We start from the raw sequence: 56788 nt of genomic DNA on the forward strand, positions 1-56788 counted from the left end.
GACAGCGGCACCGGCGTCCTGACCGAGACGTTCGATCGCCGCTCCACGGCGCTCGCCGATCTCGTCGAGGCGCGCGGCCAAGCCCTCGCCCGCCGGCTGGCGGAGAGCGCCGAGACCATCACCCGCGCCATCGAGACGGGCGGTGGCGCCCTGGTCGAGACGCTGGACGGGCGCGGCAACGCGGTCGTCGCCGGCCTGACGGACCAGTCGGAGCGCCTGCGAGAAATCGTGGACGGTCCGGCGGCCCAGCTCGTCGAGGCCCTGACGCTGCGGGGCGACGCCATCGAGCGGGCACTGCAGGAGAGCGGCGCGCCGCTGGTCGCCGCCATCCGCGAGCGCACCGAGGCCCTCGCCGCCCAGTCGCGCGCTTCCGCCGAGGCGCTGCTGTCGGCCATCGACGGCGGCGCGGCGCGGGCCATCGCGTCGCTCAACGATGCGAACGACCAGATGCGCGGCGACCTCGCCACCGTTCTCCAGCGGATCGATGGGGCCAACAACGCCCTGCGCGAGCTGCTGGCCGGAACGGGCGAGAATCTCGGCAACATCGAGACGAGCCTGTCGCATCGAATCGCCGACATCCGCGACGGTCTGGCGGCGGTGGCCGGCGAGACCGAGCGCGCCAGCGCCGGCGTGTCCGAGCAGGTTCACCTCCTCCGGAGCGTGGCGGAAGGCGCCCTGCGGGACGCCAGCGAGCTAGCGATCTCGCTCGACGAGCGTGGCCGCGCCCTCGACGAACTCGGCCGCACCCATGCCGGAACCCTCCGCCAGGCCGTCGGTCACCTCGAAGGCGCCGCCGGTCAGCTGCAAGGGGCCGCCAGCCAGATCCAGGGCGCCGAGAGCCGCCTCGTGGATCGCTTAGGGGAGCGCGAGGCCGCCATCGCCAACGTGCTGTCGCGGATCGAGGAGCGCTCCGGCAACCTCGACACGCAGACCGCGCGCTTCGACGCGATGATCGGTGAGACCCTGCGCGCCGCCGAGGAGCGGGCCCGGGCCCTGGGCAACAGCCTGTCCGAGACCGCCACCGGGGCAGGGACCACCGTCGCCAAGGCTTTCGAGGGTCTGCGCGCCAGCGCCGACAGCGAGAGCGGACGTACCGCCGAGGCCGTGCGGAGCGCGATCGAGGCGGCCTCGCAGCAGATGATGGGCGTGCTCGAGACGGCATCCGGCCGCTTCGGGGAGTCCGTCTCCGGCCTGCGCGAGATGGCGGCCGAGATCCGGCGCGAGCTGGACGCCACCCGTGCCGACCTTCAGCGCGGTGTGCTGGAGATCCCGCGCGAGACGCAGGATGCCACCGGCGAGATGCGCAGGGTCGTCTCCGAGCAACTCAAGGCCCTGAACGAGCTTTCGAGCCTCGTCCAGAGCTCGGGACGGACGGTGGATGCGGCGGCCCCGAAGATCTCGGAGCCTCAGCGTCCGGCAACGCCCGCTCCGGCTCCGGCTCCGGCTCTGGCCGCTGCCGCGCCCGCTCCGGCGGTGCCGGCGAAGGCCGCGGCGGCCAAGCCTGCAGCGGCGCCGGCGGCGGCGAAGCCCGCTACTCCGGCCACGCGCCCCGGCACGTCGATGAATCTGGTCTCGGCCCCGGCGGCACGGACCGGTTCGGCCTCGCGCTCCGACGCGCGCGGCCCCGAAGGCCGCGGCTGGCTCTCCGACCTGCTGACCCGGGCTTCCATCGACGACGATGCTGAGCCGACACCGAGCGCCGCGGCACCGGCGACGAAGCAGCAGACGGAGGCGCAGAAGAACGCCGCCGAGCGCGGACGCACCGCACTCGAGACCATCTCCAACGACATCGCCAAGATGATCGATCACCAGACCGCGGTGGAGCTGTGGGAGCGTTACCGCCGGGGCGAGCCGAACCTGTTCGACCGCCGCATCTACACGGCGCAGGGCCGGCAGACCTTCGAGGAGGTTCGCCGCCGTTACGCGGCCGATGCCGACTTCCGGCGGACGGTGGATCGCTACGTCGGCGAATTCGAGCGCCTGCTCGGCGATGTCTCGAAGAACGACCGCGATTCTTCGCGGGCGGATGCCTACCTCACCTCGGAGACCGGCAAGGTCTACACCATGCTGGCCCATGCCAGCGGGCGCTTCGACGGAGCCTGAGCTCCGGGGGAGACCGACGAAACGAACGGATCCCCGCCTTCCTCTCGGACGGCGGGGATTTCTCGTCCGTGAGCGATTCGTTCAGATCAAGCCGAGGCCGGCGAGTTCGCGGCGCAGGGCCTCGGGCATCTCCGCGAGCCCGCCGGCGGTGCGGGCGTCGAGGTCGGCCGGCGCATCCTCCGGCTTCAGGTAGCGCCAGCCCTGGAACGGGCGGCACGGGCGCGGCGAGACGGCGATCACGTCGGGCCTCAGGATGAGCCGGCAGCGCCCGATCCCGTCCGTGTCGGTGAAGGGCGTGATGGCATCGATGGACTGGCGGCACAGCAGCGTGCCCTTGATCACCCAGTAGATCGAACCACGCCCGACGATGTCGGCGGCGCGGGTCGGCACCATGCGGGTGGTGTGGATCGGCGCGGGATCGCGGCCCTCGCGCAAGGCGGCATCGCGGTGACGGGCGATCCGCTCCTCCAACTCACCGATGCTGGCGGGGCCGACGCAGAGCTTGAGGAGATGCAGGGTTTGGGCGGCGGGCATGGCAGCGTTGTAGCAGCCGCGTCGTGAGCACGCGCGCCCGCGAACGGCGGCGCGACCCTGCGCCGCTCACGATTCGGAGGATCAGGAGAACAGGGCGCGCTTCTCGGCGTCGGAGAGGGCATCGATCTCGGCGAAGGCCGTCGCGATGTCGGTCTGTGCCTGCTCCGAGACCTGCAGGGTGGTTGCCGTCATCATGACCGGACGATCATCGACCGGATCGGTCTCCTCGGGCGCGTCCGCGTCGAGTCTTGTCTCGGGCTCGGGAACGCTCTGCGTCTCGGAGTCGGCGATCGTCGCAACATCGGCGAGATCCGCGTCTTCCGCCGGCATGCGTTCCGCGGCGACGGGCGCAGCGGACGGCACGTCGACGTCCAGCGCCGCGACTTCCGGCTCGACTTCTTCCGGCTCGGCTTCTTCCGGAAACTCAGCGCTCGCCTCGACAGCGACGATCCCGACGGCGTCGGTGGCTTCGAGAAAGACGATGTCGTCCTCGGCGGACGGATCGTTCGGCAAGGGGCGAAGGGTCCGGGAGAGCGGCGGCACTGGTTCCGCGGACGAGGCATCCATGTCGATGTAACGGTCGACGTCGCTCTGGCAGAGGTCGGCCGGAACCTCGGGCGTACCCGGGCCGCTACGTCCCGTCGGGACCGGGTCGAGGGCATCGCCCCAGATTGCCATCATGGCGCCGAGGCGCTCCTCAAGGTAGCGCAGGGTATGGATGATGCGCGCCGTGCGCTGGGCGGTGAGGTCCTGGAAGGAGCAGGCGGTGTAGATGGCGGTGGCGCGGCGATCGAGCTCGTCGCAGATCGCGGCATCGGAGCCGGACTCGCGCAGCGTCCAGGCGGCTTCCTGCACGCTCTCGGCAGAGCTGAGGATCTCGGAGGTGGCGCGCTCCGTCGAACGCACGATGGCGTCCAGGGCGGCGGAGGCACCGCCGAGCCGGCTCTGGTCCTGGTCGGGTGCGTTGATGGCCGCGATCTCGGCCTTGGTCCGGGCGATGGCGTGCGCCATGTCCATCACGTCGCCGCGAACCCGCCCGATCTGGCTGCTCTCACGGTCATTGGTGACCACGCCCTCCAGCCGCGCGATCGCATCGAGGAGGATCCCGGTGTCGCTCGTGCGGTTGCGGCGCAGATAGGCATCGAGGAACCAGCGGCCACGCTCGCTCTCGGTCATCGCCGCTTCGATGCGGTCGTATTCCGAGATGTCGACCGACGTCAGCGAATGGGAACTCGACATCAAGCACGTGTCCTTGGCCGTACTGGAGCCGGCATGCGGTAGCCGGGTCCGAGCTCTCGCAGGTTGACAGGATCGTTTTAACGCCGGCTTTACGCAGCTTCCGCCTGACGCGACGTTCTCACAGGCTTTCCCTCGTCCCAGTCCGGTCCTCGTGTCTGACCCACTTCCCGCCGTTCCGGAGCCGAACGCGTTTCGGCTCTCGGTTCTCTATGCCGTGGTCTTCGTCGAGATCGGCATCGCGATGCCGTTCATGCCGGTCTGGCTGAACGCCCTCGGCCTCGACGCGACCGTCATCGGTGCCCTGCTCGCCCTGCCGATCGCGATCCGCATCGTGGCCACCGCCCCCCTGGTCGGGCTCATCGATCGGGGCATCGCCGCCCGGCGCATTCTGCTCGTCGGAAGCCTCGTCCTGGCCGTGACCTACGTGCTGATGCCGACGAGCGCCGCCCTCGGTTGGCCCCTGCTCGCCCTCCTCATCGCGCTGAACGCCGTCGCGGCGGCGCCCCTCGTCCCGAGCATCGACTACCTGACGCTGAGCGCCGTGCGGCGAAGCCGGCGCCTCGACTATGCGCGCATCCGGATGGCCGGCTCCATCGGCTTCCTCCTCGCGAACTTCGCCGGCGGCGCCACCCTCGGCGCCCTGGGTGAACGGCTTGCCGTTCCCCTCCTGCTCACCGTGCTGGCGCTGATCGCCGCCGCCGTGGTTTCGATGGCCGGCGTCGACGCGCCGCCGGCCCCGCCGCGGCATCCCGAGGAGGGTCGGCCGCGCCTGCCCGCCGTCCTGTGGCTCTCGATCGCGGCGGCCGCCCTGATCCAATCGAGCCACGCGGCGATCTACGCCTTCGGCAGCATCCATTGGAGCACCCACGGGATCGCGACGTCGTGGATCGGCACGCTCTGGGCCATCGGCGTCGCCTCCGAAATCCTTCTCTTCGCACTCATCGGCCGCCTGCCCGCTCGCTGGCGAAACCCGTTCGTGCTGCTCGGCCTCGGCGGAGGCGCCGCGCTCCTGCGTGCCGTCGGAATGGCCTCTTTGGGAGACCGCCTCGCGCCGGTGATCGCCTTGCAGGTGCTGCACGGCCTCACCTTCGGGGCGACGCAGCTCGGCGCGATGGCGGCGGTGTCGCGCTTCGCGCCCGACGGCGCGCGCGGCCGGGCTCAGGGTACCGTCAGCTCGGCGGGCGCCCTCGCCTCGGCCAGCGCAACGCTGATGACGGGCGCCGCCTATTCGGCCGGCGGCGGACCCCTCGCCTTCGTGCTGATGGCCCCGCTGGCCGCTCTCGGCCTGTGCCTCGTGGCACGCGCCGCGCAGGCCGCCCGCGCTTTCAGCCTTCACAGCACCACGATTGTGGGTCAGGGGGCGGGACAACCCGATTAACCTTGACCGTCCGGTAACGGAGATCGGTGTTATGTGATCGCGGCATGGAGTGCGGCGTCATTGGCTAGAGCCGAGATCAGGACCAACCGGGAAGCTGCCGACGCCGCGATCCTCGAAGGCGGCCGCGTCGGCCTGTCCGGACGCTGGACCGCCGACCAGGGCGCGTCGGTGGAGATCGCCGCCGCGCGCATCGCCGACAGCGCGGCGGGCACGCCCCTCCTCGTCGATCTGAGCCGGATCGCCCGCCTGGACACCCTCGGCGCCTGGGTGCTGGAGCGGACCCGCGCCGAGATCGAGGCCGCGGGCGGCCGACTGGCCTATGCGGGCGCGACGCCCGAGCACCGCATCCTCCTGAGCGAGGTGAAGCTGCGCGCTGCCGAACCGCCACCGCCGCGGCGCGGACGCCTCTTCGGCTTCCTCGACGATCTCGGCCGGAGGGTCGTGGGCGCCAAGTCAGACCTCGTCACGGGCCTCGCCTTCTTCGGAGAGGTGGTGACCGCCTGCATCCGCGTCGCGGCCCGGCCCGGGACCTTCAGGGGCACGGCCCTCGTCAATCAGATCGAACAGGTCGCCTTCCGGGGCGTCCCGATCATCGTTCTGATCTCGTTCCTCGTGGGCGGAATCGTCGCCCAGCAGGGAATCTTCCAGCTCCAGCGCTTCGGCGCCCAGAGCTTCGTCGTGAATCTCATCGGGCTTCTCATCCTGCGCGAGCTCGGCGTGCTGCTCACCTCGATCATGGTGGCGGGTCGCTCGGGCTCTGCCTTCACCGCCGAGATCGGCTCGATGCGGATGCGCGAGGAGGTCGACGCCCTGCGGGTCATGGGCCTCGATCCGATCGAGATCCTGATCGTTCCGCGCATCCTCGCCCTGGTGATCGGCCTGCCGATCCTGACCTTCCTCGCCTCGCTGGCGGCCCTGGCCGGCGGCGCACTCACCGCCTCGCTCTACGGTGGCATGACGGTCGACGCGTTCCTGGCCCGCCTTCAGGCCGCAGTCTCGCTGCACCACGTGGCGGTCGGTTTGATCAAGGCGCCGTTCATGGCGCTGATCATCGGCATCATCGCGACGATCGAGGGCTTCGCCGTGGAGGGCTCGGCCGAGTCCCTGGGCCGCCACGTCACGGCCTCAGTCGTCAAGTCTATCTTCATGGTGATCGTCCTCGACGGATTGTTCGCCGTCTTCTTCGCCGCGATCGACTTCTGAGGATCGCCAGACCGTGTCCGTCCCGAACCTTCAGACGCGATTCGAACAATCGGCGCCCTCCGCCGCCCCGGAGGCGATCATCCGCGTGCGCGACCTGGTGGTCGGCTTCGGAAGCAAGGTCGTGATGAAGGGGCTGAACCTCGACATCCGGCGCGGCGAGATCCTCGGCTTCGTCGGCCCCTCCGGCCAGGGCAAATCGGTGCTGACCCGGACGATCCTCGGTCTCGTTCCGAAGCGGGCCGGCACCATCGAAGTGTTCGGCGAGGACGTGGACGGCCTCACCGTGACCCGGCGGCGCCAGATCGAACAGCGCTGGGGCGTTCTCTTCCAGCAGGGCGCGCTGTTCTCGGCTCTCACCGTGAAGCAGAACATTCAGATGCCGATGCGCGAGCATCTCGATCTCTCCGAGCGCCTGCTCGACGAGTTCGCCCGCCTGAAGATCGAGATGGTCGGCCTGAAGCCGGATGCGGCCGACAAGCTGCCCTCCGAACTGTCGGGCGGCATGATCAAGCGCGCTGCGCTGGCCCGCTCCCTCGCCCTCGATCCCGAGATCCTGTTCCTCGACGAGCCGACCTCGGGCCTCGACCCGATCGGCGCCGGTGAGTTCGACGAACTCGTCGCCACCCTGAAGCAGACGCTCGGGCTCACCGTCTTCATGGTCACGCACGACCTCGACAGCCTCTACACCGCCTGCGACCGCATCGCGGCGCTGGGCGACGGGCAGATCATCGCGCAAGGGACGATCGAGGAGATGCTGGAGAGCGACCATCCCTGGCTACGCTCCTACTTCCACGGCAAGCGGGGACGCGCCGTGGTCCCGCAGGGGACCCGTCATGCGCCGGCCTGACGTCTTCCGCCCATTGCGTGCGGCCCCGCACCGCGCGCGCCCCATTCCGTCAAGGTACTGCTGATCCGATGGAGACTCGCGCGAACTACGCCCTGATCGGCGCCTTCACCCTCGCAGTCGTGGTGGCGGCCTTCGGCTTCGTGTTCTGGCTCCAAGGCGGTTCCCGCAGCCAGGTCCGGCAGGCCGTGCGCATCGTGTTTTCGGGCACCGTCGGCGGCCTCGCAAAGGGGTCGACCGTGGCCTTCAACGGCATCAAGGTCGGCGAGGTCATGGACGTTCGCCTGTTGCCGCAGGACCCGCGCCGCGTCGTCGCTATCGTGGAGGTCGAGCGGACCACGCCTTTGCGCGCCGATACCCGCGCCCGCCTCGATTCGGCGATGCTGACCGGCGTCTCGACGATCTCGCTGTCGGGCGGCAACGCCGATGCCCCCGCCCTGACGCCGGGCTCGGGCGACCAGATGCCGACGATCTTCGCCGACAGCTCCGACATCCAGGACATGATGGCGGCGGCCAAGCAGATCGCGCAGCGGGCCGATGACGTGCTCCAGCGCCTCGACAAGGTGGTGGCCGGCAACGAGGGCGCGATCACCCGCACCCTGGCCAATGTGGAATCCTTCTCGAAGACGCTCGCGGAGGCCGGGCCGGCGGTGAGCGGGCTCGTGAGAGCGATCGACGGCGAGAAGCTGAACCGCGTCATCGACAACGCCGAGAAGTTCTCGGGCGCCCTCGCGACCGGGAGCCCTGACATCGAGGGCGCCCTCAAGGACGCACGATCCCTCGCTGCCAAGCTCAACGCGTCGGCGGACCGCGTCGACGCGGTGCTGAAGGGCGCCGAGGGCTTCCTCGGCTCGGCCTCGGGCTCGGCCGGCACCAGCACCTTCGCCGAAGTCCGGGAGGCGGCGATCTCGGTGCGCGACGCCGGACGGGCCTTCCGGACCCTCTCGGAGAATCTCGACAAGCGCACCTCGAACATCGCCACCAGCTTCAACCGCCTGAGCGGCACCGGACGGCGGGAAGTCGAAGCGCTGTCGACCGATGGCCAGCGGACGCTGAACACCCTGAACCGCACGGTGAAGAGCCTGGAGCGCGACCCTTCGCAGGTGATCTTCGGCGGCAAACCATCGTTGCCGGAATACAACGGTGCTCGCTGAAGCGACCGCTGTTCGGGCCAGGGTGCCGCGGCGCACGGCAACGATCCGGACTTGCGTTAGTTTACCGCCACGCTGCGCGTCAGTGCGGCGACGGTTTTCCGGAATGCGTATGACTCTTCACCAGACGGCCCCCGCGCTCGTCGCGATGCTCCTCGCCACCAGCCTCGGCGGCTGTGGCGGCGGCGCGGTGCCCCTCACCTTCGATCTCGCGGCTCTGCCGCCCACAGGGCGGGCCGTCGGCGCGGCGCGCTCATTCACCGTGGCCGAACCGGTGGGCATCCAGCCCTTCGAGGCCGACCGCATCATCGTGCGCGAGCCGGGAGGCGCCCTGTCGTTTCTCGGCGGTGGCCAGTGGGCCGACCGCCTGCCGCGCCTGATCCAGACGCGGCTGATCCAGAGTCTCGAGAATTCGGGCCGCCTGAAGTCGGTGAGCCGACCCGGGGACAAGATCGCTTCGGACTACCAGCTGATCAGCGAGATCCGGGCCTTCGACATCGCGGCCGGATCCGGCGAGGCGGTGGTCGACATCTCCGTCAAGATCATCACCGAGGGCACCGGAAAGATCGTCGCCGCGCGGATCTTCACCGCGCGCGTGCCGGTGCCGAAGGTCGATGCCGGCAGCGCCGCCGTGGGGCTCGACGCCGCACTGGCGCGGGTGCTCGGCGAAATGGTCGCCTGGGTGAATTCCGGCCGCTGAGGCACCCGGACCTCGAGCCCGTCGCCCGCTTCATTCCATCACGGCGGCCTTCATGATCACCACCATGATGGCCTTGGCCGGCTCGGGCCCGATGCAGCGGACCGTGTGCGGCCGGTCGCAGCGGTAGCGCAGGGTCTCGCCGGCGCGCGCCCTCTGGACGGTGCCCGCCACCTCCACCTCGAGCAGACCGGATGTGACGGTGAGCGACTCCACGGAGCCGCGCTGATGCGGATCGGAGTCGAGCAGGCCGCCGGCATCGGCGGTCAGGTCGTACCATTGCAGCCACTCGACCGTCTTGATCCAGCCGATGATGGCGAGGCGAACCTTCCCGTCGTCCGAGACCAGGATCGGCGTATCCGCGCGCGACGTCTTCTCGATGAAGGGCTCTTCGTCGCTGGTGGCGAGCACCCGCTCGATCGAGACGTCGAGGGCCTGGCTCAGGCGCCAGATCGTCGCCAAGGTCGGGTTCGTCTCGTTGCGCTCGATCTGGCTGATGATCGACTTGGCCACCCCCGACTGCTCGGCGAGTTCCGACAGCGAGAGGTTGTAGGCCTTGCGCAGGCGCTGGATCGTCTTGCCGAGCTGCCCGGAAAGCACCTGCGCCCCGGTGAGTATGTCCCGCTGCCGCCCGCGATCGGGCGTCGTCAACTGGTCGTCCATCTGATCCGACATCCACGCGTCCGTTCCATTAACCGGACGCTTGTGCGTTACTTCAAACGCAAACGACGGATGGGCGCAAGGCGCGGTCAGACCCAGAGCGCATGAAAATGGTGCACCGGGCCATGCCCGTGCCCGACCGCGAGGCCGTCGGCGCCCGCGATCGCGGCGGAGACGTAGCGCTTGGCCCGCGCCACCGCCTCGACCATCGGCAGACCGCTGGCGAGGCCTGCCGCCACCGCCGACGAGAGGGTGCAGCCGGTGCCGTGGGTGTTGCGCGTGCGGGTGCGCGGGGCGGCGAAGCGCCGGAGTGTGCCGTCGCTGCCCATCAGGTGGTCGACGCTCTCCTCGCCCTCGCCGTGTCCGCCCTTCACCAGAACGGCCCTTGCGCCGATGGCCAGGAGGCGTCGCCCCTGCGCCACGGCGGCATTCTCCGTCTCGGCGGTGGGTTCGCGGATGAGCGTCGCGGTCTCGGGCAGGTTGGGCGTGACGAGGTCGGCGAGCGGCAGGAGGCGGCGACGCAAGGCGTCCACGGCCGCCTCCGAGATCAGCCGATCGCCCGACGTCGCGACCATCACCGGATCGAGCACGATGGGAATCCTGCCCGCGTGGCGCGCCAGACCCGCCGCCACCGCCTCGATGGTGGCGACCTGCGACAGCATCCCGATCTTCACCGCCCCGACGGCGAGATCGGAGAACACGCTGTCGATCTGCGCCGCCACGAAGTCGGCGGGTACGTCGTGGATGGCCTGGACGCCGCGGGTGTTCTGCGCGGTCAGGGCGGTGATGACGCTCGCCCCGTAGACCCGCAGCGCCGCGAACGTCTTCAGGTCGGCCTGGATGCCGGCCCCGCCGCTCGAATCGGATCCCGCGATGGTGACGGCGATGGGAGTCATGGCGTGGCGGTCCTGTCGCTTCCTCGGGCTTGGGGGAAGCTTAGGCCGCGACACCCCGCGCGGCGAGGGCGGAATCGACGCGGAAGCGCAGGTCGCGGGCGCGGCCCTCCACCGACTCGCCGGCGAACAGCGACGAGATCACCGCGATTCCATCCGCCCCGCCCGCGATCACGGCCGCCGCGTTGCTGGCGTCGATGCCCGCGATCGCCCCGAGGGGGAAGGCGGCGCCGCGGGCGAGGCGTCCGCGGAAGATGATGCGCGCGAGGCCGTCGAGGCCGACCGGCGGGTCGGGATTGTCCTTGCTGGTCGTCGAGAACACGCCGCCGATACAGGCGTAATCGACCGGCAGGCGGTAGAGCTCGTCGGCCTGGGTGCCGGTCTTGAGGGTAAGGCCGATGATCGCTTCGCGGCCGAGAAGACGGCGCGCGTCGGCGGGGTGGAGGTCGCTCTGGCCGAGATGCACGCCCTCGACGCCGGCTGCGAGGGCCAGATCGACCCGATCGTTGATCAGGAGCGGCACGCCCGTGCCGGCGAGCGCGGCCTGGATCGCCCGGATCCGGGCCAGGGCCGCGCGGGCATCCGCGATGGACTTTTCCCGGTATTGCAAGAGCGTGCACCCGCCCCGCACCGCCTCCGCCGCCATCGCGGCGAGGCGTCCGCCATCGAAGCCGGACACGCCGGTGTCGAGAAGGCCGTAGAGGCGCAGGTCGACGGACCGCCCCCGGCCGATGGCTTCGTCCCGTCCGATCACCCTGCGTTTCCCCCGGTTCGTTGACTTCAGCCCCAGTGTAGGACCGCGCTCCCGTCATCGAAAGGCCCGACGCAGCGGGTGGAGCCTTCGAAGGTACCCTCGCGTTCATCCCCGGATCCGAATCCTCACAGGCAGGAGCCCCACGTCGCATGGACCTGACGCAGAACATGGACCTGACGCAGAAGCAGAAGATGCTCGCCGGCGCGATCTACGATCCCGACGATCCGGAGCTTCACGCCGACAGCCATGCCTGCAAGGCCTGGATGCAGCGCTACAACGCGGCTCTGGCCGAGACGCCGGCGGTCCGGCGTGAATTTCTGCGCGAGCGCCTGGCCGCCGTCGGTGAGGGCGCGGTGATCCGACCGCCGTTCCATTGTGACTACGGTCTGCACATCAGCCTCGGCGCCCACGTCTTCCTCAACTTCGGCTGCATCATCCTCGACTGCGCTCCGGTGAGCATCGGGGACCGCACGCAGATCGGGCCTGGCGTCCAGATCCTCACCCCAGACCATCCGCGCGAGGCGGGCCCGCGCGAGGCCGGGCTGGAATTCGCCCGGGAAATCCGGATCGGCCGCAACGTCTGGATCGGCGGCGGGGCGATCCTTCTGCCCGGCGTCACCGTGGGCGATCACGCCATCATCGGGGCCGGCAGCGTCGTCACCCGCGATGTCGCGGACGGCACCACGGTCGTGGGCAATCCGGCGCGCGCCCTGCCCCGAACCCAGGTTTGACGCCTCGGCCGACGCCGGATGTGGGACGAATCCGCCGCGGCGGTTTTTCCGCGTTCATCACACCGTCGCGATGTGCCATGAGCAGGTGGCGATCGAACCGGATGAAACGGGTAGCGGGCGGGGGTCGGGGCGCGTGACCACGGCGGAGGAGATCCAGCGGGGAGCGGAGGATGCGCTCTCCAATCCGTCCGCCGTCGGACTCGTGGCCGTGATCATCGCGGCCACCGACGGCGAGCCGCGGGCACTGACCGTCCAGGTCGGGGGCCAGGCCAGGGGCCGCACGGACGGCCTCCCGGCGGGTCCCCTGGTGCCCGAGCATCCGACCCTGGAGCGCGGGCTGCGGGCCTGGGTGGAACGCCAGACCCACCAGCGCCTGGGCTATGTCGAGCAACTCTACACCTTCGGCGACCGCGATCGGCAGGGCGACGATGCCGGCGGCCTGCATTCCCTTTCGGTGGCCTATCTCGCCCTGGTGCGCGAGGTGCGCCCGGGCGGGCTCGCGGAAGCCTCCTGGCGCAACTGGTACCGCTACCTTCCCTGGGAGGATTGGCGGGAGGGCCGGCCCGAGTCGCTCGGCGAGATCGAGCCGAAGCTCCTGGCCTGGGCCGAGCAGGCAACCGATCCGAAGCTGCGCCGCCGGCGCGAGGACCGCCTCGGCCTCACCTTCGGGCTGTGCGGCGGCCCCTGGAACGAGGAGCGGGTGCTCGAGCGGTACGAACTGCTGTTCGAGGCCGGGCTGATACCGGAGGCGCAGGGCCAGCCCGGCGAGGCCCGCGAGTCGGATCTCGCGATCACGGGCCAACCCATGGCCCTCGACCACCGCCGGGTTCTGGCCACCGCCATCGGTCGCCTGCGTGGCAAGATCAAGTACCGCCCCGTCGTCTTCGAACTGATGCCCCCGACCTTCACGCTGTTCCAGCTCCAGCGCACGGTGGAGGCCCTGGCCGGCACCAACCTGCACAAGCAGAATTTCCGCCGCCTCGTGGCGCAGCAGGGGTTGGTGGAGGAAACCGACGACGTCACCAGCGGGGCGACCGGCCGCCCCGCACGCCTCGTTCGTTTCCGGCGCGAGGTGCTGCTGGAGCGTCCGGCCCCCGGCTTCCGCCTGCGTCCCGCCCGCCGACCGGCCTGAAGCGAGCGTGCGACTGACGTTTGCGCCGCAGCGTCATTTTCGCAGCGCAAAAACGTTATGCTCAAACCCTGCATATCTGGACAAGGTGATCCGGGCCGCCTACGTTAGTCGGCACAATGCTCAGATTGAGCATAAGTGAGGACGCGTCAATGGCGGCGACCAGTCTCCCGATCGGCCCGGCTTCCCGGGGGCTTCCCGCGGGCTTTCCCCTGCCCGAGATCTACGAGCGCGTGAGCCGTCACGTGCCGGCGATCGAGTGGCCGGCCCTGGCGGAGGATGTCGCCGCCATCCTCGCGCTGAAGAAGACGCGCAATGCCGTGATCCTGGCTCACAACTATCAGGCGCCGGAGATCTTCCACACGGTGGCCGACATCGTCGGCGACAGCCTGGCGCTGGCGCGCGAAGCCGTGACGGTCGATGCCGACGTGATCGTGCTCGCCGGCGTCCACTTCATGGCAGAGACCGCCAAGCTCCTGAACCCCGGCAAGACCGTGCTGATCCCGGACAGCCGGGCCGGCTGCTCGCTCGCCGATTCGATCACCGCGGCGGACGTGCGCGGCCTGCGGGAGAAGTATCCCGGCGTTCCGATCGTGACCTACGTCAACACCTCCGCGGCGGTGAAGGCGGAATCGGACCTGTGCTGCACCTCCGGCAATGCGGTCGAGGTCGTGCGCTCGCTGAATGCGCCGCGCGTGCTGATGATCCCGGACGAGTTCCTGGCTCAGAACGTCCAGGCGATGGTGCCGGAGATCGAGATCCTGACCTGGGCCGGCCACTGCGAGGTCCACGAGCAGTTCACGCCCGCCGACATTCGCGAAGTCCGGGAGAGCTACCCGGGCGTCACCGTCATCACCCACCCGGAATGCCCGCCTGAGGTCGTCGCCGAGGCCGATTTCTCGGGTTCGACCGCGATGATGATGAACTTCGTCCTGGAGAAGCGGCCCAAGCAGGTGGTGCTCGTGACCGAGTGCTCCATGGGCGACAACATCGCGGCGGCCAACCCCGACATCGAGTTCATCAAGCCCTGCAACCTGTGCCCGCACATGAAGCGCATGAGCCTGAAGAACATCCGTCACGCCCTGGAGACCATGACCGAGGAAGTCACGGTGGAGCCGGAACTCGCCGAGCGCGCCCGGATGGCGGTGGAACGCATGCTCGCGGTGCGCGCCCGATGAACGCGCACGCCCCGTTCTCCTTCGCGCTTCCGGGCTCGGACCGGATCATCGTGATCGGTGCCGGCATCGCCGGCCTCGCCACGGCCCTGCGCCTCGCGCCGCGTCCCGTCACCCTGGTCACGGCCTCCCCCCTCGGGGTCGGCACGGCGACCGGCTGGGCGCAAGGGGGCATCGCCGCCGCCATGGCACACGACGACGCCCCGGCCCTGCACGCCGCCGACACGGTGGCGGCCGGCGCGGGCCTGACCGAGGCCGACGTCGCCCTGCGCGTCGCCGAGGCCGGACCTGGCCTGATCGACTGGCTCGTCGGACTCGCGGCCCCCTTCGACCGGGATGCCACCGGTACGCTCGCCCTCGGCCTCGAGGCGGCCCACTCGCGCCGCCGCATCGTCCGGGCCGGGGGGGATTCCACCGGGCGCATGGTGCTCGACACCCTGGTGCGGGTCGTGGAGCGGACACCCTCCGTCACGATCCTCGTCGCGTCGGCCCGCGATCTCATGCGGGACTCCCGCGGCGCCGTGGCCGGCGTGGTCTGCGAGGTCGACGGTGCCCGCTTCGCCCTGCCGGGCCGGGCGGTGGTGCTCGCCACCGGCGGGGTCGGCGCGCTCTATGCCTCGACCACCAATCCGCGCGGGGCGACCGGGCGCGGGCTCGCCCTGGCGGCCCGGGCCGGCGCGGTGCTGCGCGACATGGAATTCGTGCAGTTCCACCCCACCGCCATCGCCACCGGCGCCGACCCGATGCCCCTGGCCACAGAGGCCTTGCGCGGCGAGGGAGCGCGGCTGATCGACGAGACCGGTGCCCCGGTGATGGCCGGGATCGCCGGTGGCGACCTCGCCCCTCGGGACGTGGTGGCACGCGGCATCTTCCAGGCGCAGGCGCGCGGCGCTCGGGTGTTCCTCGATTGCCGGGGCGAACTCGGAGCCCGCATGGCCACGCGGTTTCCGACCGTGGCCGGTCTCTGCGCCGGCGGTGGTATCGACCCGAGAACCCAGGCGATCCCGGTCCGGCCGGCGGCGCATTATCACATGGGGGGCGTCAAGGTGGACGGGACCGGCGCCAGCACGGTGCCGGGTCTGTTCGCCTGCGGCGAGGTCGCCTCGACCGGGTTGCACGGCGCCAATCGACTCGCCAGCAACTCGCTTCTGGAGGCCATGGCCTTCGCGCCGTGGATCGCCGAGGCCATCTCCGCGGTGCCGGCTCCGGGTCATGTCCGTGTCGAGGCCGCTTCGTGCCGCATCGACGCCGACCGTGAGGCTCTGCGTGCCGTGATGGAACGGCAGGTCGGCGTGGTCCGCGAGGCTGACGGCCTCGCGGAGGCGGTGCGCCAGCTCGCTCCGGCGGCGCGGGCCGGCTGCGACGCGGCCCTCACCGGCCTCGCCATCGCGGCCTCGGCGCTGTCGCGGCGGGAGAGCCGCGGCGCGCACTGGCGCAGCGACCATCCCGCCCAGGTGGCGCCCGCACACACCGAAATGGCTTTGTCCGACCTCTGGGCGATGACCGAGGCGGTCGAACCCGACCGGGCCGTCGCCGCCGCCTGAGCCCCGCATATCCGGTCCCGCCCGAGGGCGGCACCGGCTCCTCGTCCTTCGTACCGGAAGCTGGACCATGCCCGATCCCTCAGAGCTGCCTCCCCTGCCCCGTCTGATGGTGGAACCGATCGTCCGCGCGGCGCTGCTCGAGGATCTCGGCCGGGCCGGCGACATCACCACCGACGCCATCGTGCCGGCCAGCGCCCGCCTGGAGGGCGTCATCGCCGCCCGTCAGGACGGGGTGATCTCCGGCGTCGACACGGCGGTGATCGCCTTCGGGCTGATCGACCCGAACATCGCCGTGACGGTGGAGCGCGGCGACGGCACGCGCGTGAAGCCGGGCGATGTGGTGATCCGCCTCGCCGGGCCGGCGCGGGCCATCCTCACCGCCGAACGCGTCGCCCTCAATCTCCTGTGCCGCATGTCCGGCGTCGCCACCGCGACCGCTTCCCTGGTCGAGGCGGCCCGTCCCCACGGCAAGGCCCGCATCGTCTGCACGCGCAAGACGACCCCGGGCCTGCGCGCCCTGGAGAAGCACGCGGTGCGCGCCGGAGGCGGCTCGAACCACCGCTACGGCCTCGACGACGCCGTGCTGATCAAGGACAACCACGTCGCCGTGGCCGGCGGCATCGTGCCGGCGATCGAACGGGCACGGGCCTATGCCGGCCACCTCGTGAAGATCGAGGTGGAGGTCGACACCCTGGCGCAGCTCGAGCAGGCGCTCTCGGTGAACGCCGACGCCGTGCTCCTCGACAACATGTCCCCCCAGCAGCTCGCCGAGGCGGTGGCGATGATCGACGGACGGGCCATCGCGGAGGCTTCGGGCCGGATCAACCGCGAAACCGTGGGCGCCGTGGCGGCCTCCGGCGTCGACCTGATCTCGTGCGGCTGGATCACCCACAGCGCACCCATCATCGACCTCGGCCTCGACGCGGTCTGAGAGGCGCCCGAACGGTCAAGGTGCCACGGTGTTGCCATGAAATCACGACGCTGCGGCAAGCGTCGTTGCGGTGCGAATTCAGCTTGGCTTTGAAGCGTGAGCGTTTACGTCTTGGGCACACTTCGCACCGTAACGTGCGTCAAGTTTTCCAAGCCGTTTCCACAGAATACGTTCGCCTTTGAGAGGCTCCGATGCGCCGTTTCGCCCCCGCCCTGACCGGGCTCGTCTGCGCGCTTGGCACGTGGGCTTCGCCCGCCGCTGCCTACGAGATCGACCCGCTGACCCGTCAGCCGCTCGATAACGCCCTGGTCATCCGGGTGCGGCCGCAGAACGAGCCGGTCGCACTCCCCACCGCCAACGCTTCCCTGCCCGCCGCCGACCCGATGGCCCCGTCCTCGGCCGTGCCGCAGATGTCGGCGATCCAACGCGAGGAAGTCGCCTACACGGGCAGCTACGCTCCGGGCACCATCGTGGTCTCCACCGGCGAACGGCGCCTCTACTACGTGCTCGGCGACGGCAAGGCCCTGCGCTACGGCGTCGGCGTCGGCCGGCCGGGCTTCACCTGGGGTGGCGTGCAGACCATCACCATGAAGCGCGAGTGGCCCGATTGGCGTCCGCCGGCCGAGATGCTGCGCCGCCGTCCCGACCTGCCGCGCTTCATGAAGGGCGGCATCGAGAACCCGCTCGGCGCCCGCGCCATGTACCTCGGCAACTCGATCTACCGCATCCACGGCTCGAACGAGCCGGAGACGATCGGCACCGCCGTGTCCTCGGGCTGCATCCGCATGACCAACGACGACGTGGCGGACCTCTACACCCGCGCCAAGGTCGGTGCGAAGGTCATCGTCCAGCGCTGATCGTCGATCATCCCTTCCAGACGTTTCGGGGGCCGGTGGAAACACCGGCCCCTTTTCGTTGATGGCGTCGAAACCCCGTTACTTCGACACCGCGAAGAAGCGCGACAGGAGCCAGAGCGGCACCACCACGACAGCGCCGGCCAGGATCCAGCGGCCGAAATCGTGGAAGGTGGCGAGGCCGAGGTCGATCAGGGTCCGCACCGCGTCGTAGGCGTGCCAGAACAGCAGTCCGGGCGTGACGCCGAGGGTCGCCATCACGGCACCGACGAGCACCGACAGGAACAGCAGTTTCACGAACACGGTGGCGGGCGAACCGCCGAGGAAGCGACGCAGGGCCGAGCGCCGCCCCTGGTCGGGGAACGGTGCGCCGGCATAGGGCTGGCCCCCATAGGGCGGCGGGCGGCGCGGGTCGTGGTCGAGCGTCATGGGGGTGTCCCGGGGCGTATCGTGAGGTCGTGCGATACTCGCCTCTCAACCCCGTGAACCCGGCGGAACCGTGACGCAAGCGACACAGTTTGCACGAAAGCCGACACATGCGGGAGCGTTAGGCGTTTTCGCCCAGCGGACGGATGGCCCCGTTGCTTGGACCGGCCCATCTTAGGGAGGTGATCCCCTCCCCGGATCGACTCCCGCCCCGCAGACTGACCTGTTGATGAAACGAACCGTTCCATGATCGACCACGCCCTGTTCGATCCGGCGATGATCGATCCCGACACCAAGCGCCTGAACGCCGAGATCGTGGCCGCGCACGCTGCGCAGGTCGACCCGTGGTCGATCCCGATGACCGAGGTTCGCGCGCGTCGGCGCCAGGGCACGCAGGCCTCGCCGGCCATGCCACGCAGCGCCCGCGCCGAAACCATCACGATCGACGGCCCCGCCGGTGCCCTGCAGTTGCGCGTCATCCGGCCCGACGCACGGAAATGGGCCAAGCTACGCGGCGCCTACCTGCATATCCATCGCGGTGGCTGGGTCTGGGGATCGGCCGACGAGCAGGACCCGTGGCTCGAGCGGATCGCCGATGCCTGCGGCTTCGTCTGCCTGTCGGTCGAGTACCGCCTGGCCCCCGAGCATCCCTACCCGGCCGCCCTCGAGGATTGCGAGGCCGCCGCCCTCTGGCTCGCCGGTCCCGGCCGGGCGGAGTTCGGTATCTCGGCCCTGACCATCGGCGGCGAATCGGCCGGTGCGCAGCTCGCCGTGATGGTGCTTCTCCGACTGCGCGACAGGCATGGCCTGCCCCGCGCCTTCCGGGGCGCCAATCTGAACGCGGGGTTCTTCGACCTCGGCCTGACTCCGAGCGTGCGCAACTGGGGCACCGACCGCCTCGTGGTGAACACCCAGGATCTGACCAACTTCGCCAACGTCTATGTCCGCGACGGCATCGACCGCCGCCGGCCCGACGTCTCGCCGGTCTATGCCGACCTCAAGGGGCTGCCCCCGGCCCTGTTCACGGTCGGCACCCACGATCCGCTCCTCGACGACACGCTCTACATGTCGGCCCGCTGGGCGGCGGCCGGAAACGGCGGACACACGGCGATCTATCCGGGCGGCTGCCACATCTTCGTGCGCTACCCCGGGGCGATGTCCGAGCGGGCGCTGGAGCTCATCGACCGCTTCCTGATGGCCCTGGCCTGAGCAAGCGCCCCACGGCATCGCCGCTGCCCGAGCGCTTCGCCGCGTGGTTCTCCGCGCGCGGCTGGGTACCCCGACCCCACCAGCTCGACCTTCTCGAGATCGTCGGACAGGGCCGCTCGGCCCTCCTCGTGGCGCCCACGGGCGCCGGCAAGACGCTGGCGGGCTTCCTGCCGAGCCTGACCGCCCTGGCGGCACGACCGGCCTCGGCGAAGCCGCGCGGGTTGCACACGCTCTACGTCTCGCCCCTGAAGGCGCTCGCCGTCGACATCGCCCGCAACCTCGACGCGCCCATCGCCGAGATGGGCCTCAGCGTGCGCGTCGAGACCCGCACCGGCGACACGCCCTCGCACAAGCGCACCCGGCAGATCGCGCGCCCGCCCGACATCCTGCTGATCACACCGGAACAGCTCGCCCTGCTCATCGCCCATCGCGAGGCGGCAGACCTCTTCGCCGACCTGTCCTGCGTCGTCCTCGACGAGTTGCATGCCCTGGTGACGTCGAAGCGCGGTGACCTCCTTTCCCTGGCACTGGCACGCCTGCACCGCCTCAGCCCCGGCCTCACCGCGATTGGCCTCTCCGCCACCGTACGCGAACCGGACGAGCTGCGCCGGTATCTGGTGCCGCAGAACCCTCCCCCCTCTGCGGGTGAGGATGTCTGCGCAGCAGGCGAGAGAGGGGGCGACCTCTCCACAGATGGCGCTCCCGTCTTGCGGGACTTCGTCCCGGCCCGACCCGCGCCAACGCGCGGGCCGCCCTCCCCCGCAGACGGGAGAAAGTTTCATCCGGCGCTCGCCGAACTCGTCGTCGTGAAGGGCGGCGCGGCGCCCGACCTCCACATGCTGGATACCGGGCTCACCCTGCCGCTCGCCGGCCACACCGCCTGGCAGGCGATGCCGGCGATCTACGACCTCATCGGGCAGCACCGCACGGTGCTGGTCTTCGTCAACACACGCCTCCAGGCGGAGTACACCTTCCAGGAACTCTGGCGGATCAACGACGCCAACTATCCCATCGCCCTGCATCACGGCTCCCTCGACGCCACGCAGCGCCGGCGCGTGGAGGCCGCGATGGCGGCGGGCCAGCTGCGGGCGATCGTCTGCACCGCCACCCTGGACCTCGGCATCGACTGGGGCGACGTCGACCTCGTCGTCAATATCGGGGCACCGAAGGGGGCGAGCCGGATCATGCAGCGCATCGGCCGCGCCAACCACCGCATGGACGAGCCGTCGAAGGCCTACCTGGTGCCGGCCAACCGGTTCGAGATGCTCGAGTGCCAAGCGGCTCTCGACGCCGTCGAGGCCGCCGCTCAGGACACGCCCGATGCCCGCCTCGGCGCCCCCGACGTGCTCGCCCAGCACGTCCTTGGCATGGCCTGCGCCGACGCCTTCGATCCGGTTCGGCTCTACGAGGAGATCGTTTCGGCAGCGCCCTATGCAGGGCTGTCCTGGGAGGATTTCGAGGCGGTGGTCGATTACGTCGCCACCGGTGGCTATGCGCTGCGCGCCTACGAACGCTTCGCCAAGATTCTTCGCGGACCGGACGGCCTGTGGCGGGTGCGCGACGCCCGCATCGCCCAGCAATACCGGATGAATGTCGGCACCATCGTGGAATCCGCGAAGGTGAAGGTCCGCCTCGCCCGCGGCGTGCGCGGCAAGCCCGGTGCGATCCTGCCGAAGGGCGGTCGGGTGCTGGGGGAGATCGAGGAGGATTTCGCCGATACCCTGACGCCGGGCGACACCTTCCTGTTCGCCGGCGAGGTCCTGCGTTTCGAAGGCCTGTCCGAGGACGAGGCCCTGGCGACCCGGGCCGGCTCCGGCACGGACCCGGCGATCCCCTCCTACGCAGGCGCGAAGTTCCCGCTCTCGACCTTCCTCGCCGCGCGGGTCCGTGCGCTGATCGCCGATCCGTTCGAATGGGACCGGTTGCCGAAGCAGATCTCGGACTACCTCCTGCAGCAGCGCACCCGGTCGGTCCTGCCAGGTCCGACGGGACTGCTCGTCGAGACCTTTCCGCGCGCCGGGCGCTACTACCTGACGGCCTTCCCCTTCGAGGGGCGGCTCGCGCATCAGACCCTCGGCATGCTGCTCACCCGTCGTCTCGAACGGGCCCGGATGCGGCCCCTGGGCTTCGCCGCCAACGATTACGGCATCGCCATCTGGCTCAACCGGGATGTCGGCGAGCGGATCGGCGGCGAGCCGGACTTTCTCGAGACGCTGTTCGCCGAGGACATGCTCGGCGACGACCTCGAGGCCTGGCTCGACGAATCCGCCATGATGAAGCGCACCTTCCGGCAATGCGCGGTGATCGCCGGTCTGATCGAGCGACGCTATCCCGGGCAGGCCAAGACCGGGCGGCAGGTCACGATCTCGACCGATCTGGTCTACGACGTGCTGCGCAAGCATCAGCCCGACCATCTTCTCCTGAAGGCGGCGCGCCAGGATGCGGCAACCGGACTCCTCGACGTGAAGCGCCTCGGTATGATGTTGAGACGCATCCAGGGGCGAATCATCCACAAGGCGCTCGATCGCGTCTCGCCGCTCTCCGTTTCCGTCATGCTCGAGATCGGGCGCGAACGGGTCTACGGCGAGGGCGCCGACGAGATTCTGGCCGAAGCCGAGGCCCAGCTGCTCGAAGAAGCGCTGGGTTGACAGTGCGGTGAAGCACCCCTTCACGGAAACAGAGGATGCGGTTTTGGCGCTCGGCCAGAGACTTGAGAAAACCATCCGGGCTCCCGGCCTGACCCTTGCCGGCGAAATCCTCGCCCTCGACCTCTGCGGTGGCCTCTGGCTCAGCGCCCACCGCACCCTGATCGTGTCCGACCTCCACCTGGAGAAGGGCTCCGCCTATGCGGCCCGGTCCGGCCAGTTCCTGCCACCCTACGACACCCGCGAGACCCTGGCCTGCCTGCACGAGGTGATCGCCCGTCTGGACCCGGCCTGCGTGGTCGCGCTGGGCGATTCGTTCCACGATTCGCGCGGCCCGGAGCGAATGGAGCCCGGTGACCGCGCCATGGTGGCTGCCCTGCAGGAGGGGCGCGACTGGGTCTGGATCGCCGGCAACCACGACCACGGGGTGAGCGAGGGCGTCGGCGGACGCTACGCCGAGACCCTGATGGTCGGTGGCCTGACCCTGAGGCACGAGCCGACCGTCGACGCCCCCGTGGGCGAGGTCGCCGGGCACCTGCATCCCTGCGGCAAGGTCGCCATGCGGGGCCGCACGGTGCGACGGCGCTGCTTCGTCACTGACGGGCGCCGCCTGATCATGCCGGCCTTCGGCGCCTATGCGGGGGGGCTCAACGTCCGCGACGCCGCCTTCGAGCCGCTGTTTCCGGCCGGCTTCACGGCACATCTCCTCGGGGACGGCCGCGTCTTCGCCATCGGAAAGACGATGCTGAGCAAGGATTGAGGCGAAGGCCGGTTCAGGCCGCGATCAGCAGCGAGGCCCCCGCGACCCCGGACAGGGCCAACCTCAGGCGGCCGAGCCAGACCGGGACGAGCCCGCGGCGCGCCAAGTCCTGGTCGACGAGGCCCCAGGCGAGCACGAGAATGCCGAGGATGCGTAGGTCCCACGGCATCGGCGCGGCGAGCGCCGCCCAGGCGATCAGAGAGGGCAGGATCGCGATGGCGTAGTCGGCGCCGCCCGAGTTGCGGGCGGCGGCGGCACCCCAGCGGATTCCGCCGAGGAACGACGCGATCACGGCACCGTAGGTCGAGAGCATGAGGCGTGGGCTGAGACCGATCGTGCCGAGTCCGCCGTCGGAGCCGCTATAGGCGAGCAGGGCGAAGCCCAGGAACGGGATCAGACCGGCGATACCCAGGATCAGGGCGACCGGTGGTACCGTCGTCACGCGCACCATCGGCTCTCCGCTCATCCGGGACTCCCTGCGAAAAGGGGGCCTTGCGCTTGGGAATGGGTCGTCCGGGCCGTACGATCCGGAAACCAACATCCGGACAACGCCGAGGCGCCGGGTTCGCTGCACCGCGGAACGGCGGCAGAAGCTCGCATCCCCGAAGCGCGAGTCCGTCAGATCCGCCGCGCCGGTGGCACGTTGCCGGAGGGCGCCGGCGCCCCGAGCAGGCTCATGGTGTTCTCGGTCGGAAGTGGCGCCGGGATCTCGTTGGATGCCGGCTCCGGGACCTTCGGCTTGAAGGCCGCGACCTGGGCCCGCGCGGCGGCCAGAGCCTTCGCATCGAGCTTGGCGGCCACGTCGTCGCGCTTCTTGGCTGCGTCCTCGTCGCCCTGCGTCGCGGCGGCGGAGAACCAGAGGAAGGATTGCGCGAGATCCTGCTGGACGCCCATGCCGCGGGCGTAGAGCACCGCGAGATTGTACTGGCTGTCGCGAAGACCAAATTCGGCTGCGCGCTTGAACCAGAGCGAGGCGGCGGCGAAATCGGGCTTGCCGCCGGCAGCCGGATTTTCGGCGTAGATCACCGCGAGGTTGTGCATGGCCCGGGCGTTGCCGAGCTCGGCGGCGCGCCCGTACCAGAGCTTGGCCTGGTTCAGGTCTCGGGCGACGCCGACGCCCTTCTCGTAGAGGCTGCCGAGCTTGTACTGCGCCGGCGCGAAGCCGCTCGCCGCGATCTGCTCGAAGATCTTCACCGCCAGCGCGGGATCACGTCCCATTCCGCGGCCTTCGGCGGCCCGCATGCCGAGATCGTAGGCGGCCGCACCGTCGCCGTCGAGGGCGGCCTGGCGCAGCTTGACCAGGGCGGGCGGCACCACCGCGAGGTCGGCGGAGATGCCGGCCATCGTGGGCACCCGCGGTACCGCGGAGCGGGACGCGGCGGACCCTGCCCCCTTGGCGGGCGTGCTCTCGGCGAGGCTCTGCGTCGTCTGCGGATCGGCGACGGACGGACCCGTGGCCTTGCCGTCCTGTGACTTCGCCTCCCTGGATTTGCCTTCCTGGGACTTGTTCGGCGCATCGGTCCCGGCGGCGACCGGGCCGGTGGGGGTCGAGACGGCGGCGACCGGCTCGGCGGCCGGCGGCTCGGTGCCGGCGGTCCGCCGGGCGTTCAGGGCCTGCAGCGCGCCGAGGAGGAGGACCACCGCAGCGAGGCCGAGGAGGAGCGGCTTCCGGCGACGGTCGACGCCGCTGCGGAAGCGCGCGAGGCGACCTGCGCGCTGGCTGGCATCGGCGCCGTCGCGGTTGCCCTCGACGTCGGAGGCGCCGGTCTGGCCCGCGGCCTCGGCCTGGGCGGCCTGGGCCGCGCGCCGGGCGGCAGCGATGAAGCTGGTCTTAATGTCGCTGTCGGCAGCGCCGGCGTCGCTCGCCTCGATCCGACCCGCGGCCCGATCCCGGCCCGGTCGTCCGGCGCCCGGCTCCAGAGGCAGGTCGGGACCCGTGACCTGGGGGCGCTCGGCCCGCAGCGCATCCGGACGGCGGGACGGGGCTGTTCCAGCGGGATGTTCCGCGCCCGGATCCTTGGACAGCTCCCGGACCAGGTCCTTGGCGACATCCCGTTGCATGCGGGGCGTGAGGGCGAGCGGAGCATCCGGATCGGTCGGGCCGACGCGTCCGACCAGACGCTCGAGGGCGGAATAGACGCCCGTCAGCGTCGACTGCATCCGCTGCTCGGAGGCGACCTGATGGGCGCGCAGATCCGCAAGGCTCGCCCGAAGGAGCGCGACTTCGCCCGTCTCGGCGGCCGCACCGATGGTCTCCGCGACCGCGTTGCGGGCTGCGCGCTCGACGGCGGCCTCCATCGGCGCCTCCGCCCGCAGGGCCGAGACCTGGTCGAGGAGGTCGGTCATCGTGCGCTCGAGACCGGCCAGCGCCGGGTCGGCATCACGGGTGTCGATGCGCTCGGCCAGGGCGAGCACCTGCTGCTCCAGGGCGTCGAGGCCTTCGTCGCGCGGACCCTCGCCCGTGCCGATCCAGTCGAGCTTGACCGTCAACTCGTGCAGCATGCCGTGAATCGAGGCGAGATTCTCGTCCGGCTGCACCGGCCGACGCAGGGTCGCCCCGATGTCCTCGAGGCGTCCGATCAGGTCTCCGACGGGATTGATGCTGACCCGGTCGACCTTCTCGGACAGGGCATCGATCCGGTGGAGAATGACGTCCGAATCCTGGTGGGCGGCCATCGGTCCCACCCCGCGAAGGGCGTCGAGCTTGGCGTCCATCTGCTGGATCTGCTCGCCGATGGCGGCGTCGGTGCTCGACCGCAATCCGATCCGGATCTCCTCCAGCAAGGGGCGCAGCTCCGCCATGCCCTCGCCGGGCATGCCGGTCTGGATCTGCGAGACCTGGTTGCTGATGGCCTGGATGCCGGCGGCGAGGCTCTGGATCCGCTCCGGTCCGGCGAGCGCACCGATCAGGCGACGGATCTCGTCGAGCTCCCGGAACAGCCCGGCCACGACGTCCTGCTCGGCGAGACCGGTGGAAACGCCCTGGAGCGTTCCGTTCATCCTGGCGGCGAGGCGCTCGACATCGGCGGCGACGCGGGCGTGCACGTTCTCGGCGACATCCTCGGCCAGACGCTCCACCTGGGCGCGGATCGCCTCGATAGGGGCGGCGATGACCGCGAGGTCGGCCGGGGCTTCCGCCTTCCGAACGCCCGCCGCGAGCGTCTGCATCGCATTCTCGAGTGCGCCGACGTCTCGGCCGCTGGCGAGGCTTCCAATCGATTCGCGCAGGCGAGCCGTCTCGCTCTGAAGTTCGGCGATGGCGGGGGCATCGACGAGGGGCGCAGGCGGGGCGGCCCGGGCCGTTGCGGAAGCCGCCGGAACGCCGGCCAGCTCTCGCTGGCGCTGGCGGATCTCGGTGACCGCGTCGCGGATCTCGGTGACGGCGGGCCGGCCGCGGCGGCCGAGGAGACGCGGCGTCGCGAGCTGCTCGCCGATCTCCGTCATGCGGCGCTCGATCTCGGCGAGGCGATGCGCCATCTCGGAGGCCGATTCGGCCTGCGGGAGCATGGGCGGCACCGGAGCGGGCGCCTCGGACCCGATGCGCTGGTCGATGCCGTCGAGGCGGCGCATCATCTCGGTGAGGGCGGCGTTCTTGCCGGGGCGGATGCCCGCGGGTGGCGTGCTGGACGAGATCTCGACCGGGCTCGATGGCGCGACGGTCTGGGACGGCTCGGCCGCCGGCTTCTTCGAGGGCTCCGTCGTGGTCGGGGCCTTGTTTCCGCGGACGTCGGGTTCGACGATCGACGCGATCCAGGTCTCGACCGGAATGCCGGCGCGGCGCGCCATGTCCCGCGCCGCCTCGAGCACGTCGGGATCGAAGCCTTCGAGGTCGAGGGTCGCGTTGCGTGTCATCGTCAAACCTGACTCGGCGAAGTCCATGGCTCGATCCGCGAGTGTCCCCCGCCACGCAAGAACGAGGAAGGGATTAACGGCAGATCCGCGCTCCCCGACATTTGGTAGTCTTGGTAAACAGGCGGTTAAGGCGTGGCCGATTGGTGTCTCGGGCACCATTCTCGCGGCGCGCGCTGCGACCCCCTTTCGCCCCTCGCGAATTAGTTTATATGTGAACGATCAGGTGCGCCGGCGGTCGGAGAACCGTCCAGGAACGCAGCCGTTTCCGGGAGATGATGCGCGATGCCAAGCTACAAGGCACCGGTCGAGGACGTCCTGTTCCTGCTGAACGACGTGCTCGGGTTCCACCGCCACGATAACCTCCGCGGATTCTCGGATGCGTCGCCGGACGTGATGGAGGCGGTTCTCAACGAGGGCGCCAAGCTCGCCGAGACCGTGCTCGCGCCGCTCAACCCGGTCGGCGACCGGGAGGGCTGCATCCGGCATCCCGATGGCAGCGTCACGACCCCGAAAGGCTTCAAGGCCGCCTACGACGCCTACGCGGGGGGCGGCTGGATGGGGCTTTCGATGCCCGAGGAATATGGCGGCCAGGCCCTGCCACACACCCTGAACACGGCGATCCAGGAATTCGCCTCCGGTGCCAACCTCGCGCTCGGCATGTATCCAGGCCTGACCCAGGGGGCGATGGCGGCCCTCGTGGTGCACGGGTCGGACGAGCAGAAAGCCCTTTACCTTCCGAAAATGGTGGAAGGTGCCTGGACCGGCACCATGAACCTCACCGAGCCGCATTGCGGCACGGATCTCGGCCTCCTCAAGACCAAGGCCGTGCCGAACGGCGACGGCTCCTACAGCCTCACCGGCACCAAGATCTTCATCTCGGCCGGCGAGCACGACCTGTCGGAGAACATCATCCATCTGGTGATCGCCCGCATCGAGGGCGCGCCGGCCGGGACCAAGGGCATCTCGCTCTTCGTGGTGCCGAAGTTCCTCGTGAACGCGGACGGCTCGGTCGGCGAGCGCAACCCGGTCTCCTGCGGCTCGCTCGAGCACAAGATGGGCATCCACGGCAACTCGACCTGCGTCATGAACTACGACGGGGCGAAGGGCTGGCTCGTCGGACAGGAGAATCGCGGACTGAACGCGATGTTCGTGATGATGAACGAAGCCCGTCTCGCGGTCGGCGTTCAGGGTCTCGGTCAGTCCGAGGTCGCCTACCAGAACGCCGTCGCCTACGCGCGTGACCGGCTCCAGGGCCGCGCCCTCACCGGCGCCAAGGCGCCCGAGAAGGCTGCCGATCCGATCATCGTCCATCCCGACGTGCGCCGGACCCTGATGGGCATCCGCGCCTTCAACGAGGCCGCCCGCGCCCTCGTGCTCTGGACCGCGCTCCAGGCCGATATCGGTCACCGGTCCGACGATGCGGCCGAACGTCGGAGTGCCGAGGACCACATGGGCCTGATGACCCCGGTGGTGAAGGGCGTGTTGACCGACCGGGGTTTCGCGAACGCGGTCGAGGCCCAGCAGATGTTCGGCGGCCACGGCTACATCGAGGAATGGGGCATGTCGCAGTTCGTGCGCGATGCCCGCATCGCGATGATCTACGAGGGCGCCAACGGCATCCAAGCCATGGACCTCATCGGCCGAAAGCTGCCGAAGGACGGCGGGCGGGCGATGATGAGCTTCCTCGGCGAGGTGCAGACCTTCATCAAGGACCACGGCGAGGACGAGGCGATGAAGCCCTACGTCGCGCCCCTCCAGGCCGGCCTCAACGACCTTCAGGGCGCCACCATGTGGTTCATGCAGAACGCCTTCACCAAGCCCGACAATGCGGGCGCCGGTGCCACCGACTACATGCACCTGCTCGGACTCGTCGCCATGGGCTACATGTGGGCGCGCATCGCCAAGGCCGCCCTGGCGCGGCAGGCGGAAAGCCCGTCCGAGACGATGGCCGCCAAGCTGGTGGTGGGCCGCTTCTACATGGAGCGCCTCCTGCCCGAGACCGCGAGCCGGCTGGTGCGGATCAAGGCCGGCGCCGACACGACGATGGCGCTTGCCGCCGAGGCGTTTTAGATCGTCGCGACCGTTGCGCCCCTCTCGCGGCGGGGTGACGCCCACGCCGCCAGGGTCAAGAGAACGAGGACACGCATGCCCGAGGCCTTCATCTACGACCATGTCCGCACCCCGCGGGGCCGCGGCAAGCCCGATGGCTCGCTCCACGAGGTGACGGCCCTGCGCCTCGCCGAGGTGGCGCTCCGCGCCCTCAAGGAGCGCAACGACCTCGACACGCGCCGCATCGACGACGTGGTGCTGGGCTGCGTCGATCCGGTGGGCGAGGCCGGCGGCGACATCGCCCGTGCCGCGGCCCTGGTCGCCGATTACGGCACCCACGTGCCGGGCGTGCAGATCAACCGCTTCTGCGCCTCGGGCCTCGACGCGGTGAACTTCGCCGCCGCGCAGGTGATGGCCGGACAGCATGACATGACGGTGGGCGGTGGCGTCGAGTCGATGAGCCGCGTCGGCCTCGGCGCCTCGGGTGGGGCCTGGCCCGTGGATCCGGCCATCGCGATCAAGTCCTGGTTCATGCCCCAGGGCGTGTCGGCCGACCTGATCGCCTCGAAGTACGGCTTCAGCCGCGACGATTGCGACGCCTATGCGGTCGAGTCGCAGAAGCGCTCGGCCGCCTCCTGGGCCGAGGGCCGCTTCGCCAACGCGGTCGTGCCGGTGCGCGACATCAACGGCATCACGCTGCTGGCCAATGACGAGCACATGCGGCCGTCCACCGACATGCAGTCGCTCGGCCAGCTCAAGGCCTCCTTCGTCCAGATGGGCCAGATGGGCGGCTTCGACGCGGTGGCGATCGATGCGCATCCGGACGTCGAGACCGTCAACCACGTGCACCACGCCGGCAATTCGTCGGGCATCGTCGATGGAGCCGCCGCGGTGCTGATCGGCTCGGCCGAGGCCGGCAGCGCCGCGGGTCTCAAGCCCCGCGCCCGCATCCGCGCCTTCGCCAATATCGGTTCGGACCCGGCCCTCATGCTCACCGGCCCGGTGGACGTGACGAAGAAGGTCCTGGCCCGCGCCGGCATGAGCCTGTCCGATATCGACCTGTTCGAGGTCAACGAGGCCTTCGCCGCGGTGGTGCTCCGCTTTCAGCAGGCCTTCGACGTCGATCCGGCCAAGATCAACGTCTGCGGCGGCGCCATTGCCATGGGCCATCCGCTGGGCGCCACCGGCGCGATGATCCTCGGCACGGTGCTCGACGAGCTGGAGCGCACCGGCAAGGAGCGCGCTCTGGTGACCCTCTGCATCGGTGCCGGCATGGGCACCGCCACCATCATCGAGCGGGTGTGAGCCCGCGCCGCCTCCCAAACCCCGCGCAAGTGGGGTAGAGGGCGGCGCCCGCCGCCGCCCGGCGCCGGGCTCACGACAAGAATCTCCGAGGACACGCCACGATGACGCGCCTGCTCGCCACCCTCTGCCTGACCACCGCCCTCTGCCTGCCCATCGCCGCCCGCGCCGACGATGCCGCCGAACGCATCGCGGTCGCCAAGGACCTGGTGCAGAAGACCACGATCAAGAATCTGGAGGTCGGCTTCACGGGCGCTCTCGAGAAGACCGTGGCGCCGATGAAGGAGGACAAGGCCGAGGCCGTGCGCAAGGAGATCCGCGCCGAGTTCGACAAGCAGCGCGAGACCATGCTCGACGGCCTGTCGAAGGCCTATGCTGAGAAGTTCAGCCTCGACGAATTGAAGCACCTCTCCGAAATCTACGGCGACAAGACCTACCAGAAGTTCCAGGCGGTCAATGCCGACCCGGCCTCCACCGTGACGACGATCTCGCAGGCCTCGGTGACCAAGCTCCTGAACATGCTGGCCATCGCATCGGCCGGCGACTCGGCGGCCAACGCGGCCCCGGGCGCACCCGGCGCCCCGATGCCGCTGCCGGCGCGCTGAGGCGAACCGGCGGGGATCCCGATGGCCGGCTCAAGCCACATGCGCGCGGGCATACCCGCCCGCCGGAGAGCCGGCCACCGGGAAGCCGTTCACGTGGGGCAGCGCTTCGAGGTGGGGCTTGGCGAAGTGGTAGCCCTGGAAGAGGGTGGCGCCGAGGCTGCGCAGGGTCTCGAGCTCCGAGGCCGTCTCGACGCCCTCGGCGATCACCGCGATGCCGAGGGGTTGGGCGATGCCGATGATGCCCGCCACGATGATCTGACGGCGCCGGTCGGTATCGATGCCGCGCAGCAGGTCCATGTCGATCTTGATCAGGTCGGGCTGGAAGTTCGCGAGCAGGCTCAGACCGGCGAAGCCCGCGCCGAAATCGTCGAGGGCGGTCAGGAAGCCCTGGCGCCGGTACTCGGCGACGATGCGCGAGACGTGGGCGGTGTCGCGGAACTTCTCGTTCTCGGTGAACTCGAACATGATCCGGTCATGGGCGAAGCCGGCCTTGCGGGCCGCCTCCAGGGACGAGCGGATGCAGGCCGCCGGCTCGTAGACGGCGTTCGGCATGAAGTTGATCGACAGGCGGGTCGCATCGTCCGTCGGGAACAGGCGTCCGGCGAGTTCGATCGCCTTCACCCGCGCGGCCTGGTCGAAGCGGTAGACTGTTTCCGGCGTCACGCGGCCAAGGATCGAGGCGGCCGATTCGCCGCCCGTGCCGCGCACAAGCGCCTCGTAGCCCCAGACGCGGTTCGCCGCGAAGTCGAGAATCGGCTGGAACGCCATGGTGAAGGTGAAGTCGAGTTCGGCTCCATCGCGGCAACCCTGGCAGCCGGTCCGTGCGGTCATAGTCGTGTCCTGTCGCAGCAAGGTGCCCCCCGGCATACCCTGATGCATTCTCAAGGTTTGAGATTGGCTTAAGCACGCCAGCCGAAGCCGCCCACCCGCCGCCTATTCGAGGATCAGCGATGAATCTCACCAATTTCCGACTCGAGACCGACGCCGACGGCATCGCGCTGGCGACCTGGGACATGCCCGGCCGCTCGATGAACGTCTTCACCAATGCGGTGATGGACGAACTGAGCCAGGTGGTCGACGCCGTGGTGGCGGACCCCGCGATCAAGGGCTGCGTCATCGTCTCGGGCAAGGACAACTTCTCGGGCGGCGCCGACCTGACCATGCTCCAGGGTCTCGGCCGCGAGTTCGAAGCCCTCAAGGCCGAGCGCGGCGAGGAGGAGGCGATGCGCCACTTCTTCGAGGAGTCGCGCAAGCTCAGCCTCGTCTTTCGCAAGCTCGAGACCTGCGGAAAGCCCTTCGCGGCGGCGGTGAACGGCATCTGCCTCGGGGGCGCCTTCGAACTCGCCCTCTCCTGTCACTACCGCGTGCTCTCCGACGATCCGAAGACCCGCGTCGGCCTGCCCGAAATCAAGGTCGGCCTGTTTCCGGGCGGTGGTGGCACGCAGCGCGTCGCACGCTTGATGCAGACCGGCGACGCCCTGCAGATGCTGTTCAAGGGCGAGCAGATCCGTCCGCTGATGGCCAGGAACATGGGGCTCGCCCACGAGGTGGCGGCCAAGGACGAGATCGTCGCCAAGGCCAAGGCCTGGATCGCGGGCGGCGGCTCGGCCGTGGCGCCCTGGGACCAGCCGAAGTTCAAGGCGCCGTCCGGCAAGGTCTACTCGCCGGCCGGCATGATGATCTGGCCCCCGGCCAACGCGATCTACCGGCGCGAGACGCACGACAACTACCCGGCTGCCAAGGCGATTCTGGCCTCCGTCTACGAGGGCCTGCAGCTGCCGATGGATCAGGGTCTGCGCGTCGAGAGCCGGTACTTCGCCCACATCCTGCGGAGCAAGGAGGCGGCGGCGATGATCCGCACGCTGTTCCTCTCCATGGGCGAACTCAACAAGGGCGCGCGCCGCCCGAAGGACGTGCCGGCCACCAAGGTCCGGCGGGTCGGCGTCATCGGCGCGGGCTTCATGGGCGCGGGCGTCGCCTACGTCACGGCCAATGCGGGCATGGAGGTCGTGCTCGTCGACCAGTCGGTCAAGGCGGCCGAGAAGGGCAAGGCCTACGCCCACAAGCTCGTCACCGACCAGATCAACAAGGGTCGCGCCAAGACTGCCGATCGCGACGCCCTCCTGGCCCGCATCAGCGCGAGCGCCGACTATTCCGACCTCGCCACCTGCGACCTCGTGATCGAGGCGGTGTTCGAGGACCCGAAGGTGAAGGCCGAGGTCATAGCCAAGGTCGAGGCCGTCATCCGGCCGGAGACGATCTTCGCCTCCAACACCTCCACCCTGCCGATCACGGGCCTCGCCAAGACCTCGGCCCGGCCGGAGCAGTTCGTCGGCATCCACTTCTTCTCGCCGGTCGAAAAGATGATGCTCGTCGAGATCATCAAGGGCGACCAGACCGGCGACGCGGCGCTGGCCACCGCCCTCGACTACGTCCGGGCGATCAAGAAGACCCCGATCGTCGTCAACGATGCGCGCGGGTTCTTCGCCAACCGCTGTGTCGGCGCCTACCTGCTCGAGGGCCACAAGATGCTCAACGAGGGCATTCCGGCGGCGATGATCGAGAATGCCGGCCGCCAGACGGGCATGCCGGTCGGTCCCCTTTCGCTGACCGACGAGGTGGCCGTCGATCTCGCCCTGAAGATCGTCAAGGCGACGGAGGCGCAGCTCGGGGCCGAGAGCATCGACCCGGCCCAGAAGGCGCTGCTGTCCACCCTCGTCGAGGGCGAGGGCCGGCTCGGCCGCAAGAACCGGCGCGGCTTCTACGACTATCCCGAGGGTGCGCCCAAGCGCCTGTGGCCCGGCCTCGCCGGCCTCCAGGCGACCAAGGTCGATCCGGACGACGTGGACTTCGCCGAGCTGAAGCAGCGCCTCCTGGTGGTGCAGGCGCTGGAAGCCGCGCGGACCGTCGGCGAGGGCGTCGTCACCGACCCACGCGAGGCGGACGTCGGCTCGATTCTCGGCTTCGGCTTCGCGCCGTTCACCGGAGGCGCTCTGTCCTACATCGACTTCATGGGCGCCCAGGCGTTCGTGACGCTGGCGCAGGGCCTGGAAGCCAAGCACGGCCCGCGCTTCGCCGCACCGCCGAACCTCCTGGACATGGCCGCCCGCGGCGGCACGTTCTACGGCGACGCGGCGGTGAAGAAGGCAGCGTAAGGCTTTCCCCGGGTGGATCTTACGACGGGTGAGGCGGCGACCGCCTCACCCCACCGAGACCGCCGTCATCCGGACGCGCAGGATCTCGACATCGTCGTGGTTGCTCGACAGCAGGTCGGTGATGTCGCCGGCAAGCAGCGCCTTCACGTGGCGGCACCGGGTGCCGTAGCGGCCGGCCATGCAGGTGCAGCGCAGGTGCGGGCCGCCGGTGCGATCCTCCAGGGTCACGGCATAGCGGTTGCCGCTGCTGCCGCGCACCGCGAAATGCAGGCCCGCCGAAGACGTTGAGCGCGCGCCTGCGGCGAGACGGGCACGCTCCGTCAAGGAGCCGGGCCGGCTGCGCGGAGGCATGGCGAGGTCGGGACCGGCCGGGGCCGTGGTGATCGGCAGGTGAAGCGCCCGCGACAGGGCCGGCACGTCCGGCGCACCGGTCTCCCGCACGGCGGCGAGAGCGATCTCCGCGCAGGCATAGGCATCCTCGCCCGCGTCGTGATGCTCGAAGCGGATCCCGAGCCGCGCCGCGACCTTGCCGAGGCCGCAGCCCTCCTCCGCCGGAAACACCCGCCGGGCGATCTGCAGCGTGCAGAGATAGGAGAAGGCCGGGGGTCGAACCCCGTGCGCGGCCAGGGAGGCGCGCAGCACGCCGAGGTCGAAGCCGGCGTTGTGGGCGAGGATCAGCCCGGAGGCGAGCTCGGGCAGGAACTCCGCCATGACGGTGGGGAAGGCCGGCTGGTTGCGCACGTCCGCTGGGAGGATGCCGTGGACCCGGATGTTGCCCGGCGAGAAGCGCAGCTCCGGCGGCCGGATCAGCCGGGATTCCCGCCGGACCACTCGGCCGCCGGCGATCCAGGCGAGCCCGACGGCACAGGCGCTGTCGCGCCGCTCGTTGGCGGTCTCGAAGTCCAGGGCGATCACGGTCATGCGGGAATGATGGCGCTTTGTCCCGGCCGGACGCGGCCAAGCTCCTGCGGGTGCAGACGCCGAACTCTAGGCGTCCGCGAATCCCGGCTCAAGCGCTGGCGACGAGCGCCAGCCATGCCTCCTCGCTGATGACCTCGACGCCGTGCTTCTGCGCGTCCTTCAGCTTCGAGCCCGCACCCGGACCGGCCACGACGAGGTCGGTCTTGGCCGAGACCGAGCCGGAGACCTTGGCGCCCAGGCGCTCGGCCGTCGCCTTGGCCTCGGACCGGGTCATCTGTTCGAGGCTGCCGGTGAACACCACGGTCTTTCCGGCGAAGGCCGTGGCGGAGGCCGGCGCCGCCATCGGCTCGGTCTTCACTTCGGCGAGCAGCGCCCGGACCGCCGCGTCGTTGTGCGGCTCGGCGAAGAAGGCGATCAGCGAGTCGGTCGCCACGGGGCCGATCTCGCCGTCATCGGCGAAGTGGCGATAGGCGTCGCCCGGCCGCTGCTCGGCCGCCCGCGCGAGACCCGCCGCGATGGCGTCCGCGTCGCCGTAATGGCCGAGCAGGCTGGCGCGCTGGGGCGCCGACAGGCGCGCCCGCCCCTGCGGATGGGTCTCGGCCTCCTCGTCCTCGCCGGCCTCCGGCTCGCCGCCCGCGCGGGGATAACCGACCTCCAGCAGACGGTCGCGGGTGGTCGGACCGATGCGGGACAGCGCGGAGAGTTCGATCCAGTCCGGCCCGGCCTGGTCGCGGGCCGCGGCGGCGACGGCCTCCATCAGGTCGGGGATGTCGGCGAAGCGCTTGGCCAGCGCCTTGGCCGTGGACTCCCCGATCTCCGGGATGCCGAGGGCGAAGAGGAAGCGGTTCAGCGGCAGGCTGCGACGATCCTCCACCGAGGCGAGGAGGTTCTTGATCGCCTTGTCCTCCTCCTCGCCCTTCTTCTTCGTCGGCTTCTTCGGAGCGGGCACGCCCTCGGCCCGCCGCTCGGCGGAGAGCGCCTCGCGCCGCGCCACGATGGCGGCCTTCAGGGGCTCGAACGCGAGCCGGAACAGGTCGGCGGGCTGGCGGACAAGGCCGGCCTCGAACAGCACCTCGATGTATGTCTGGCCGAAGCCCTCGAGGTCGAAGCCGTTGCGCGAGACGAAGTGCTTCAGGCGCTCGACTCCCTGCGCCGGGCAGATCAGGCCGCCGGTGCAGCGGCGCACGGCGTCGGGCTTGCCCGTGCGGGGATTGATCTCGCGCACGGCGCGGCTGCCACAGGCGGGGCAGTGGGTCGGAAACGCGTAGGGCTTCGCGTCGGCCGGGCGCTTCTCCAGCACCACGTCCATCACCTTCGGGATGACGTCGCCGGCCCGCTGCACCACGACGGTGTCGCCGATCCGGATGTCGCGCCCGTCGCGGATCGGTTCGCCATCGGCGCCGAGACCCTGGACGTAGCCCTCGTTGTGCAGGGTGGCGTTCGACACCACGACGCCGCCGACCGTGACCGGACGGAGCCTGGCCAGCGGATTCAGTGAACCGGTGCGCCCGACATTGATCTCGATGTCCTCGACGACCGTCAGCGCCTTCTGGGCCGCGAACTTGTGGGCCAGCGCCCAGCGCGGCGAGCGCGAGACGAAGCCGAGGCGGCGCTGCAGCGCCAAGTCGTCGACCTTGTAGACGACGCCGTCGATGTCGTAGCCGAGATCCGCGCGCTCGGCCTCGATGCTTCGATAGTGCGCGATCATCGCCTCGGCGTCGGCGCAGAGCCGGGTGCGGTCGTTGACCGGAAGGCCCCACTCGGAAAACCGCTGCAGCACGCCGTGCTGCGTCCCTTCGAAGGCCGGCACCACCTCGCCCCAGGCATAGGCGAAGAACTTGAGCGGCCGTGAGCGGGTGATTTCGGGGTCGAGCTGGCGCAGGGAACCGGCCGCCGCGTTGCGGGGATTGGCGAACAGCGCCTTGCCGGCCGCCGCCTGGCGGGCGTTGATCGCGGCGAAATCCGCGTGGCTGAGGTAGACCTCGCCGCGGATCTCGCAGACCCGGGGCACGTCCGTCCCGGAAAGCTGCTGGGGGATGTCGGAGACGGTGCGGGCATTGGCGGTGACGTCCTCGCCGACCTCGCCGTCGCCGCGGGTCGCCGCCGTGACGAGGCGCCCATCCTCGTAGCGCAGGGCCAGGGAAAGACCGTCGATCTTCGGCTCGGCGGTGAAGGCCAGGGGCTCGGCTTCGGGTCGGTTCAGGAAGCGCCGGACTCGGGCCACGAATTCCGCCACCTCTTCGTCCGCGAAGGCATTACCCAGCGAGAGCATCGGCACCGCGTGGCGGACCTTGGCGAACTTCTCGGACGGTTTGGCCCCCACCGAGGCGCTGGCGGCCCCCGTCCCGGCAAGGTCCGGAAACCGCGCCTCGATCTGCTCCAGGCGCCGGCGCAGGGAATCGTAGGCCGCATCCGTGATTTCGGGCGCGTCCTCCTGGTGATAGAGCCGGTCGGCCTCGGCGATCCGTTCGGAGAGGTCCGCGTGCTCGGCCCGCGCCGTCTCGGCGTTCATCGTCTCGAGGCTGTCGGCGGTCTCTTCGGGCATGAGGATGCTTCGTGATCGGGGGCGGGCGCGGCGTCGGCTTATAGCAATCGAGAACCGTTGCGGCACCGGCCAAGGTTCCGGGCCGGCGATCGCTCTGCACAGACGTGTAACCCGGGCACCGACCCGGCGAATACGCCCCGACACCACGACGCCGCGACGGTCCCGCGACTCCATCTGCGACCCCGCGCCGCCTCACGGATCCTTCCCGGCCCCTATCTTTCGCGACAATCGTCCCACGATCCCGGATCGCCATGCTAGCCCTCCCCGCCTTCTCCGCGCCCTGGCGCGACCGCGCCGGACGCGTCTCCGGCCTGAAGCTCGCGACCTTCCTGTTCGCCCTCGCCCCGGGCCTCTGGCTCGCCGGGGCCTACGCCGCCGATGCCCTCGGGGCGAAGCCGATCACGGCGCTGCTGCACGGCACCGGCGAATGGGCGGTGCGATTCCTGATGCTATCCCTGGCGGTGACGCCCCTGCGCCGGGTCGCCCATGCGCCGAAGCTCATCCTGGTGCGGCGCATGCTCGGCCTGACGGTGCTGGCCTACGGGCTGATCCACCTGATGCTCTACGTCGTCGACCAGAATTTCGTGCTGACCAAGGTGGTCACCGAGATCGTGTCCCGGATCTATCTCACCATCGGCTTCGTGGCGCTGCTCGGCCTCGCGGTCCTCGGCGTCACCTCCACGGACGGGATGATCCGGCGCCTCGGCAAGGCCTGGCCGCGCCTGCACAAGACCGTCTACGTCATCGCGATCCTGGGCCTGATCCACTATTACCTGCAGGCCAAGATCGACGTGTCCGACCCGGTGTTCTGGACCGGAGCCTTCCTGCTGCTGATGGGCCACCGCGCGATGCAGCGATTCGGCTGGCCGACCAACCCGTTCACCCTGCTGGGCCTCGCGGTCGCCGCCACTCTCCTGACCGCACTGCTGGAAGCGGCCTGGTATGGCGTCGCGAGCGGCATTCCGGCGAGCCTCGTCCTGTCGGCCAACCTCGACTTTCCGGACACGATCCGGCCGGCCTGGTGGGTGCTGGCCCTCGGCCTCGCCGTTCCGGTGCTCAACGCCGTCCGCGCCCGGAAGGACAGGAGCGGGCGCGGCAAACCGAAGGCCGCGCCGGTGCCGCGCCCCGCTCCGGCGGCGGCGCGCGAGGCCGTGGCGGCGCGCTGAGGTCCGGCGCATGCGGGACTTGCTCAGGGTCGCCGTCACGCGCATGAAGCGGCCGGCGTCACGGAGGGGAGAGCCCGCATGCGGACACGGATCTTACGGGTGGCAGCCCTCGGCCTCGGCATCCTGGTTTCGGCCGGCGCGGCGCGCGCCGCCTGCACGTCGCCCGAGCCACCCCCGGCCGCGTCCCGTCCGGCCAAACCGCCGCTCCCGGCCAAGCCGGCCTGCCTCGACGCCAAGGGCGGCTGCCCGGGCTGGGAGGCCTACAGCTACAACGACGCCATCAAGGCCTACAACGAAAAGGCCGCCGCGTTCCGTCCCCTGGCGGAAGCCTACGTCAAGGCGCTGAACGCCTACGTGAAGGCGAGCAGCGACTTCGCGCAGTGCGAAGTGAAGACGCTGCAATAGGCGCGGGTGCCGGCCGGGTTCGCTTGACCCCTGCCGGGAGCGATGCCACAGCCCGGCGCAGTTTTCCCCCACATCGCCAGACTGGACGGCCCGATGCCCGAATCCCTCGACCTCCTCGTTCTCGGCAACGCCATCGTCGACCTCATCGCCCGCACGGAGGAGGAATTCCTGGCGGCGCAGGGTGTGCCGAAGGGGGCGATGCAGCTGATCGACGCGGCGCGGGCCGAGTCGCTCTTCGCCGCCATGGGTCCGGCCACCATCGTGTCGGGCGGCTCCGGCGCCAACACGGCGGTGGGCGCGGCGATGCTCGGAGCGAAGACCGGCTTCGTCGGCAAGGTCCGCGACGACGAGCTCGGCGGTCTCTTCGCCCACGACCTCAAGGCCACCGGCGTCCGCTTCCCGGTCGCCGCCGCGGTCGATGGACCCGCGACCGCCCGCTGCTTCATCCTGGTGACGCCGGACGGCGAGCGCACCATGAACACCTATCTCGGCGCCTGCCAGGGCCTCTCCCCGGCCGATGTCGACGCGGCCACCGTGGCGAGCGCCCGCGTGGTCTACCTCGAAGGCTACCTCTGGGATCCGCCGGCCGCCAAGGACGCGTTCCGCAAGGCCGTGACGATCGCCCACGAGGCCGGCAACGCCGCGGCACTGACCCTGTCGGACGCGTTCTGCGTCGGGCGCTACCGGGACGAATTCCTCGGCCTGATCCGCGACGGCAGCATCGACATCCTGTTCGCCAACATGGCCGAGCTGCAGAGCCTCTACGAGACGGACGATGCCGAGGCCGCCGTCACGGCGCTGCGCGCCGAGAGCGTGTCCCGCGGCAAGGACCTCCTGGCGCTCGTCACCCGCTCGGCGGAGGGCGCCCTCGTGATCCAGGGCGGCGACGTGCAGGCCGTGGCTGCCTCCCCGGTTCACGAACTCGTCGACACCACGGGAGCGGGCGACCTCTTCGCGGCCGGTTTCCTGGCCGGACATGCCCGCGGCCTCGACCACACGGCCAGCGCCCGCCTGGGCGCTCTCGCCGCCGCCGAGGTGATCCAGCACATCGGCGCCCGGCCGCAGCACGACCTCGTGGCCCTCGCCAAGGCGCAGGGCCTGCTCTGACGCCGTCGCCCTGGGCGAGAGCCGTCGCGTGGCGGATCCCGGATTTCCCCGGGATCCGCCACGCGAACGGACCGGCGATCACGGGCGGAGCAGCACCTTTCCGACGGCCTCGCGCCGCTTGAGGATGCCGAGCGCGGCCTCGTAGTCGGCGAGTGGGTACACGCCGTGGACCTTGGCGGTCAGGCGGCCCTCCGCCACCCAGGCGAGAAGCTGCTCCTGGTTGGTCCGGTGCGCCTCCGGCTCGCGCTCCACGAAGACGCCCCAGTGCACGCCCTGAATGTCGATGCCCTTCAGCAGCGCCAGGTTGAGCGGGATGCGCGGAATATCGCCGGCCGCGAAACCGATGACGAGGTAGCGGCCCTTCCAGCCCAGCGACCGAAGGGCCGGCTCGGCGTAGTCGCCGCCGATCGGATCGTAGATCACGTCGACGCCTTCGCCCTCGGTGAGCGTGCGCAGGGCCTCGCGCAGGGTCTCGGCGGTATAGTCCACCGCCATCGTCGCCCCGTGGGCGCGCGCCGTCGCCAGCTTCTCGGGGGAGGACGCGCAGGCGATCACGCGGGCGCCCATGATCGCGCCGAGTTCCACCGCCGCGAGGCCGACGCCGCCGGAGGCGCCGAGCACCGCAAGGGTCTCGCCGGGCTGCAGCCGGGCCCGGTCGCGCAGGGCGTGGAGCGAGGTGCCGTAGGTGATGGTGAGTCCGGCGGCCTGCTCGTCAGAGACGCCCTCCGGCACGCGGGTCAGGTGCCGGGTGGCGACGGCGATGCGCGCGCGGCAGGTGCCGAACTTCTGGTGGACGATGACGCGGTCTCCGACCGCGAAGCCCTCGGTCCCCTCGCCCAGGGCCTCGACCACGCCGCAGGCCTCGCCGCCCGGCGAGAACGGCAGCTCGGGCTTCACCTGGTAGCGGCCGGCGATGATCAGGGTGTCGAAGAAGTTGAGCGCCGCGAGCGTGACGCGGATCAGGGCCTCGCCCGGTCCGGGCACGGGATCGGGCAGATCCGCGAGTTCCAGATCCTCCGGTCCCCCGAGCCGGGTACACAGCAGCGCCTTCATGCCCAAACCTTTCGCGTGATCCTCGTATCGGCGCTTGCACCGGCCCGGGCGTCCGCGCAAGCGGGCAGGCGTCAGGGGCGCGCGTAGAGACCGGCGAGACAACCCTTGGCGAGCACGTGGCCGGCCATCGCCTCCAACAGCGCGCCCCGTCCGGGATGCTCGGGCAGCTCCAGCGCCCGGCCGAGGGCATAGGCCTGGAACAGGTAGGTGTGCGATCCGTGGCCGGTCGGCGGGTCGGGCGGCAGCCAGCCCGGCTTGAGGAAGCTGTTCTTGCCGAGGTCGAGTCCCGATCCGGCCTGGCTCGCCGCCCCTTCGGACAGCGGTGCGCCGGGATCGAGATTCCAGGCGATCAGGTGGACGAGAGGGCTCGGCGTCGGGCTGCCCGCATCCTCGCAAAGGATCACGACCCGCGCCGTGCCGGGCGGCAGGCCGGTCCAGCCCAGGGGCGGCGAGGCGCCGGTCCCGTCGGCCGTGAAGCGCGCCGGCATGGATGTGCCGTCGGTGAAGGCGAGGCTGGTGAGCGACAGGCCCTCGGGCACCTCGGCGAAGGTGGTCTCGTAGGCCGTCTTGTCGAGTCCGGCCTTCAGGCCGGACAGGGCGGCGCCAACGGCGTGCGGAATCTTTTCGAGCAAGGTCGGTCTCCCACGGGGTACGCCGACCAACAGCGGACGACCGCGAAGGTTCAGGCCGGCGGCACGGCGCCGACCGGGCGCTGCGCCGTGATCATGTAATTCACCGCGGTGTCGCGGCTCGCTCGCCAGGAACCGTCGAGGGGGTTGAGCACCACCCCGGTCGTGTCGGTGACGGTGAGGCCCCCGGCACTCACCGCGCGGCCGAGTTCATCGGGCCGCACGAACTTCTCCCAATCGTGGGTGCCCTTGGGCAGCCAGCCGAGGACGTATTCGGCCCCGACGATCGCGAGCGCGAAGGAGCGCAGCGTCCGGTTGAGGGTGGCGGCGAAGAAGAGGCCGCCGGGCTTCACCGCCCGCGCCGCCTGGGCGACGAAGGCCGGCATGTCGACCACGTGCTCCACCACCTCCATGGCGAGCACGATGTCGAAGCGCTCGCCGGCGGCCACGACGTCCTCGATGGTGCGGGCGCGGTAATCGACCGGCACGCCCCCGGCATCGGCATGGGCCTGGGCCACCTTGACGTTGGTGGGCGCCGGGTCGAGCCCGGTCACCCGGGCGCCGAGGCGCGCCAGCGGCTCGGACAGGACGCCGCCGCCGCAGCCGATATCCACCAGGGTCAGGCCGTCCAGGGCGAAGGGCGCGCGGGCGTCCCGCCCGAAATGCCGGCAGGCCGTGTCGCGGATATAGGCGAGGCGGACCGGATTGAACCGGTGCAGCACGCGCATCGGCCCGGCCTCGTCCCACCACGTCGCCGCGATGGCCTCGAAGCGGGCGACCTCGTCGCGGTCGATGGAGGCGCCTGTGGGTGCGGTCATCGTCTCGGCATGTCTCGTGCGAAGTGGGCGCGCCCCATTGTTGACACGCCCGGGCGGCCCTTGTACCCGCCGAAGCCCTGTCCGGTACAGCAGCCAAGCGACGCGGACGGCCGTGCGGGCGGAGGAAGTCCGTCCGCGGCCCGCCGCATCCCTGGCAAACGCGATGTGTCGCGGACGCGACAGGCTCCGTCTGGTGAGAACATGCCCCGTCTGGTGATGAAGTTTGGCGGTACGTCCGTCGCCAATGTCGAGCGCATCCGCAACGTGGCGGCCCACGTGGCGCGCGAGGTCGCGGCCGGCTACGACGTGGCCGTCGTGGTCTCGGCCATGTCCGGCAAGACCAACGAGCTCGTCGCCTGGGTCAAGGATGCGAACCCGATCTACGACGAGGCCGAGTACGACGCGGTGGTCGCGTCGGGGGAACTCGTCACCGCCGGGCTGCTGGCCATCGCGCTCCGGAAGAACGGCATCAAGGCCCGCTCCTGGCAGGGTTGGCAGATCCCGATCCTGACCTCGGACGCCCACGGCTCCGCCCGCATCGAGGGCATCGACGGTGCCCGCCTCGACGAGGGCTTCCGGCGCGGCGAGGTCGCGGTCATCGCCGGGTTCCAGGGCATGCACGAGGCCACCGGCCGGGTCACCACCCTGGGCCGCGGCGGCTCGGACACCAGCGCCGTGGCGATCGCGGCCGCCATCGGGGCCGAGCGCTGCGACATCTACACCGACGTCGACGGCGTCTACACCACCGATCCGCGCGTGGTTCAGAAGGCCAAGCGCATGGAGCGCGTGACCTTCGAGGAAATGCTGGAGATGGCGTCCCTGGGCGCCAAGGTCCTGCAGGTCCGCTCGGTCGAGCTCGCCATGGTCCATCGCGTGCCGACCACGGTGCGCTCCTCCTTCGATCCGCCGGACAATGCCCGGCCCGGCACCCTCATCTGCGACGAGGACGACATCGTGGAACAGCAGATCATCACCGGGATCGCCTTCTCCCGGGACGAGGCGCAGATCACGCTTCGTCGCGTGAAGGACAGCCCCGGCATCGCCGCCGCCATCTTCGGCCCGCTGGCGGACGCCAACATCAACGTCGACATGATCATCCAGACCGTGTCGGGCGACCAGTCGACCACCGACATGACCTTCACGGTCCCGTCGGCGGATTACGACCGGGCGCGCAAGATCCTCGACGCGCAGAGCGGCGCGATCGAGTTCGCCCAGATCGAGGGCGCCACCGACGTGGTCAAGGTCTCGGCCATCGGCGTCGGCATGCGCAGCCACGCGGGCGTCGCCGCCAAGGCCTTCCGGGCGCTGGCGCAGAAGGGCATCAACATCCGCGCCATCACCACTTCGGAGATCAAGTTCTCCGTCCTGATCGATGCCGCCTACACGGAGCTTGCCGTTCGCACGCTCCACTCGCTATACGGCCTCGACCAGGCCTGAAGACCCGGAGCGCGCGAACGCCTGCGCGCGAACCGGACACGAGGCCGAAGCCGGATCGAGGAGACCATGCCCGCTGCGCCCGGAGGCCCGCGCCTGCTTCTGCGCCGCCTCCGCGAAGCGATGGCGGAGCCGGTCAGCCCACAGGCCCGTCTCGACCGCATCGTCACGTTGATCGCCGCCAACGTGATCGCGGAGGTGTGCTCGGTCTACGTCCTCAGCGATGACAACATCCTCGAACTGTTTGCAACCGAGGGTCTGAACCGCGAGGCCGTCCACCTGACGCGTCTGCGGGCGGACGAGGGCCTGGTCGGCCTCATCGCCAAGACCGCCGAGCCGCTGTCCCTTTCCGACGCCCAGTCCCACCCGGCCTTCTCCTATCGCCCGGAGACGGGCGAAGAGGCCTATCACGCCTTCCTGGGCGTGCCGCTCCTGCGCGCCGGCAACACCCTCGGCGTGCTCGTCGTCCAGAACAAGACCTACCGGGTCTATTCCGAGGAGGAGATCGAGGCGCTCCAGACCACCGCCATGGTGCTGTCCGAGATGATCGCCTCGGGCGAGTTGCAGGCCCTGGCGCCGGGCGCCGGCTCCGCCGCGCGCCGTCCGGTCAGCCAGCGCGGCGTGGCGCTGGCCGATGGCATCGGCCTCGGGCACGTGGTGCTGCACGAGCCGCGCATCGTCATCAAGCAGCTGATCGCCGAGAACGTCGACCGCGAGGTCGAACGCCTCGAGCTGGCCATCGGCGAGGTCCGCTCGGCCATCGACGACCTCGTCGAGCGCGGCGACAGCATCGGTACGGGCGAATCCCGCGAGGTGCTGGAGACCGTGCGCATGTTCGCGCACGACAAGGGCTGGCTGCGCCGGATGCGGGAGGCCGTGCATTCGGGCCTGACCGCCGAGGCCGCCGTCGAGCGCGTCCAGTCGGACAATCGCGCCCGGATGATGCGCCAGAGCGATCCGTATCTGCGCGACCGCCTGCACGATCTCGACGACCTGGCGAATCGCCTTCTGCGAACCCTGATCGGTGCCGAGGGCAACGGCGCGCAGCGCGTCCTGCCCGAGAACGCGATCCTGGTCGCGCGCTCCATGGGCCCGGCCGCCCTCCTCGATTACGACCGCACGGCGCTCCGCGGCGTCGTGCTGGAGGAAGGCGGGCCGACGAGCCACATCGCCATCGTGGCCCGCGCGCTGGGCATCCCGGCGGTGGGCGAGATCGCCAACGCGACCGCGCTCTGCGACGCCGGGGACGCGATCATCGTCGACGGCGCCACCGGCGAGATCCAGGTCCGGCCCGGCCCGGAGATCGAGGCGGCCTATGCCGAGATGGTGCGCCTGCGCGCCCGGCGGCAGGAGCAGTACCGGGCGCTGCGCGACGTGCCCGCCGTCACCCTCGACGGCACGCCGATCGGCCTCCAGCTCAACGCCGGCCTCCTGATCGACCTGACCCACCTGCACGAGACCGGGGCGGACGGCATCGGCCTGTTCCGCACCGAGCTGCAGTTCATGGTGGCCCAGCGCATGCCCTCGGCCGCCGAGCAGCAGGCCCTGTACGAGGCGGTGTTCGCGGCCACCGGCGACCTGCCCGTCACGATCCGCACCCTCGACATCGGCGGCGACAAGATCCTGCCCTACATGCCGGCCCTCGAGGAGGAGAACCCGGCCCTGGGCTGGCGCGCGATCCGCATCGGCCTCGACCGTCCGGCCCTCCTGCGGGTGCAGCTGCGCGCCCTGCTGAAGGCGGCCGGCGGGCGCGCCCTGAAGATCATGTTCCCGATGGTGGCGACGGTGGACGAGTTCACCCGCGCCAAGGCCATCGTCGAGCGCGAGAAGGCGCATCTGCGCCGGCACGGCCACGCCCTGCCGAGCGACTGCAGGCTCGGCGTGATGGTGGAGGTGCCCTCGCTCCTGTTCCAGATCGACGAGATCGCCCGGGCCGCCGACTTCCTGTCGGTGGGCTCCAACGACCTGATGCAGTTCCTGTTCGCCGTCGACCGCGAGAACCGCCGGGTGGCGGACCGCTTCGACACCCTGAGCGTGCCCGCCCTGCGCGCCTTCCGCGTCATCGCCGAGCGCGCGGCGGCTGCCGGCTGCCCCGCCACCGTCTGCGGCGAGATCGGCGGCCGGCCCCTCGAAGCCATGGCGCTGATCGGCCTCGGGTTCCGTCACCTCTCGATGTCGCCGGCCGCCATCGGCCCCGTGAAGGCCATGGTGCTGGGCCTCGACGTCACTGCGGTGGCGGCCTTGCTCGACACCGAACTGGCCCGCGCCGGGGACGGCGCCAGCCTCCGTCCGGCCCTCGCGGCCTTCGCGAAGGCGCAGGGCGTGCCCATCTAGCCTCGGCGTACCTATCTCACCGGGTCGTGCCGCGGCCCCGTCGTCGACGAAGGCCTCCGGCCCGACGAGCCCTTGTTCTGATGAGAGTTTTTCACGGGCGATGACCCCTATTCCTGCAGACCGTCTCGACGCGATCCTGACGCGCCACGACATCGTCACCGCGACGCTGAGCGCCGGCTCGGCCGATTCCGACACCTTCGTGCAGCTGTCGCGCGAATTGTCGGAGCTGGAGGGGGTCGTCGCCGCGATCCACGCCTACCGCGCGGCGGCGCAGAACCTCGCCGACATCGAGGCGCTGATCGACGAACCGGGGAGTGATTCCGAGATGCGGGCGCTCGCCGCCGACGAGAAGCCGGAGGCCGAGGCCGGCCTGGAGGCGGCCCACCGCGCGCTCCAGCTGATCCTGCTGCCGAAGGATTCCGCCGACGAGAAGAGCGCCATCCTGGAAATCCGCGCCGGCACCGGCGGCGACGAGGCCGCCCTGTTCGCGGGCGACCTCTTCCGCATGTACGGCCGGTACGCCGACGCCAAAGGCTGGAAGGTCGAGGTGATCTCCGAGAGCGAGGGCACCGTCGGCGGCTACCGCGAGGTCATCGCGGAGGTGAAGGGCAAGGGCGTATTCGCCCGCCTCAAGTTCGAGAGCGGCGCCCATCGCGTCCAGCGCGTGCCGGACACCGAGACCCAGGGACGCATCCACACCTCCGCCGCCACCGTGGCGGTGCTGCCGGAGGCGGAGGAGGTCGACATCGTCATCAACGACGCCGACCTGAAGATCGACACCATGCGCTCGCAGGGCGCAGGCGGACAGCACGTCAACAAGACGGAATCGGCGATCCGCATCACCCACATGCCGAGCGGCATCGTGATCTTCGTCCAGGAAGAACGCTCGCAGCACAAGAACCGCGCCCGGGCGATGTCGCTGCTGCGCTCGAAGCTCTACGACGCCGAGCGCACCGCCAAGGACGCGGTCCGGGCCGCCGACCGCAAGTCGCAGGTCGGCTCCGGCGACCGCTCGGAACGCATCCGCACCTACAACTTCCCCCAGGCGCGGGTCACCGACCACCGCATCAACCTGACCCTCTACAAGCTCGAGGAAGTCCTGGCCGGCGAGGCTCTGGACGAGCTCGTCGACGCCCTCGTCACCGAGCACCAGGCCGAATTGCTGGCGGCCGAGGGCATGGCCTGAGCCGGATGGACGCGCCGGCGCCGATGCGTCTCGACCCGGGGCTCAGCCGCACCGACGCCCTGCGGCGCATGGGGGAGGCGCTGGCCGCCCACGGAGTGCCGACGCGCGACGCCCGGTTCCTCCTGCTCGACCTCCTCGGAATCAGCGCCACCGACCTGATCCTGCAGGGCGCCCTGCCCCTGGGGCTGGAGGGCGCCGCCACGCTCGAACGGGCCGTGGCGCGACGCATCACCGGCGAACCCGTCGCCCGGATCGTCGGCGCCTGGGAATTCTGGGGCCTGCCCTTCGGGCTCGCGCCCGAAACCCTCGTCCCGCGCGCCGATACCGAGACCCTGGTGGAAGCCGCCCTCGCCCTCCGTCCCGACCGAAGGCGACCGCTGCGGGTGCTCGATCTCGGCACCGGCTCCGGCTGCATCCTCGTGGCGCTGCTGACCGAATTGCCGAACGGCTTCGGCATCGGCCTGGACCGCTCGCACGGCGCCCTCGTCCAGGCGCGCGCCAACGCGTCGCGCAACGGCGTCGGGCCACGGTCGGCCTTCGTCTGTGCGGACTGGACCGCGGGTCTCTCCGGGCGCTTCGACCTCGTCGTCTCGAACCCACCCTACATCGCCAGCGCTACGATCCCGGGTCTCGACGTCGAGGTGCGGGATCATGACCCGCTGGCGGCCCTCGACGGCGGCTCGGACGGGCTCGATGCCTATCGGCGGATCGCCGGGGCCCTGGCGGACGGGTCCGTCGGCCTCGCGCCGGGCGGCGCCCTCGCCTTCGAGGTCGGCTTCGATCAGGCCGAGGCCGTGGCGCAGCTCGGGTCACGGTCCGGTCTCGGCCCAGCCTCCATCCACCGCGACCTCACCGGCCATGCCCGTGTCGTGCGCTTCGGCCCGCTCTGAGAGCGGCCGAACGCCAAAATCTCCCGGGAAACCCGAAAAACAGCGCGCGTCAGATGCAGGCGAACAAAAAAGCGCTTGTTGCCCCCTCGGCGAACCGCTACTGTCGCAGGCAGATCGCGAACGATCCATTAAGCGGGATCGTGGTAAGACGGGTTGCGGCTTTGGTCCGCGACGCTCTTAGACGATCTCCCCACGATCAGGCTGGCGCGCGCGGGCAGAGGCGCAGGAGCTTGGTCAACTTCGTGCCTGAAAACCGAAGGACGCCTGGACGCTCAGAGCGCGCCTTGGTCAACGGACAGAGACGACAAGCACGGCGAAATCGATCACGGACACACCGGACCCGGATCACGCGGCGCCAGCGACGAGCCTGACTTGAGGCTGCGTCGTGGCCGCCTGGAACCCGCCGCATCATCAGACGCTCCGAGACGAACGAGGGTCAATCGAGACCGATGAGACCAAACCAGAATAGACGGATGCGCGGTCGCAACCGCCCCAAAGGTCCTAATCCGCTCACGCGTTCCTACGAATCCAACGGGCCGGACGTCAAGATTCGCGGCACCGCTCAGCACATCGCCGACAAGTATGCCCAGCTCGCGCGCGATGCGCAGGCCAGTGGCGACCCGGTCGCGGCCGAGAACTACTTTCAGCACGGCGAGCATTATTTCCGGATCATCTCCGGCGCCCAGGAACAGAACCGTCAGCAGGTCGGCGGCTACGCCCGCGGCTTCGACGACGAGGGTGATGACGACGGCGACGAGGGTCAGAACGCGCCGCAGGGCTACGCCGCCTCGAGCTACGGCGCGAATTCCTACAACGAGGATTACGGTGATCCGGGCCAGCTGCCCCAGCCACCGGCCTACGAGCCCCGGCAGGACGCGCGCCCGGAAGGTCGTCCTGATGGATACCGCCAGGATTACAATCGCCAGGACTCGAACCGGCAGGACTCGAACCGGCAAGACGCCAACCGGCAGGATTCGGGCTCCGACAACAACCGGCAGAACCGCCGCGACCGCTTCGCCAATCGCGGTGACCGCCCGCAGCGCTTCGACAACCCGCGCGACGGCAATCGCCCCGACTACAACAACCGTCCGGAGAACCGTCGCGACGACTTCGGCCGCCAGGACGGCAATCGGCAGGACGCACCGCGCCAGGACTTCAATCGGCCGGATGCGAACCGGCAAGATTCGAACCGGCCGGACGGCAACCGCCAGGACTTCCGGGCGGATCAGAATCGCCAAGACAGCCCGCGGCAGGACAATCCGCGTCAGGACGGTCCCCGTCAGGACTACAGCCGCCAGGATCAGCCCCGGCAGGATTTCCGTCCGGCTCAGGTCCGTTCCGACGCTCCCCGTTACGAGAACGGACGCGCGGAAAGTCCGGCCAACGAGTCACCGCGGCCCGAGTTCGGCGGTCAGGAAGCCGGTCGCCAGGATGCACCCCGGTCCGTCCGCGGAAACGATGCGGCGCCCCGGCGCAGCCGTCGCCGTGACGAGCGGGAGGCCGCCCCGGCCGAAGACGTGGCCGCTCTGCCGGCGTTCCTGATGACGCCGCCGCGCCCGGTCCCGGCCCCCGAGCCGGCCGTTCCGTCGGAGCCTCGGGACGAGACGACGTCCGCGTCCCAGGACGATGTACCGGCGCCCAAGCCCCGCCGCCGCCGCCGCGCCCGGTTCGAGGGTCCGGAAGGTGCCGTCGGCGCCGATGATCCGACGCCCGTCACCGAGTGAGTTCGGATCCTCGTCGCGAGTTTTCCGGAAGCCGCCCCCAAAGGGCGGCTTCTCGGCGTTTCAGGGTCCGCGCCAGTCCAGGAAGGCCTCGACGCGGTGAACGAGCCGGCGATGGCGCGCGGCCTCGCCGAAGGGCGCCAGGTCCCAGGTCCAGCACCGGTCGGGCCGCCCGAGGCGGACCCCGTGCAGGAGGTCGAGCCGATCGGTCACCTGCCCGCTCCGATCCTCCTCGACCTGCTCCACGTCGGTGAGGAGACAGACGCGGGCGCGAAGGCGCGCGAGGCCGTCGAGATGGGCCTGCACGATCCGGCTTCCGAGATCCGGCGGCACGAAGCCGGGCCGGTCGAGGGGCAGGATGGGCAGTTGCGACAGGAGGTTGGCCGAGACCACGAAGTCGACGTCCTCTCCGCCGCACAGAGTGGAGAGCGGATCGTGCCGGTCCGTCACGGCCGAGAGGTCGGCGGTGATCAGCCGGACGTTGGGATGCGCCCGGGCCTCGAGGCGGGCCGGCCAGAGGTGCACCGCGTCCACGAGATGAACCGCTTCGAAGCGCGCCGCGAGGTCTGCGAGCGGGACGTCCCTGAGGAGCCCGGAGCCGAGGACGACCGCGACGCGCCGTCGCTCCAGCCCCTCGCAGGCGGCCAGGATCGCGGCGCGGGCGGCCGCGAGATGCGGCGCCCAGGCGGCGCGGCAGCGCCGTCCCCGGGACATCAGCAGCACGCTCTCGCGCAGGTGGCCGCGGCGGCGATGCGCGAACGGGATCGGCGTGACGAGGAGGTGCAGGAGTTCGACGAGCATGCGCGCTTCGGAATCAACGTCCGGGCGGATTCGACCCAGCCCCCGGCTGCGCCGACAGGCGCACCACCCGCTGCGCCGTGGTGACGGACAGAGCCTGGAAGGCGTTCTGGATGCCGGCCCACGCCTCCGGCAGGCGCGCGGGTCCGGGTCTCGTCTCCAGGAAGAGCTTCAGGGTTCCGAAGCCGAAGCGGATCGCACGCAGCAGGAACAGGAGCGGATCGTGATCCGCGGCCGCGTAGGCGCGCCGGGCGACCTCCGGCGCCACCTCCGCGAGGCGCGCGACCTCGATGAGCGCCGCATCGACCGCGCCGGTTCTGATCAGGCCTTCGATCCGGCGCTCGTCATCCTCGGTCGGGCGCGGCAGACCGCTCGCGCGCGTCGGAGAGGCCACGGCGGCGGAGGTCTTCCCCGCGCGCGCTGCGAGCATGACCCGCAGCACCGCATCGACCCGCGCCCGCTCGGCGAGGGCGGCGTAGCCGAGGCCGGAGAAGGCTGCCCCGGCATTGCCGGCGACGACCTGCACCGTCTCCGTGTCGCCGCGCGCCACCAGCACGTCGGTGACGCGCTCGCTCAACGACGGGCGCCGGGCGACCACCCTGAGATGGCCCTGCCCGCGCGACTGCGCGACGGTGACGAGATCGGATTCCGCGAGGCGCGGAGAGCGCTGCAGGACCGGGCGCGCCACGGCGATGTCCGCATCGAGGGCCAGATCCCGCACCACGGCGCGCGGCGCGTTGCCCAGGTCTGCGAGGCCGTCCGACAGGGCGGCCCGCGAAGCGGCGGCGGCCGAACGCGCGAGCGGAAGCATCACGGCGTCGAAGGCCTCGACATGCACCTCTTGCAGTCCTCCGGCGCGCTCGGCGAACAGCATCGAGAGGCGCTGGAGCATGCGGGCGCGCGGCCCGGACGCGTCGCCCTGCGCCACCTGCTCGATCTCGCGAACGAGAGTTTCGATCATCCGCGAGGGGTCCTGCACGAAGCGGCCTGCATCGACGCCGCCGGGTACTCTGGGGAGGCAGAGTTTAAGAAAAAGCAATCCGCCGGCCAAACGCCGGGAACTCGACCGCGGCGATCCCGTTGCGGTTTGGCCGTTGCGACCGCAACCCCGCGACCGCAATCTGCCCGGAGCCGCCGTGTCGAACCTCGTCCGCATCATCCTCGCGATCTTCCTGCCGCCGATCGCGGTGCTCCTGACCACCGGAATCGGGTTGCAGTTCTTCCTCAACATCCTGCTGACCCTGCTGGGCGTGCTGCCGGGCACCATCCACGCCCTCTGGCTGGTGCTGCGCGATCGCTGAGGGGATGGTAGCCTGCCCCGCGGACCGGTCGTTCATCGCATGATCGCCGCGAGCGGACGGACGGGCACGAGGGCACGATGAGCACACGCGGTTTCACGGGGCGCAAGCCGCCAGAGGCGACGCGCGAGCGCCTGCCCCCGGGCCAGTACCTCACCGAGGACTTTCCCGTCCTCCAGATCGGCCCGAACCCGCGGGTCGACCTCGCGACGTGGTCCTTCACCCTGCGGGAGGGCTCGCGCCCCCTCAAGAGCTGGACCTGGGACGCCTTCGAGGCCCTGCCGCGCACCCGCTGGGGCGGGGACATCCACTGCGTGACGAAGTGGTCGAAGTTCGACACGGCCTGGGAGGGCGTCAGCTTCGACGACCTGCTCGCCGATGCCGGCCTCGCGGCGCCGACGGCTTTCCTCCTCGCCGAGGGTTACGACGACTACACGACCAACGTGCCCGTCGCGGATCTGGCCGGCGGCAAGGGCATGGTCGCGACCCGCTACGACGGCAAGCCGATCCCACCGGACCATGGCGGCCCGGCCCGGCTCCTGGTACCGCACCTGTATTTCTGGAAGAGCGCCAAGTGGGTGAAGGGTCTGCGCTTCACCCAGCGCGACGAGGGCGGATTCTGGGAGCTGCGGGGCTATCACATGTACGGCGACCCCTGGCGCGAGCAGCGCTTCACCGGTGATTGATCCGGCCGCACGGCCCCTCTCCTGGCAGACGGCCACCCTCACGGCGATCCGCCCGGTGACGAGCCGGGTCAAGAGCTACCGCTTCCGGGTCGGCTTCGACCGCCCCGTCCTGGCCGGGCAGCACGTCGACGTCCGGCTCACCGCGCCCGACGGGTATCAGGCGCAGCGCAGCTACTCCATCGCCTCCGCCCCGGACGGCGACGGCACCATCGAGCTGATGATCGAGGGCCTGCCGGACGGGGAGGTCTCGGGCTTCTTCGACGGCGTCGCGGAGGTCGGCGACACGATCGAACTGCGCGGCCCCATCGGCGGCGCCTTCGTCTGGCGCCCCGAGGATGGCGGCCCCCTGCTCCTGGCCGGCGGCGGCTCGGGCGTGGTGCCCCTCCTGGCGATGCTGCGTCACCGCGCGGCGGCGGCGCCGGCGGTGCCGGCCCTCCTCCTCTACTCGGTGCGCGATCCGAGCGAGACCATCGCCACCGAGGAACTGGCCGTGCGCGCCCGCGACGAGCCGAACTTTCAGCTGATGCTGAACTTCACCCGCGCCGGCGGTCGCCGGGTCGACGCGACGATGGTCGCGGAGGCGCTGGATCGCCTCGGGCCGCCCCGCCACGCCTATCTGTGCGGCGGCAACCCCTTCGTCGGGGCGGTGGCGGATCTGCTGCTCGATGCCGGGCTCGATCCCGCCCGCATCCACACGGAGCGCTTCGGCGGCTGAGCCGTCCGTCATTGTCCCGCCATCGGGGCCGGGCATCGCTTGCCCGTGCCATCGGAGGTCGAGAGCCATGGAAACGGGGTCCAACCCACATTCCGGACAGTGCCATTGCGGCGGCGTCCGGTTCCGGGCGACGCTCGTCGACGGCCTCGGCACGGTACGCCGCTGCACCTGCTCCTATTGCCGGATGCGCGGCGCCGTCGTCGTCTCGGCCGTGACGGGCGGCGTCGAGATCCTGCAGGGCGCGGACCTGTTGACCAGCTATCGCTTCAATACCGGCGTGGCGCGGCACTTCTTCTGCGCGCGCTGCGGGATCTACACCCATCACACGCGCCGCTCGAACCCGAACCAGTACGGCGTCAACGTCGCCTGCCTCGACGGCCTCAGCCCGTTCGATTTCGCCGAGGTTCCGGTGGTCGACGGCGTCAACCATCCGAACGATACGGGCGGATCGAGCCGGCGCGCCGGTACCCTGCGCTTCGTCGCCGAAGGCTAGGAGCCGCCGCGATATTCAGGGTCCGACGAGGCGGTCGGCGACATCCTCGGCAAGGGACAGGCTCGAGGTCAGGCCCGGGCTCTCGATCCCGAAGAGATGGATCAGGCCGGAAAGCCCGTGCTCGGCCGGGCCGTCGATCCGGAAGTCGGCGGCGGGCTCGCCCGGTCCCGTCAGCTTCGGACGGATGCCGGCATAATCCGGCGTCAACACGCCGTCGGGCAGGCCCGGCCAGTAACGGCGGATCGCGCGGGCGAAAGGCTCGGCGCGGGCGGGATCGACCCGATAGTCCAGGGTATCGACCCATTCGACGTCCGGTCCGAAGCGCATCCGGCCGGCGAGATCGAGGGTGAGGTGGATGCCGAGGCCGCCCTCGACCGGCGCCGGATAGATCAGGCGCGAGAAGGCCGGCCGTCCGGTGCAGCCGAAATAGCTGCCCTTGGCCAGGACCTGGCGCGGAATGCGCGCGGCGGGATAGCCCTCCACGGCGGCGGCGATGGCCTGGGCTCCGAGGCCGGCGGCGTTGACCACGGCGTCGAAGGGCAGGACTTCGCCGTTGACCGTGACGCTCCAGCCCTGCCCGGCCCGCGCGACGTCCGTGATCCGGCTGTCGAAGGCGACGGCGCCGCCGGCATCCTCCAGGTCGCCTTGGAGGGCCAGCATCAGGCCGTGGCTGTCGACGATGCCGGTGCCGGGCGCGTGCAGGGCCGCGACGCAGGCGAGATTGGGCTCGAGGGCGCGGGCTTGGGCTCCATCGAGGAGCGTCAGGCCCGGAACGCCGTTGGCGTCGCCGCGTGCGCGGAGCGCCGCGATGGCGTCGCGCTCGGATTCGTCGGTGGCGACGATGAGCTTGCCGCAGCGGCGATAGGCGACGCCGTGGCTGTCGCAGAACGCGGCGAGCATCGCCGCTCCGGCGACGCAGTGCCGGGCGCGCAGGGAGCCGGCGGGGTAATACATCCCGCCATGGATCACCTCGGAATTGCGCGCCGAGATTCCCGTCCCGATGGCGTTCTCGGCCTCGGCCACGATGACCGCGTGGCCGCGGCGCGCGAGCGCCCTGGCCACCGCGAGACCGACGATTCCGGCACCGACGACGAGGATATCCATCACGGGCTGAAGATCAGCACGAGATAGACGAAGAAGACAACCAGGTGGACGGCGCCCTCGAGCACGGTCGTCCGCTGGCCCGAGAAGGTCAGGGTGCTGAGGATCAGCGTGACGACGAGGAGCGTCATCTCGGTCGGAGCGAGGCCGAGCACGACGGTCTGCCCCGAGATCAGCCCGACGGCGAGCACGGCCGGCACCGTGAGGCCGATGGTCGAGGTGGCCGCGCCGAGGCAGAGGTTGATGGCGCGCTGCAATTCGTTGCGGGCGATGGCCTTCAGGGCGCTGATGCCCTCGGGCGTGAACACGATGGCGGCGATCAGGACGCCGCCCAGCGCGCTCGGCGCGCCCAGGGCCTCGATGCCATGATCGAGGATCGACGCGAGGCTCTTCGACAGGAGCACGATCGGCAGGATGTTGGCGAGGAGGAGGCCGATATGCTTGAGCACCGTGAGGCCGTGCACGCCTCCCGTGGCCCCAGCCTCGGGTCCGGTGGGAACGTCGGCGTTCGACCGCGCCATCTGGCCGCCGTCGTGGATGAAGAAGCTGCGGTGCCGGCCCGTCTGGATCATCAGGAAGATGCCGTAGAGCGCCACCGTGAACACCGAGAACGCCACGGCCTGGAGGGTGGTCAGCGTGCCGCCGGTGGTCGAGGTGGTGAAGTTCGGGATGATCAGCGCGATGGTGGCCAGGGGGATGATCACCGACAGGAAGGCCGAGGTGCCCTGCAGGTTGTAGGATTGCTGGTGGTGTCGCAGCCCACCGATCAGCAGGCCGAGGCCCACGATTCCGTTGAGGACGATCATCAGGACGGCGAACATCGTGTCGCGCCCGAGGGTCGGCACCGATTTCGGCGAGAGCATCACGGCCGAGACCAGGGCGACCTCAATGAGGACGATCGACAGGGTCAGCACCAGCGTGCCCAGCGGTTCGCCGAGCCTGTGCGCCAGTTCCTCGGCCTCGTGGACCACGCCGAAGGCCGCCCAGAGGATGACGGAGAACAGCCACAGGAACAGGGCGGTGGCCCAGAGCGGCGAATCGAGACTTCCGAGCCAGGACGGACCATGGACGGCGAAGGCGGCGACGCTCGCCCAGGCCACCACAAGACGTAAGATCGCCGCCATCGTTCACACGGGGTTCCGGCCCGGGGGGCAGAGCCTCGGGCATCTTCGCCCCTAAGTGGCACAGCCCGTCCGCCTGCACAGTCCAGGCGTGGAACTTAGCTGTGGGAGCCGGCGATATCGGCGCCGGGCGCCCATGGGTGGACGGGCATGCATCCGCAGTCATGGCGCTGCGCCGCAGTTCCGGCTACAAGCGATGCCATCCGTAACCGTTCGAGGCCGGAATCACGTCGGTTTGGAGTTCGTCGCGTCCCGCGCGACACCCTCCCCGGCGGCTCTTCCGCCTGCTTGCCCGCTAAGGCTTCCGTCACAGTGTCCTTCCCCACCCTGCCGGCCCCGCTCGCCCGAGCGCTGACCGCGCGCGACTACGAAGACCCGACGCCCGTCCAGACCGCCGTCATCGAGGCGGCCGCCCAGGGCCGCGACCTGCTCGTCTCGGCCCAGACCGGCTCGGGCAAGACCGTGGCCTACGGCCTCGCCTTCGCCGAGACCCTGCTCGGCGACGCCGAGCGCTTCGGCCCCGCCGGCGCGCCGCTGGCCCTCG

General features: G+C 70.4%; 50 protein-coding genes (2 of these 50 only partly in view). 32 read left to right on the top strand and 18 right to left on the bottom strand.

All coding sequences use genetic code 11. The features are described from left to right. On the top strand, positions 1–2103 hold the 3' portion of the coding sequence (locus ACLBWX_RS05880) for an apolipoprotein A-IV repeat region-like domain-containing protein (protein WP_447676141.1). It extends 5766 nt beyond the left edge of the window; only the last 2103 of its 7869 coding nucleotides appear in the window; its start codon lies beyond the left edge, outside the window; the stop codon is at positions 2101–2103. 81 nt (positions 2104–2184) lie between these two features. On the opposite strand, the gene ACLBWX_RS05885 is transcribed toward ACLBWX_RS05880, so the two are convergent. Both ACLBWX_RS05885 and ACLBWX_RS05890 read right to left on the bottom strand, forming a co-directional pair. Further along, on the bottom strand, positions 2185–2637 hold the full coding sequence (locus tag ACLBWX_RS05885) for a DUF1489 family protein (protein ID WP_447676142.1): 453 nt from the start codon (positions 2635–2637) through the stop codon (positions 2185–2187). 81 nt (positions 2638–2718) lie between these two features. Next, entirely contained in the window at positions 2719–3876 is a 1158-nt protein-coding gene (locus tag ACLBWX_RS05890) for a hypothetical protein (RefSeq protein ID WP_447676143.1), read from the bottom strand. A 151-nt stretch (positions 3877–4027) separates the two neighbouring features. Here ACLBWX_RS05890 and ACLBWX_RS05895 point away from each other — a divergent pair, with 151 nt between their 5' ends. The 5 genes from ACLBWX_RS05895 (at position 4028) to ACLBWX_RS05915 (ending at position 9152) form a co-directional block, all read left to right on the top strand. Continuing rightward, positions 4028–5254, top strand: a complete 1227-nt coding sequence (locus tag ACLBWX_RS05895) for an MFS transporter (RefSeq protein WP_447676144.1) — start codon at positions 4028–4030, stop codon at positions 5252–5254. A gap of 60 nt (positions 5255–5314) precedes the next feature. Next, positions 5315–6457, top strand: coding sequence for an ABC transporter permease (locus tag ACLBWX_RS05900; RefSeq protein WP_447676145.1), 1143 nt, complete (start codon positions 5315–5317; stop codon positions 6455–6457). 85 nt (positions 6458–6542) lie between these two features. Beyond that, a complete protein-coding gene (locus ACLBWX_RS05905) occupies positions 6543–7304 on the top strand; it encodes an ABC transporter ATP-binding protein (RefSeq protein ID WP_447676305.1) in 762 nt (253 codons plus the stop codon). A 68-nt stretch (positions 7305–7372) separates the two neighbouring features. Beyond that, entirely contained in the window at positions 7373–8455 is a 1083-nt protein-coding gene (locus tag ACLBWX_RS05910) for an MlaD family protein (RefSeq protein WP_447676146.1), read from the top strand. A gap of 103 nt (positions 8456–8558) precedes the next feature. Next, positions 8559–9152, top strand: coding sequence for an ABC-type transport auxiliary lipoprotein family protein (locus tag ACLBWX_RS05915; RefSeq protein WP_447676147.1), 594 nt, complete (start codon positions 8559–8561; stop codon positions 9150–9152). Positions 9153–9182: 30 nt separating this feature from the next. Here ACLBWX_RS05915 and ACLBWX_RS05920 read toward each other — a convergent pair whose 3' ends face one another. From ACLBWX_RS05920 to thiE, 3 genes are all read right to left on the bottom strand, one after another. Next, on the bottom strand, positions 9183–9812 hold the full coding sequence (locus ACLBWX_RS05920; protein ID WP_447676306.1) for a helix-turn-helix domain-containing protein: 630 nt from the start codon (positions 9810–9812) through the stop codon (positions 9183–9185). 86 nt (positions 9813–9898) lie between these two features. Then, a complete protein-coding gene (thiD, locus tag ACLBWX_RS05925) occupies positions 9899–10705 on the bottom strand; it encodes a bifunctional hydroxymethylpyrimidine kinase/phosphomethylpyrimidine kinase (protein ID WP_447676148.1) in 807 nt (268 codons plus the stop codon). A 40-nt stretch (positions 10706–10745) separates the two neighbouring features. After that, a complete protein-coding gene (thiE, locus tag ACLBWX_RS05930) occupies positions 10746–11456 on the bottom strand; it encodes a thiamine phosphate synthase (RefSeq protein WP_447676149.1) in 711 nt (236 codons plus the stop codon). 167 nt (positions 11457–11623) lie between these two features. Here thiE and ACLBWX_RS05935 point away from each other — a divergent pair, with 167 nt between their 5' ends. The 6 genes from ACLBWX_RS05935 to ACLBWX_RS05960 all read left to right on the top strand — a co-directional run bounded on the left by ACLBWX_RS05935 (position 11624) and on the right by ACLBWX_RS05960 (position 17823). Continuing rightward, positions 11624–12187, top strand: a complete 564-nt coding sequence (locus ACLBWX_RS05935; RefSeq protein WP_447676307.1) for a sugar O-acetyltransferase — start codon at positions 11624–11626, stop codon at positions 12185–12187. A gap of 133 nt (positions 12188–12320) precedes the next feature. Next, positions 12321–13319, top strand: a complete 999-nt coding sequence (locus ACLBWX_RS05940) for an NUDIX hydrolase (protein ID WP_447676150.1) — start codon at positions 12321–12323, stop codon at positions 13317–13319. Positions 13320–13468: 149 nt separating this feature from the next. After that, positions 13469–14494, top strand: coding sequence for a quinolinate synthase NadA (gene nadA, locus ACLBWX_RS05945; RefSeq protein ID WP_447676151.1), 1026 nt, complete (start codon positions 13469–13471; stop codon positions 14492–14494). Continuing rightward, complete coding sequence (locus tag ACLBWX_RS05950) at positions 14491–16035, top strand: L-aspartate oxidase (protein WP_447676152.1); 1545 nt, start codon at positions 14491–14493, stop codon at positions 16033–16035. The genes nadA and ACLBWX_RS05950 overlap by 4 nt, the downstream gene beginning before the upstream one ends. 67 nt (positions 16036–16102) lie before the next feature. Continuing rightward, the gene (nadC, locus tag ACLBWX_RS05955) at positions 16103–16966 is read left to right on the top strand and encodes a carboxylating nicotinate-nucleotide diphosphorylase (RefSeq protein WP_447676153.1); all 864 of its coding nucleotides are present in this window, start codon (positions 16103–16105) and stop codon (positions 16964–16966) included. A gap of 191 nt (positions 16967–17157) precedes the next feature. Further along, positions 17158–17823, top strand: a complete 666-nt coding sequence (locus tag ACLBWX_RS05960; protein ID WP_447676154.1) for a L,D-transpeptidase — start codon at positions 17158–17160, stop codon at positions 17821–17823. A 78-nt stretch (positions 17824–17901) separates the two neighbouring features. Here ACLBWX_RS05960 and ACLBWX_RS05965 read toward each other — a convergent pair whose 3' ends face one another. Next, positions 17902–18249, bottom strand: coding sequence for a DUF6460 domain-containing protein (locus tag ACLBWX_RS05965; RefSeq protein ID WP_447676155.1), 348 nt, complete (start codon positions 18247–18249; stop codon positions 17902–17904). A 243-nt stretch (positions 18250–18492) separates the two neighbouring features. Between ACLBWX_RS05965 and ACLBWX_RS05970 the strand changes: the two genes are divergently transcribed. From ACLBWX_RS05970 to pdeM, 3 genes are read left to right on the top strand one after another with little or no spacing between them, the layout of a single operon-like run. Next, complete coding sequence (locus ACLBWX_RS05970) at positions 18493–19455, top strand: alpha/beta hydrolase (RefSeq protein ID WP_447676156.1); 963 nt, start codon at positions 18493–18495, stop codon at positions 19453–19455. Further along, positions 19452–22103, top strand: a complete 2652-nt coding sequence (locus ACLBWX_RS05975; protein ID WP_447676308.1) for a ligase-associated DNA damage response DEXH box helicase — start codon at positions 19452–19454, stop codon at positions 22101–22103. The genes ACLBWX_RS05970 and ACLBWX_RS05975 overlap by 4 nt, the downstream gene beginning before the upstream one ends. Positions 22104–22146: 43 nt before the next feature. Further along, positions 22147–22860: a ligase-associated DNA damage response endonuclease PdeM gene (gene pdeM / locus ACLBWX_RS05980; RefSeq protein WP_447676157.1), complete on the top strand. Its 714-nt coding sequence runs from the start codon at positions 22147–22149 to the stop codon at positions 22858–22860. A gap of 13 nt (positions 22861–22873) precedes the next feature. Here pdeM and ACLBWX_RS05985 read toward each other — a convergent pair whose 3' ends face one another. Both ACLBWX_RS05985 and ACLBWX_RS05990 read right to left on the bottom strand, forming a co-directional pair. Beyond that, positions 22874–23311: a DUF3429 domain-containing protein gene (locus tag ACLBWX_RS05985; RefSeq protein ID WP_447676309.1), complete on the bottom strand. Its 438-nt coding sequence runs from the start codon at positions 23309–23311 to the stop codon at positions 22874–22876. A 167-nt stretch (positions 23312–23478) separates the two neighbouring features. Then, positions 23479–26712: a hypothetical protein gene (locus ACLBWX_RS05990; RefSeq protein ID WP_447676158.1), complete on the bottom strand. Its 3234-nt coding sequence runs from the start codon at positions 26710–26712 to the stop codon at positions 23479–23481. Between the two features lie 282 nt (positions 26713–26994). On the opposite strand from ACLBWX_RS05990, the gene ACLBWX_RS05995 reads away from it, so the two are divergent. From ACLBWX_RS05995 to ACLBWX_RS06005, 3 genes are all read left to right on the top strand, one after another. Next, a complete protein-coding gene (locus ACLBWX_RS05995) occupies positions 26995–28782 on the top strand; it encodes an acyl-CoA dehydrogenase C-terminal domain-containing protein (protein ID WP_447676159.1) in 1788 nt (595 codons plus the stop codon). A 75-nt stretch (positions 28783–28857) separates the two neighbouring features. Then, complete coding sequence (locus tag ACLBWX_RS06000; protein WP_447676160.1) at positions 28858–30066, top strand: acetyl-CoA C-acetyltransferase; 1209 nt, start codon at positions 28858–28860, stop codon at positions 30064–30066. Between the two features lie 101 nt (positions 30067–30167). Beyond that, a complete protein-coding gene (locus tag ACLBWX_RS06005) occupies positions 30168–30668 on the top strand; it encodes a hypothetical protein (RefSeq protein WP_447676161.1) in 501 nt (166 codons plus the stop codon). 30 nt (positions 30669–30698) lie between these two features. On the opposite strand, the gene ACLBWX_RS06010 is transcribed toward ACLBWX_RS06005, so the two are convergent. Next, positions 30699–31499 (bottom strand): EAL domain-containing protein, encoded by an 801-nt coding sequence (locus ACLBWX_RS06010; protein ID WP_447676162.1) that lies wholly within the window; start codon positions 31497–31499, stop codon positions 30699–30701. A gap of 119 nt (positions 31500–31618) precedes the next feature. Here ACLBWX_RS06010 and ACLBWX_RS06015 point away from each other — a divergent pair, with 119 nt between their 5' ends. Beyond that, entirely contained in the window at positions 31619–33823 is a 2205-nt protein-coding gene (locus tag ACLBWX_RS06015) for a 3-hydroxyacyl-CoA dehydrogenase NAD-binding domain-containing protein (RefSeq protein WP_447676163.1), read from the top strand. 45 nt (positions 33824–33868) lie between these two features. On the opposite strand, the gene ACLBWX_RS06020 is transcribed toward ACLBWX_RS06015, so the two are convergent. Both ACLBWX_RS06020 and ligA read right to left on the bottom strand, forming a co-directional pair. Beyond that, positions 33869–34744, bottom strand: coding sequence for a 3'-5' exonuclease (locus tag ACLBWX_RS06020; protein ID WP_447676164.1), 876 nt, complete (start codon positions 34742–34744; stop codon positions 33869–33871). An 88-nt stretch (positions 34745–34832) separates the two neighbouring features. Then, a complete protein-coding gene (ligA, locus tag ACLBWX_RS06025) occupies positions 34833–37289 on the bottom strand; it encodes an NAD-dependent DNA ligase LigA (protein WP_447676165.1) in 2457 nt (818 codons plus the stop codon). Positions 37290–37540: 251 nt separating this feature from the next. On the opposite strand from ligA, the gene ACLBWX_RS06030 reads away from it, so the two are divergent. From ACLBWX_RS06030 to ACLBWX_RS06040, 3 genes are all read left to right on the top strand, one after another. Then, positions 37541–38455, top strand: coding sequence for a sulfite oxidase heme-binding subunit YedZ (locus tag ACLBWX_RS06030; RefSeq protein WP_447676166.1), 915 nt, complete (start codon positions 37541–37543; stop codon positions 38453–38455). 78 nt (positions 38456–38533) lie between these two features. Next, positions 38534–38860 (top strand): hypothetical protein, encoded by a 327-nt coding sequence (locus tag ACLBWX_RS06035; protein ID WP_447676167.1) that lies wholly within the window; start codon positions 38534–38536, stop codon positions 38858–38860. Positions 38861–38953: 93 nt separating this feature from the next. Further along, a complete protein-coding gene (locus tag ACLBWX_RS06040) occupies positions 38954–39967 on the top strand; it encodes an adenosine kinase (protein ID WP_447676168.1) in 1014 nt (337 codons plus the stop codon). A 78-nt stretch (positions 39968–40045) separates the two neighbouring features. Here the strand turns inward: ACLBWX_RS06040 and ACLBWX_RS06045 are convergent, their stop codons facing one another. The 3 genes from ACLBWX_RS06045 to ubiG form a co-directional block, all read right to left on the bottom strand. Then, positions 40046–41020 (bottom strand): NADPH:quinone oxidoreductase family protein, encoded by a 975-nt coding sequence (locus tag ACLBWX_RS06045; protein WP_447676169.1) that lies wholly within the window; start codon positions 41018–41020, stop codon positions 40046–40048. Positions 41021–41091: 71 nt separating this feature from the next. Then, entirely contained in the window at positions 41092–41652 is a 561-nt protein-coding gene (locus tag ACLBWX_RS06050) for a YbhB/YbcL family Raf kinase inhibitor-like protein (protein WP_447676170.1), read from the bottom strand. Positions 41653–41702: 50 nt separating this feature from the next. Then, positions 41703–42467 carry a bifunctional 2-polyprenyl-6-hydroxyphenol methylase/3-demethylubiquinol 3-O-methyltransferase UbiG gene (gene ubiG / locus ACLBWX_RS06055; RefSeq protein WP_447676171.1) on the bottom strand — a complete coding sequence of 255 codons (765 nt, stop codon included), beginning with the start codon at positions 42465–42467 and terminating at the stop codon, positions 41703–41705. A gap of 201 nt (positions 42468–42668) precedes the next feature. On the opposite strand from ubiG, the gene ACLBWX_RS06060 reads away from it, so the two are divergent. The 5 genes from ACLBWX_RS06060 (at position 42669) to ACLBWX_RS06080 (ending at position 50035) form a co-directional block, all read left to right on the top strand. Then, positions 42669–43904 carry an aspartate kinase gene (locus tag ACLBWX_RS06060; protein ID WP_447676172.1) on the top strand — a complete coding sequence of 412 codons (1236 nt, stop codon included), beginning with the start codon at positions 42669–42671 and terminating at the stop codon, positions 43902–43904. A 66-nt stretch (positions 43905–43970) separates the two neighbouring features. Beyond that, positions 43971–46235 carry a phosphoenolpyruvate--protein phosphotransferase gene (ptsP, locus tag ACLBWX_RS06065; protein WP_447676173.1) on the top strand — a complete coding sequence of 755 codons (2265 nt, stop codon included), beginning with the start codon at positions 43971–43973 and terminating at the stop codon, positions 46233–46235. A 100-nt stretch (positions 46236–46335) separates the two neighbouring features. Beyond that, positions 46336–47421 carry a peptide chain release factor 1 gene (gene prfA, locus ACLBWX_RS06070; RefSeq protein ID WP_447676174.1) on the top strand — a complete coding sequence of 362 codons (1086 nt, stop codon included), beginning with the start codon at positions 46336–46338 and terminating at the stop codon, positions 47419–47421. Between the two features lie 23 nt (positions 47422–47444). Further along, positions 47445–48311: a peptide chain release factor N(5)-glutamine methyltransferase gene (gene prmC, locus ACLBWX_RS06075; protein WP_447676175.1), complete on the top strand. Its 867-nt coding sequence runs from the start codon at positions 47445–47447 to the stop codon at positions 48309–48311. 473 nt (positions 48312–48784) lie between these two features. Continuing rightward, on the top strand, positions 48785–50035 hold the full coding sequence (locus tag ACLBWX_RS06080; protein ID WP_447676176.1) for a DUF4167 domain-containing protein: 1251 nt from the start codon (positions 48785–48787) through the stop codon (positions 50033–50035). Between the two features lie 60 nt (positions 50036–50095). Here the strand turns inward: ACLBWX_RS06080 and ACLBWX_RS06085 are convergent, their stop codons facing one another. Next, entirely contained in the window at positions 50096–50833 is a 738-nt protein-coding gene (locus tag ACLBWX_RS06085) for a hypothetical protein (protein WP_447676177.1), read from the bottom strand. A gap of 13 nt (positions 50834–50846) precedes the next feature. Continuing rightward, the gene (locus tag ACLBWX_RS06090; RefSeq protein WP_447676178.1) at positions 50847–51791 is read right to left on the bottom strand and encodes a DUF2336 domain-containing protein; all 945 of its coding nucleotides are present in this window, start codon (positions 51789–51791) and stop codon (positions 50847–50849) included. A gap of 175 nt (positions 51792–51966) precedes the next feature. Between ACLBWX_RS06090 and ACLBWX_RS06095 the strand changes: the two genes are divergently transcribed. The 4 genes from ACLBWX_RS06095 to ACLBWX_RS06110 all read left to right on the top strand — a co-directional run bounded on the left by ACLBWX_RS06095 (position 51967) and on the right by ACLBWX_RS06110 (position 54022). Then, positions 51967–52131, top strand: coding sequence for a YqaE/Pmp3 family membrane protein (locus tag ACLBWX_RS06095; RefSeq protein ID WP_447676179.1), 165 nt, complete (start codon positions 51967–51969; stop codon positions 52129–52131). A gap of 77 nt (positions 52132–52208) precedes the next feature. Next, entirely contained in the window at positions 52209–52814 is a 606-nt protein-coding gene (locus ACLBWX_RS06100) for a sulfite oxidase-like oxidoreductase (protein ID WP_447676180.1), read from the top strand. Next, positions 52807–53529, top strand: coding sequence for an FAD-binding oxidoreductase (locus tag ACLBWX_RS06105; RefSeq protein ID WP_447676181.1), 723 nt, complete (start codon positions 52807–52809; stop codon positions 53527–53529). The genes ACLBWX_RS06100 and ACLBWX_RS06105 overlap by 8 nt, the downstream gene beginning before the upstream one ends. 67 nt (positions 53530–53596) lie before the next feature. After that, the gene (locus tag ACLBWX_RS06110) at positions 53597–54022 is read left to right on the top strand and encodes a GFA family protein (RefSeq protein WP_447676182.1); all 426 of its coding nucleotides are present in this window, start codon (positions 53597–53599) and stop codon (positions 54020–54022) included. Between the two features lie 15 nt (positions 54023–54037). Here the strand turns inward: ACLBWX_RS06110 and ACLBWX_RS06115 are convergent, their stop codons facing one another. Continuing rightward, positions 54038–55126 carry an NAD(P)/FAD-dependent oxidoreductase gene (locus ACLBWX_RS06115; RefSeq protein WP_447676183.1) on the bottom strand — a complete coding sequence of 363 codons (1089 nt, stop codon included), beginning with the start codon at positions 55124–55126 and terminating at the stop codon, positions 54038–54040. Then, positions 55126–56247, bottom strand: coding sequence for a calcium:proton antiporter (locus tag ACLBWX_RS06120; RefSeq protein ID WP_447676184.1), 1122 nt, complete (start codon positions 56245–56247; stop codon positions 55126–55128). The genes ACLBWX_RS06115 and ACLBWX_RS06120 overlap by 1 nt, the downstream gene beginning before the upstream one ends. A 309-nt stretch (positions 56248–56556) precedes the next feature. On the opposite strand from ACLBWX_RS06120, the gene ACLBWX_RS06125 reads away from it, so the two are divergent. Then, positions 56557–56788, top strand: the 5' portion of a protein-coding gene (locus ACLBWX_RS06125) for a DEAD/DEAH box helicase (RefSeq protein ID WP_447676185.1). Its footprint extends 1484 nt past the window's final position; the window shows 232 of its 1716 coding nt (coding positions 1–232); it begins with the start codon at positions 56557–56559; its stop codon lies off the right edge, out of view.

The organism is Methylobacterium sp. M6A4_1b, from assembly GCF_053345175.1.

Excerpts from the sequence above, each read along its gene's own strand:
- ACLBWX_RS05970 (WP_447676156.1), top strand. The coding sequence starts at position 18,493 with ATGATCGACCACGCCCTGTTCGATCCGGCGATGATCGATCCCGACACC.
- ACLBWX_RS05960 (WP_447676154.1), top strand. The coding sequence starts at position 17,158 with ATGCGCCGTTTCGCCCCCGCCCTGACCGGGCTCGTCTGCGCGCTTGGC.
- ACLBWX_RS06040 (WP_447676168.1), top strand. The coding sequence starts at position 38,954 with ATGCCCGAATCCCTCGACCTCCTCGTTCTCGGCAACGCCATCGTCGAC.
- ACLBWX_RS05990 (WP_447676158.1), bottom strand. The coding sequence starts at position 26,712 with ATGACACGCAACGCGACCCTCGACCTCGAAGGCTTCGATCCCGACGTG.
- prmC (WP_447676175.1), top strand. The coding sequence starts at position 47,445 with ATGCGTCTCGACCCGGGGCTCAGCCGCACCGACGCCCTGCGGCGCATG.
- ACLBWX_RS05915 (WP_447676147.1), top strand. The coding sequence starts at position 8,559 with ATGCGTATGACTCTTCACCAGACGGCCCCCGCGCTCGTCGCGATGCTC.
- ACLBWX_RS05935 (WP_447676307.1), top strand. The coding sequence starts at position 11,624 with ATGGACCTGACGCAGAAGCAGAAGATGCTCGCCGGCGCGATCTACGAT.
- ACLBWX_RS06060 (WP_447676172.1), top strand. The coding sequence starts at position 42,669 with ATGCCCCGTCTGGTGATGAAGTTTGGCGGTACGTCCGTCGCCAATGTC.
- ligA (WP_447676165.1), bottom strand. The coding sequence starts at position 37,289 with ATGCCCGAAGAGACCGCCGACAGCCTCGAGACGATGAACGCCGAGACG.
- ACLBWX_RS06005 (WP_447676161.1), top strand. The coding sequence starts at position 30,168 with ATGACGCGCCTGCTCGCCACCCTCTGCCTGACCACCGCCCTCTGCCTG.
- ACLBWX_RS05890 (WP_447676143.1), bottom strand. The coding sequence starts at position 3,876 with ATGTCGAGTTCCCATTCGCTGACGTCGGTCGACATCTCGGAATACGAC.
- ACLBWX_RS06080 (WP_447676176.1), top strand. The coding sequence starts at position 48,785 with ATGCGCGGTCGCAACCGCCCCAAAGGTCCTAATCCGCTCACGCGTTCC.
- ACLBWX_RS06010 (WP_447676162.1), bottom strand. The coding sequence starts at position 31,499 with ATGACCGCACGGACCGGCTGCCAGGGTTGCCGCGATGGAGCCGAACTC.
- ACLBWX_RS06110 (WP_447676182.1), top strand. The coding sequence starts at position 53,597 with ATGGAAACGGGGTCCAACCCACATTCCGGACAGTGCCATTGCGGCGGC.
- ACLBWX_RS06090 (WP_447676178.1), bottom strand. The coding sequence starts at position 51,791 with ATGATCGAAACTCTCGTTCGCGAGATCGAGCAGGTGGCGCAGGGCGAC.
- ACLBWX_RS06020 (WP_447676164.1), bottom strand. The coding sequence starts at position 34,744 with ATGACCGTGATCGCCCTGGACTTCGAGACCGCCAACGAGCGGCGCGAC.
- ACLBWX_RS05965 (WP_447676155.1), bottom strand. The coding sequence starts at position 18,249 with ATGACGCTCGACCACGACCCGCGCCGCCCGCCGCCCTATGGGGGCCAG.
- ACLBWX_RS06045 (WP_447676169.1), bottom strand. The coding sequence starts at position 41,020 with ATGAAGGCGCTGCTGTGTACCCGGCTCGGGGGACCGGAGGATCTGGAA.
- ACLBWX_RS05950 (WP_447676152.1), top strand. The coding sequence starts at position 14,491 with ATGAACGCGCACGCCCCGTTCTCCTTCGCGCTTCCGGGCTCGGACCGG.
- ACLBWX_RS06120 (WP_447676184.1), bottom strand. The coding sequence starts at position 56,247 with ATGGCGGCGATCTTACGTCTTGTGGTGGCCTGGGCGAGCGTCGCCGCC.
- ACLBWX_RS05885 (WP_447676142.1), bottom strand. The coding sequence starts at position 2,637 with ATGCCCGCCGCCCAAACCCTGCATCTCCTCAAGCTCTGCGTCGGCCCC.
- thiD (WP_447676148.1), bottom strand. The coding sequence starts at position 10,705 with ATGACTCCCATCGCCGTCACCATCGCGGGATCCGATTCGAGCGGCGGG.
- prfA (WP_447676174.1), top strand. The coding sequence starts at position 46,336 with ATGACCCCTATTCCTGCAGACCGTCTCGACGCGATCCTGACGCGCCAC.
- ubiG (WP_447676171.1), bottom strand. The coding sequence starts at position 42,467 with ATGACCGCACCCACAGGCGCCTCCATCGACCGCGACGAGGTCGCCCGC.
- ACLBWX_RS06015 (WP_447676163.1), top strand. The coding sequence starts at position 31,619 with ATGAATCTCACCAATTTCCGACTCGAGACCGACGCCGACGGCATCGCG.
- ACLBWX_RS06085 (WP_447676177.1), bottom strand. The coding sequence starts at position 50,833 with ATGCTCGTCGAACTCCTGCACCTCCTCGTCACGCCGATCCCGTTCGCG.
- ACLBWX_RS06115 (WP_447676183.1), bottom strand. The coding sequence starts at position 55,126 with ATGGATATCCTCGTCGTCGGTGCCGGAATCGTCGGTCTCGCGGTGGCC.
- ACLBWX_RS05985 (WP_447676309.1), bottom strand. The coding sequence starts at position 23,311 with ATGGTGCGCGTGACGACGGTACCACCGGTCGCCCTGATCCTGGGTATC.
- ACLBWX_RS05920 (WP_447676306.1), bottom strand. The coding sequence starts at position 9,812 with ATGGACGACCAGTTGACGACGCCCGATCGCGGGCGGCAGCGGGACATA.
- ptsP (WP_447676173.1), top strand. The coding sequence starts at position 43,971 with ATGCCCGCTGCGCCCGGAGGCCCGCGCCTGCTTCTGCGCCGCCTCCGC.
- nadA (WP_447676151.1), top strand. The coding sequence starts at position 13,469 with ATGGCGGCGACCAGTCTCCCGATCGGCCCGGCTTCCCGGGGGCTTCCC.
- ACLBWX_RS06030 (WP_447676166.1), top strand. The coding sequence starts at position 37,541 with ATGCTAGCCCTCCCCGCCTTCTCCGCGCCCTGGCGCGACCGCGCCGGA.
- ACLBWX_RS06100 (WP_447676180.1), top strand. The coding sequence starts at position 52,209 with ATGAGCACACGCGGTTTCACGGGGCGCAAGCCGCCAGAGGCGACGCGC.
- ACLBWX_RS05995 (WP_447676159.1), top strand. The coding sequence starts at position 26,995 with ATGCCAAGCTACAAGGCACCGGTCGAGGACGTCCTGTTCCTGCTGAAC.
- nadC (WP_447676153.1), top strand. The coding sequence starts at position 16,103 with ATGCCCGATCCCTCAGAGCTGCCTCCCCTGCCCCGTCTGATGGTGGAA.
- ACLBWX_RS05910 (WP_447676146.1), top strand. The coding sequence starts at position 7,373 with ATGGAGACTCGCGCGAACTACGCCCTGATCGGCGCCTTCACCCTCGCA.
- ACLBWX_RS06035 (WP_447676167.1), top strand. The coding sequence starts at position 38,534 with ATGCGGACACGGATCTTACGGGTGGCAGCCCTCGGCCTCGGCATCCTG.
- ACLBWX_RS06000 (WP_447676160.1), top strand. The coding sequence starts at position 28,858 with ATGCCCGAGGCCTTCATCTACGACCATGTCCGCACCCCGCGGGGCCGC.